Source organism: Aurantiacibacter sp. KMU-128 (assembly GCF_056933515.1).
Window position 1 is genome coordinate 1 of sequence record NZ_JBXORT010000001.1, and the last position, 52,481, is coordinate 52,481.

Consider the following 52,481-nt stretch of genomic DNA (forward strand, 5'->3'; position numbering starts at 1 on the left):
CCGAACCCGAACCCGAACCCGAACCCGAACCCGAACCCGAACCCGAACCCGAACCGGAGCCGGTCGCGCCGCCGCCGCAGGTGACGGTGCGGTTCGGGGAAAAGGCGGCGCCCGCATCCGCGCCTGCCGCGCCGGTCGCTCCCCCTCTACCGGCGGTTGACGCCGAGCGGCAGGAGGACCGATCTTACGCGCCGGGCGGGCGCTATGCCGATCCGACCGATTTTCTCGACACGATGCCGCCCGACGATCCGGAGGCGGTCCGCCCCGGCGATCCTTGGAGCGCGGAGCCGGTTTACGACAGGCAGTATTCGCCGATCGAGGACCGCGATCCGCCCCGCCCGCAGGACAGCGACTTCTTTGTCGACTTCCTGCGCCGCTATCCGCCGCAGCAATACGCGGTCTGGTGGCTTGGCGGGCTCTTCCTCCTGTTGGGCTTTTGTACCGGTACCTGACAATTGGGCGGAAGGTGCGGTGCTTTCCTACAGATCGCCGGTATGCGACAAGGCGTCATGCTTTCACGCCGCCACTTCCTCGAAACCAGCGGAATCGCGGGCGAAATGCGGGTCGCAGTTTTTGCCCCAGGACTGTGTAACAGGTGTAACAGGTTCGCCTTTGCGGAGGCCTCCTGATGAGCGGCGCGGGTGTCCCTCCGGAGATCGACGCGTGGTTCTCAGGCCGCGGCTGGCGGGTGCGGCGGCATCAGGCGGAGATGCTGGCAGCGGCGGATAGCGGCAAGCACGCCATGCTGGTGGCGGATACCGGCGCGGGCAAGACGCTGGCGGGCTTCCTGCCGACGCTCGCTGCCTTCACGCCCTCGCGGCTGAAAGGTGAGGCTCCGCCCGACGGCCTGCACACGCTGTATGTCTCGCCGCTGAAAGCGCTCGCCGCCGATGTGCAGCGCAATCTGCTCACCCCGATCGAGGACATGGGCCTGCCGATCAGCGTCGAGACGCGCAGCGGCGACACCTCCTCGGACAAGAAGAAGCGCCAGCGCAGCACGCCGCCCAACGTGCTGCTGACCACGCCCGAAAGCCTCTCGCTGCTGCTGAGCTACCCTGAGAGCTTCGATCTGTTCGCAGGGCTGAAACGCGTGGTGGTCGACGAAATCCACGCCTTCGCCACGCAGAAACGCGGCGATTTGCTCGCGCTCTCGCTCAGCCGCTTGCAGGCGATTGCGCCCGGTATGCAGCGTGCCGCGCTGTCCGCGACAGTTGCCGATCCGCAAGGGTTTGCCGCCTGGATAGCGCCGTGGGGCGACATGGATTCGGTCGAGTTGGTAGAGGGTGAGAAGGGGGCCGAGCCGCAGGTCGAGATCCTGCTGCCCGAGGAAGAGCGCGTCCCGTGGGGTGGGCACGCGGCGACATGGTCGATTGGCCAGCTCTATCAGCGGATCAAGGAGAACCGCACCACGCTCGTCTTCACCAATACCCGCTTTCTCGCCGAGTACATCTTCCAGAACCTGTGGGACGCGAATGACGACAATCTGCCCATCGGCATCCACCACGGCTCGCTCTCCAAAGAGGCACGGCGCAAGGTGGAAGCGGCGATGGCGGAGGGGAAGCTGCGTGCTTTGGTGTGCACCGCCAGCCTCGATCTGGGGATAGACTGGGGGGATATCGATCTGGTGGTGCAGATGGGCGCGCCCAAGGGATCTTCGCGCTTGTTGCAGCGGATTGGCCGTGCCAACCACCGGCTCGACTGCCCCAGCCGCGCACTGCTGGTGCCGGGCAACCGGTTCGAATTTCTGGAGGCGACCGCCGCCTTGGAAGCGGTCGAAGAAGGCCAACGCGACGGCGAGGATTTCCGCCCCGGCGGTCTGGACGTGCTCGCCCAGCACGTGATGGGCTGCGCCTGTGCTGCGCCGTTTGGCGAGGCGGAGCTGCTGCGCGAAGTGCGCTCCTGCTGGCCCTATGCGCAGGTGGACGAGGCGACGTGGAGCCGTGTGCTGGAGTTCGTCGCCACCGGCGGATATGCGCTCAAGGCCTATGACAAGTTCAAGCGGATTACCCGCGATGGCGAGGGCGTGTGGCGGCTCACCCATCCCGAAAAGGCGTATCAGCACCGCATGAATGCGGGGATCATCGTCGATTCCGAAATGCTCGAAGTGCGCTTCCGCAATGGCCGCTCGCTCGGCAAGGTGGAGGAACGTTTTGCCGCCTCACTGCGCCCCGGAGACACGTTCCAGTTCGCGGGCGTGAATGTCGAAGTCGAGCAATTGAAGGATATGGAGCTGATCGTCCGCGCTTCGGCCAAGTCGGCGATGATCCCCTCCTATGGCGGGCTGCGCCTGCCGCTCACCACGCATCTGGCGCAGCGGGTGCGCGGCCTGCTCACCGACCGTGCGGGCTGGGCGCGCTTTCCCGATGATGTGCGCGAATGGCTGGAAGTGCAGGACTGGCGGAGCAAGCTGCCGGGGCCGGACAATCTGCTGGTGGAGAGCTTCCCGCGTGCGCAAAAGCACTACACCGTGTTCTACACGTTCACCGGCTGGAACGCGAACCAGTCGCTGGGGATGCTGATTACCTCGCGCATGGAGGCGCTGGGGATGATGCCGGGCGGGTTTGTGGCGAATGACTACTCGCTCGCCGTGTGGAGCCTTAGGCCGGTCGACGATCCGCGCCCGCTGCTCTCGCCCGACATCTTGACCGAGGAGTTCATCGACTGGGTGCAGGACAGCCACTTGCTGCGCCGCGCCTTCCGCGAGGTGGCAGTGATCGGCGGGCTGGTGGAGCGGCAGCATCCGGGCAAGCGCAAGAGCGGGCGGCAGGTGACCTTCAGCACCGACCTCATCTACGATGTCCTGCGCAAATACGAGCCCGACCATGTGCTGATCGAGGCGGCGTGGCAGGATGCGCGCGCGCGGATGACCGATATCGGGCGGCTGGGCGATCTGCTCGATACCGCGGCGGAGCGGCTGGAACACGTGGTGCTGGACCGCGTGAGCCCGCTCGCCGTGCCGGTGATGACAATGATCGGACGCGAGGCGGTGCCGCAAGGCGGCGCGGATGACGAACTGCTACTGGAGGCGGAGACGCTGGCGGGCGAAGCGATGCGGGTGGACGGATTACCGGAGGGGCTGGGCGACTAGACCACGTGCACCCCGCTACTCGGCATCAAACTGGCGGTATTGCTCGTTGCCGTTGAAGCTGAAGCCTTTGACATTGGCCTCGCCCGCCAGATGGATCACCTGCACCGCGTCGTTATAGCTGGTATTGGCGTCGGGCTGGAAGCTGATCACCGGTTCCGCCGGATCGGCCGCCGCGTAGGCGAGGCGCGCTTCGAGTTCGGGGCGGTCCACCGCCTCGCCGTTCCACAGCACCGTGCCGGCGGGCGTCATGGTGAGCGCGATTTGCCGGTCAGGAGCAACGCCACCGTCGCTTGGGCTCGGCAAGTCGACTTCGACCTGATGCGTCGCAATCGGGATGGCGAGTATGAGCATCACCAGCAGCACCAGCAAGACATCGATCAGCGGGGTGATGTTGAGCTCGCGCATGGGTGCGGGCGTGGTGGAATAGCGCTGTTCCAGCAGGCGGGACTTGATAGCCATGATTGCATTCTCCCGATAATGTTATGACATAACATCATGCATCAGGGAGTTTGTCAAACGGCCTTTGCGCACCAGGCCAATCCACCCCACCGGTTCCAGCCACAAAAAAGGGCAGCCGAAGCTGCCCTTTCTCGTTTCGATAAGGTCAAGACCTATTCGCTGTCGGGAATGCCCGGGCAGCCGCCGCAGTCGAACTGGCGGTATTGCTCGTTGCCGACAAAGCCGAACTTCGTCGCGCCCGAATTCTTGATGACCGTCAGCACGCGGGCCGAGAGGTCATAGCTGGCATTGGCCATCGGTTCGAACTGCAATTCCGGTTCGACCGGCAGAGCGAGCGATTGCTGCAGATTGAACATCAGCCCTTCCTGGTCGAGCGGTTCGCCGTTCCACAGGATCAGATTGTCCTCGGTAATCACCACCTTGTTGGTGATGGGATCAACCTCGGGCTGGTTCGGGTTCGGGTTGGGGGCCGGCAGATCGATATTGATCGCGTGGGTCGCGACGGGGATCGTGATGATGAACATGATGAGGAGAACGAGCAGGACGTCGATCAACGGCGTCATGTTCATTTCCATCATCGGTGAGCCATCATCGCTGCCACCTGACATTGCCATGGGTGCGTACTCCTAAACTAAATGGTCGCCGGTCCGCGGCCTTACGGGCCGTTGGGATCCACCGGGTTCGAAATGAAGGCGATGGTCGGATAACCGGCGGCCTGCACGTTGAAGATCGTACCTGCCACACAGCGCCACGGGGCTTCCACGTCGGCGCGGATATGCACCTGCGGAATGGCGTCGGGATCGTTCACGATCGCCTCTGCACCGCCCGGATAGTTCTGCACGATATTGTCGAGCCGCTCGAACGCAGCATCATACAATTCGGCCGAATCGACCAGCGTGGTGTTGTTGAAGAACACCCGGCATTCGCCGCCACGGAAGGCACCCGAATAACCCGAACGGATCGTTCCCGGGGTACGGCCTTCGGCGTCGGTCGTGGTGACCGTGATAAGCAGGTTCTCGACCTTGTCGTCCGACTCGATCGTCTCGATGATCGGGATTTCCAGCTTTTCCACCGTCTGGATGGCGACCGGAACCGCGATCAGGAAGATGATGAGCAACACCAGCATGACGTCCACGAGTGGCGTCGTGTTGATGTCGGACATCGGCGTCTCTTCGCCGCCCAAACTGATTGCCATTGTCTCGTCCTATCTCACGTAATCAGGGAAGCGGCGGGCGCCAGCATGAGAAGCGCCCGCCCTTTCATGTGTGGACCGATCAGGCCTTCTTGGCCGGAGCGGCGGCAGCCGGAGCAGCCTTGGCCGGAGCAGCGGCAGGAGCCTGCACAGCGGGCTTGACCTGACCGTTAGAGGTGATGTTCGCCTGCAGATCGGTCGAGAAGCCCGAGAGCATCGCCGCGATGCGACGGTTGCGCGACTGCAGGTAGTTGTAAGCGAACACGGCAGGCACGGCGACCAGCAGACCGATAGCGGTCATGATCAGTGCTTCACCCACGGGGCCGGCAACCTGGTCGATCGAGGCCGAACCGGTGGCACCGATCTTGATGAGCGCGCGGTAGATCCCGATCACGGTGCCGAGCAGGCCGACGAAGGGAGCGGTCGCACCCACGGTGGCGAGGAAGGGCAGGCCACCGGCGAGCGATGCGTTGATCGAGGCTTCCGAACGGGCCAGCGTGCCGTGCAGCCAATCGTGCGATTCGAGGCTGTCATGCATCTTGGCCGATTCGTCGCCGGCACGGATGCCGTCATCGACCAGCTGGCGCCACGCCGAGTTCTTGTCGAACTTCGTAGCGCCTTCCTTCAGCGAGCCAGCGCGCCAGAAAGCGGCACGGTTGGTGCGATATTCCTTCATCACCTTGTTCTGTTCGAAATACTTGGTGATGAGAATGTAGAACGAGCCGACCGACATAATGATCATGACGGCAAGGATGCTCCAAGCGACGGGGCCGCCTTCTTCCATGGCTTCCCAGAAGCCGAAGTTTTGGGTCGGCGCTTCGGTGGCCGCACTGGTGAGAAGTTCGATAAGCATGCTGTGTGTGTCCTCTTCCTAGAGAAATGCGGTAATTAGTTGATCTGGTAAACGATGGTCGTCGACCACGTCGCGGTTGTCGGGTTGCCATCGCGATCCAGCGCCGGGGTAAAGCGGGCAAACCGGGTCAGGTCGTTACACGCCGCCTCATCCAGAATCGGATCAGCCGGACGGGTGACGCGGCAGCTCGCGACGCGGCCATTGGTGCCCACGGTCACCGTGACGCCCACGTTGCCCTGGATCTCGCGCCGGAGGGCACGCGACGGATAGTTCTCGATGATCCGGCGGGTCCAGCTCTGCTGCCCGTCGGGCGCCAGCGCACGCGAACGGTCAACCGTTGGCGGCGGCGGCGGCGGGGGCGGCGGAGGTGGCGGCGGCGGGCCGGGCGGCGGACCAGGAGGCGGCACACGCGTCGGCGGCGGACCCGGAGGCGGCGGCGTATCAGACGTCGGCGTATCCGGCGGGCGCTGGTTAAGGTCGATCGGCACCGGCGGCACATATTGCGGCGGCGGCACGGTCTCGGGCATTTCTTCCGGTGGCGGCGGTTCTTCCTCCGGCTCCGGCGGTTCTGGTTCGTCAATATCCACCGTCGTCACCCGCTCCATCACCTTTTCGACCGCCGAATAGGCCAGGCCGGTGATCAGCATATAGCCGATGCCGATGTGGATAAGGGCAACGATGATAATCGCGATCATGCGACTACCGCTCATCTCTTGGTCAGCGTAAGCCATCCAGTCCCTTCACTCCGTTTTCAACGCCGGTAAACCGGCTTTCGCAACTCGCAAGGTTACTTCCCTGCCAGCCGCAGCGAATTGTTGTCCAGCGATATTTCTGCCGGATGCTCAACGGGCCGCGACACTTTTTGTGCCCGTTTGGCCACAGGCTTGTTATTTTATGATTGTCTGGACCTGCAACACGAGGCCTTAACGATTGCGAAGGATATGGGCAAACCCTTTATCGGTTCATTTGCGATTCACGTGCAATTCCCATCGCTTGTAGGGTGCAGCTGTGCCATGGCGGCACGAGGTTTTTACAGGCAGAGGTTCCGGCATGATCGATCCGCGCGCATTTTTCCCGCCTACGGTACTACTCCGTGGCATCGCTACGGGAATGGCCGGATTGCTGCTGGCCAGCTGCGCGACCGCGCTGCCGGGGCAGACGCGCGGCGAATCGGCACCCGTTTCGTACGAACTGCGGCCGGGCGAGGACCCGACCTATGCCGATCTGGTGACTTTCGCTCTCGGGGCCGATCTGGTGGCGATCGTCACCATCGAAGACCAGCGCACCTTCCCGCCGGAGCGGGCGATGGATGTGCCGGTTTCGCGCGCCCGACTGTATATCGAATCCGCCACCCGCAACCTGCTCGCCGCCAATGGCGGGATCGGCGGAGCGCTTGTTTTTGTTACCGATATCGATCGCGAGCCGGACGGCGATGTGCCCGATATCGAGGGGCGCGATTACGTCATTTTCGCCGACCAGGTGCCCGGCCGCCCGGGCGAGGTTCAGCTGGTCTCCACCCGCGCCTTCTTCCCCTCTGGGCCTATCATCGAAGCGCGGGTGCGCCGTGTCTTGCGCCAGCTCGCCGCCGCCGATGCGCCGCCGGCGATTACCGGTGTGCGCGACGTGATTTCGGTGGAGGGCAATCTGGCAGGCGAATCGGAGACGCAAATGTTTGTCGAAACCGCGACCCGCGCGCCGATCTCGCTGTCGGTGATTCGCCGCCCCGGCATGGCTCCGCAGTGGGGCGTATCGCTGGGCGAAATCGTCGATAGCGCCGCGCGCCCGCCCGAAGCCGAATCGATTGCCTGGTTTCGCCTCGCCTGTTCGCTGCCGCGCAGCCTGCCAGAAAACGCTTTCCTACAGAGCGATCGCGAATCCAGAGCCCGCGCACAGGCCGACTACGCGTATGTATTAGATCAACTTGGCCCCTGCACCCGCCGTTTCACCTGAAACTTTAATAGAACTGGCCAAGCCCGCGTCCGCTGACTAACGCGCCCGCTCGTTGAGCAATGGAGACGGGACATGGCAGAGCCTTTGCGAATCGCTTTGGCGGGACTTGGCACGGTGGGTGCGGGCGTGATTCGCCTGCTCGCCGCGAATGGCGGCGTGATCGCTGCGCGCGCCGGTCGCGAAATCTCCATTACCGCCGTTTCCGCACGTGATCGCGGCAAGAACCGTGGGGTCGATCTGTCGGGCTTTGCATGGGAAGACGATATGACCGCGCTCGCCGCGCGCGATGATGTCGATGTGGTGGTGGAACTGGTCGGCGGTTCTGACGGCCCCGCGCTGACGCTGGCGCGCAAGACGCTGGCGCAGGGCAAGGCCTTCGTCACCGCCAACAAGGCGATGGTAGCGCATCACGGGCTGGAACTGGCCGCGCTGTCCGAACAGCATGGCGCGCCGATCCGCTACGAAGCGGCGGTCGCGGGGGGCATTCCGGCGATCAAGGGCATCGGCGAGGGAGCGGCGGCCAACCGCATCGAGCGGATTTACGGCATCCTCAACGGCACCTGCAATTACATCCTCTCCGAAATGGAAAGCACCGGCCGCGACTTTGGCGAGGTGCTGGGTGAGGCGCAGGCGCTGGGCTATGCCGAGGCGGATCCGACCTTTGACATCGAAGGCGTCGATGCGGCGCACAAGCTCGCGATCCTCGCGGCGCTGGCGTTCGGCACGAAGCTCGATTTCGCCGCAGTCGATACGTTGGGGATCAGCCGGATCCGCGCCGCCGACATCGCCCAGGCACGCGCGCTGGGCTATGTGATTCGTCTGATCGGGCTCGCCGATTGCACTGATGGCGCTCCGCCGCAGCTTTTCCAGCGCGTCGCCCCCTGCCTTGTCCCGATGGCGCATCCGCTCGCCGGAGTCCGCGGGCCGACCAATGCGGTGGTGGCCGAAGGCAATTTCGCCGGTCGGCTATTGTTCGAAGGCGCGGGCGCGGGCGATGGCCCGACAGCGAGCGCGGTCGTGGCCGATCTGATCGATATCGCGCGCGGCAACACGCCGCCGGCTTTCTCGCTGCCGGTGGGACAGCTGGCCGATTCGGTGCGCGCAGACCCCGCCGGTCGCCGCAATCGCGCCTATTTGCGCTTGATGGTGGCCGACCGGCCCGGCGTGCTGGCCGAAATCACCGCAGCCTTGCGCGATGCCGGCGTGTCCATCGAAAGCCTGATCCAGCAGGGGCGGCAGAATGAAAGCGACGAACCAGTGCTCGTCGCCATGGTGACGCATGAAGGCCCCGAAGGCAGCGTCGCCAAGGCGCTCGACCTGCTCGACGGCTCCCCGAGCCTTAGCGAGCCGCCGCTGGTGATGTGGTTGCTGGGCTGACCTCGGGCTCCGGTTCAGGCTCCGGCGCGGCGGTGACGCGCTCGGCCACCTCGTCAGGAAGAGCGTCGGGAATCCGCGAGAAGTCGACCATTTCCGCCGGGCGCGAATTTCCGCCACCAAATCGTCCGCAAAAAGACAGCAGGTGGTTTTCGCAAGGCGGCGGTTCGAAACCGGGCAGGATACGGATCTGCGGATCGACGGGGCGCGGAATTGGGGAGCGATATTCCTCGGTCTGATTGCGCCGCCCGCAAACGGTGATAACGTTCGGGTCGGTCGTATCCGGGGTGCAAGCTTCATCTTCCGCCGCCGTGATTCTCGGCAAACTGCGCGGAACCTGCGCATCCGTTTCCTGTGCCGCTCCGGCCATCGGCCACACCGCCGCCAGCGTACCCGCTACAATGACACTGCCAGACCTCATTGATCATCCGTCAGATCGATGGGAACCCGCTCGCCCGTTTGCGGGCTTGGTTCTGCAGGCTCCTCTTCGACCGCCGAGACCGCAGCCGCATCTGCCGGATCGAGCGGTTCGGGGAACTGCGTCAGATCGACGATGATCGCGGGCGGAGGGACATAGCCGAAGCGCATACAGCCGGGCGTCCCCAAAGCCGAGGGATTGGTTACCCAGCACGGTGGATCGGTGAGGCCGGGAATGATCGTGCGGTCCGATGCGGTGGGCGCGGGCAGGGGCGAGCGGTAGGCCTCGTCATCCTCCAGCTCGCGGCACACCAGAATGACATTATCTCCGCTCGGCGCGGTATCGCATTGCCTTGTGCGCGGTGTTGTCTCGGTGAGCGGAGGCGCATCTTCCGGCTCCGCCTCCTCCAGCACAGGTCCGTAGGTTTGCTGCGCCATCGCGGCAGAGGAACAGGCCAACCCGACTGCCAATCCTGACGGAATCAACAAAAGCCGGAGCGCTGTTCTCGACATTGACACACCTCCGGCCTAAGCGGGCCGCAAATCGGGCAGAGAGGCTGAATTACCCATGAACTCGACAGGCCAAGACAAGAGCGTGATCGACCGTGTGCTGGTGCTGGAAATGGTGCGTGTGACCGAAAAGGCGGCCATCGCGGCGTCCGACCTGATCGGGCGTGGTGATGAAAAGGCCGCCGATGCCGCCGCCGTCGAAGCGATGCGCCGCGCTTTTGACGAGCTGTATATCGACGGTACCGTGGTGATCGGCGAAGGCGAACGTGACGAAGCGCCCATGCTCTATATCGGCGAAAAGGTTGGCGGCGCGCCGGGCAAGGGGCCGAAGATCGACATCGCGCTCGATCCGCTTGAAGGCACGACCATCACCGCCAAAGCCGGGCCGAACGCGCTCGCCGTGCTGGCAGCAGCGGAAGAGGGCAATCTGCTTAACGCGCCCGATGTGTATATGGACAAGATCGCGGTTGGCCCCGGTTATCCCGAAGACGTGATCAGTCTCGACAAGACGCCGACCGAAAATGTGCAGGCAGTGGCCGCCGCCAAGGGGGTGGAGCCCAAGGACATCATCGTCTGCGTGCTCGACCGGCCGCGCCACGCCGATCTGATCGCCGAATTGCGCGGGCTGGGCTGCGGCGTGGTGCTGATCGGCGATGGCGACGTGGCAGGCGTCATCGCCACCACCGATCAGGATACGACGATCGATATGTATATGGGCCAAGGCGGCGCGCCCGAGGGCGTGCTGGCAGCAGCGGCTTTGCGCTGCGTCGGCGGGCAGTTCAACGGCCGCCTCGTCTTCCGCAATGCCGATGAACGCGCGCGCGCGGCACGATGGGGGATCGAAGATCTCGACCGCATCTACAAGCTCCACGACCTTGCCAAGGGCGACTGCATTTTCGCAGCCACCGGGGTGACCGATGGCTCGCTCTTAAAGGGCGTCAAGCGCAAGAAGCGCGCCAATGGCGAACGCATCCTCACCACCGAAACCGTGGTGATGCGCTCCAGCAGCGGCACCGTGCGCTGGGTGCGCGGCGAGCACCGGATCTAGCTGGCGATCAAGATTACCGCTTCGGCGGGCACCCAGCCCGACAAGCACGGCCCGCGATAGGGCTGGCGCGGATCGACCAGATCGGCAGCTCCGCATTGCGGATCGCCGGTCTGGTCGCCGATCAACGGATTGTGTTCGACGATAATGCCGATCCACGCGCCGTCATCGGTGCCGTCGCACAGCCAGAAGCCTTCGCCCGGGGGCAGGCGATAGACGATCCGCGCCGAGCTGGCGGGTGCTATGCGCACTGGAATAGCCGCGCCCCGCGCCTCGCCCCACGCACCGCACGCATCGAGCGCGTCGCTATTGCCGTAATGTACCGGGACGGGGCCGCTTGCTGTGGCACAGCCGGACAATAGCCAAGCGGTGGCTGCGATAGCGAACACACTGCCACGCCAGTGCAAGCGGCGCGTCATCGCTCAGCCATGGACGAGCATCGCGGTGAAGCCGCCGACCAGCGCGCCAGCGAGATAGGTGGTCACCTTCGCAGAACGGCTCTGCCCGCGCAGGATCAGCACATGGGCAATCGCCGCAGCGATCAGACCATAAACCATTCCGGTACCGAACAATTTGCCCGAATATGCCGCCGCTTCCTCCATGAAACCACGTTCCGGCCCGGGCACCATCAAGGCTGCAAGCGCGCCCCAGACGGCGGCAAACACCGCGCCGCCCCAGCTGCGCCAGCCTGATGAATCCGTGGCAAGTTTGGGTGAGTCATTCATCGCATTTGCTCCTTTCGTGTATCAGAATCCGGTCGAGAAGGTCAGCATTCCGGCGTGGGCGTCCGCGCCAGCGGCAAAGCTGCCGCGATAGGCGAGCGACAGCATGCCCAACCCGCCGATCCGCCAATGTGCGCCCGCATCCAGTTCCACCGCGCTGCCGGGCAGATCGCCCGCCGCCCAGTCAAAGCCGGTGCCGCCGCCCACGAACTGCGCACGCAGCGGGGCTTCGGTATCATTGAGCTCGCCTGCATAGCGCAGCGCCGCGTCGATGCGCCAACCGGGGCGCTCCGCATCCGTATCGGCCCAGCGCAGGCCGAGGCCGATATCGGCGCGGGTCGAATTGAGGCTCTGTTCGGCGAAAGAAATCGCCCCGTCCGTCCCGGTCTCGGCAAACGCACCGACATCGATAGAGGCGAACTGGATACCCGCCAGCGGGGTCAGCACAAATGCGCCGCTGCCCAGATCATAGCCCAGCTCCAGCCGCCCGAAGCTGCTATCGAGACTGGTCGTGCCGGTCGCGGTATCGCCCAGCACGGGGATCGCGCGCGCCGTTTCCGCCTCGCCCCAGCCGAGGCCGAGCGTCGCGTTGAGACGCAGCGGGCCGGTGGGCAGGAAGGCGTAGGCGAAGACGCGGTCGGACGAGAGACTGGCGGTGGAACGCGCGCCGTCATTGGTGAAATCACCGCTCGCATGGTCGTAACCCAGCCCCAAAGCCAGCGCCCCGCTTCCGCCGAGCCGCACTTCGCCGCCAAGCGCAAAACTTGTGCCGTCGCCGTCAAACCCCAGCGCCATGCCTTCTGCATCGTTGGAGCGCGAGAACAGCCCGCCTGTCAGCCACAATTGTACGCGGCCTTCGTCCATGGCATGGCTGGCCGCACGGCTGCGCACATTGGCGAGCAGCGGGTCGACCATGGCGAGGCCGCCCAGCGCGAGCATATTGCTGCTGTCGGGCGCGAAATCGGCAACCGCTGCGGCCAGCGTTTCGACGGTGCTGAACCCGCCGAGCACGGTGGAAACCGCGTTGCCACCGGGCGATCCGCTATCGATCAGGCCCTGCAATGCGCCCGCAAGCGCGGCGGAATTGGGGTCGGCCGGATTGATCGTATCACTGATCGAAAGCAACTGCTCCATGGTGATGCGCAGCGTGTTCCCGCCGATGATCTGCTTCGAGAAATCGAACAGGACGCTGTTGTCGGTAATCGCACCCGAGGCATCGGTGAGGCTGTTGGTAGCGACCGCAACATCGAATGTCCGCCCGTTTACCAACAGATCAAGATCGCGCACGTCGAGGTCGATCACGCTGCCGCTGGCGAAGGTGATGTTGGTCGCGCGGATCTGGCCGTTAAAGGCGGTATTGCCGCTCACCGTGTCGAGCACGAAGCGGGTGGTCGAACCGCTGGTGGCAAGAAAATCATGCGAGACGCCCGTCCCCGCGCCCAGAAACAGGCGGGCGAGCGGATCAAGCACGAGCGTTCCATCAATCGTGGTGGTGCCGCCATCGGCGAAAAACACGCTGTTTTGCGCGCCCGCCACCGCCAGCGTCGCTCCGGCCTGCGTGGTGAAAGCGCCTGCGCCTTCGCCGCCGAAGGTTTCGAAAGAGGCTCCGTTGAAGCGGAGCGTTCCCGATTCGAGAACGATATTCTCGAACCGGAACGTCTGCTGGTTCTGGGTGAAGAGCAAGCCGTCTACGCCGATGAAACGCAGCGTGTCAGCATCAAGCCCGCCGTCGAGCCGGCCATTCATCACCACATTGGCGCCGCGCAGGATTACGGTATCATCGCCGGTGCCGGTCTGGACATCACCATTGATTGTTCCGGCGTTGTCAATCAGCGCCGTCAGGCCGCCGAACTGGATGATATCGCCATTGACTGTGCCGGTGTTGTTTACCTCGAGCACGCCATTGGCGTTTTGCGCGGCATAGATTGCATAGGATCCGAAGGGCCCGGCATTGCCGATGGTGCCGCTGTTATTGATGATGACCTGCGTGCCGGTGGCCGCCGGGTCCTGGTCGAAGATTGCGAGGGCGGCGGGCAGGAAGCCGCCGGTTCCGGTGCTGGTGCGCAGGATTTGCCCGGCATTGTCGACCTGTACCGGCCCGCGTGCATTGCGGAAATAGATGCCGGTGGCAGTGCCGGACACCACTCCTCCGCTGGCGTTGGAGACATAGGTCTCGCCCGTGCCCGAATGGTCAATCGCCACCCCGACCGCGGTGCTCATGATCGATCCGCTATTGATGATGCGCGCATCCGAGGTGCTGGCAAACAGCGCGACCCCGCGCGGGCCGAAGCTGCCGCTGCTGCTTGTCCCGCTGGCCGAAATCGTCCCGGCATTGACCAGTTCCGCCAGTCCGTTCTGCGCGATAAAGCGCGCGCCCATCACATTGGTTCCGGTTGCCGAAATTACGCCGCCTGCGTTGTTGACGATCCGCGCGGTGCCGGTGTTGGACGTCGCCAGCGCGGCCGCATAATCGCTCGATCCGGCGCTGCTGTCGGTGGCAATGGTGCCGTTATTTGTAATCGTCGAGGGGGTGCCCTGCGCGATCACTGTCGTCTGGCCGGAGGAGACGCTCGCCCCTTGCGCCACGGTTACGGTGCGCGCGCCCGCGCCGCTATTGTTGACGGTGGTGTTGGGATTGGGGCCGGTGCATTCCACATCGGTGGCGGTGACAAAGGGGCAATTGGCAAGCGCGGGCGTCGACAGCGCGACACCCATGGCAAGCGCCGAAGCGGTCACGACAAAGCGGAGGGGGCGGCGATGGCCATTGATCGGAAAAAGCACAGGCACGGTCCTTATGGTATGCGTCAGATTGCCCCGTTGTGTGCCCGATCGCGGGGTTTCGAAATTCCCCAATCCATGGGAATAAGCTGCGGCTTTGCGGGCAGTTAGAAAGCGCGGCATGGATCGAAGCAGCGCGCTGCGCGCCCGGTATGACAGCATGATCGCAGAGATGGGCCTCGCGCCTGCGGACTATCCGCTGCACTTTGCCGCACGGCACGATGGTGGAGCGCATATCGAACCGCTTGCGCCGGACGGCTGGCGGCTGAGCGTCACCGAGCGCGGGCAAGTGCTGGCCGAAACCCGCTTTGCCGATGACGAGGGACTGCTTTACCGGCTGGCGTGTGATGTAGCCGCGGCAGAGGGCGGTAAGCTCCACTCCGGGCCAAGCGCCATGGGAAAAGACCCGCGCCGCGCCGATTTTGCGCGGCGGATGGAACTGGTGGGCAAAGCGTCGCCCGCCTGGCGGATCAGGCTGGCGGAGGAACTGGCGCAGTGGCTGGTTCGCCATCCGTATAATGACCGGTCTCCCGGCCCCGCAGCATCCGGCCAGCCGTCGGCAAAGACGCCCAAGGGCTGGATCGGCCTCGCCATTGTCGCCCTGCTGGTGCTCGGCTGGGCAGCGGCGCATTATCCGCTCTGGTCGGTCTGGCAGACGCAGCAGCGGCTCCACACCGAAGGCTTTGCAGTGCGCGCCGAGGTGATCGAGCGGCACCGCACCGACGGGCGCTTTGCCGACGAATATCTGCTTACCTACCGCTATCAGGGCGCAACGCGCACTCTGGAAGGCCGCGACAGCGTGGACTGGGTGACCTTTTCCAGCGTGGACTACGACGGCGCGTCTATCGATGTGGTCTATGATCCCGCCGATCAGGAAACCAGCATGGTCGCAGGCAATGACCGGGCCGGGCGGCTCGCGTGGATCTATGCCGCGATCGACGCGCTGCTTGCGCTCATTATTGTGTGGGAGTGGAAGAAATCCCGGCGGGAGGGAGCAGCAGGCTGATCTTCAGCCCCGGCGCGTTCACGGCAAAGGCGATCTGCCCGCCAAGCCGCGCCGCGCGGCTGCGCATATTGGCAAGGCCTTTGCCACCGCTTTGGACAGCATCGCCCTCCAGCCCTTTGCCATTGTCGGCCATTTCCAGCACCACTGCCCCATCCTCGCGCGTGCACAGTACGACTTCGAAGTGGTCCGCGCCCGAATAGCGCAACATATTGGCGCAGGCTTCCTGCATGATGCGGTAAATATCGAGGATGGCAGTCGCCGATAGCGCGGTTTCGGCGGCCTGTTCGTCGATTGTCCATTCGCTTTCGATCCCGGCGGCGGCGAGCTTGCTTTCCATCCGCGCGCGGAACGCGCCCAGCGCCATGCCCAGATCATCGCCTGCGGTATCGAGCGAATCGACGATCAGGCGGAGTTCGTCGAGCGCCTCCATAAGTTCATCGGCGAGCGCTCCGGGCGGCGGCGCGGCGCTGCCTTGCGCCTTGAGCTGCGCGGCAATGCTCATCAGCCGTCCGCCCATGCCGTCATGCATATCGCGCATGATCCGCTTGCGCTCGGTCAGCAGCGCCTGCTGGCGGGCAACTTCCTGCCTTTCTTCATAGGCGTCGGCGATTTCCTTCTCGCGCGCGGCGAGCTCGGTTGCGAGCCGGTCGTTATACTCCTCCATCGACCGAAACAGGCGGATATTGCGTGAGAGGAAAGACGCGGCGAGCGCGACGAAAATGAGCGGCGCGGTCCATTCCAACCCGCCGACATGGCTGACCAGTTGCAAGCTCTGCAGCGCCTCTATCCCGACCAGCATCGCGAGCAGCAGGAACAGCGCGGTTTCCAGCGTATGGCGCAGACCGAACAGGAAAGCGTGTCGCAGCAAGAGCAGCACGGCGATGCCAGCCAACAGCACGCCGCCCCACAGATCGATCAGGCTGCTGGTGTCATATCCCTCTGGTGAAGGATAAGTGTAGAGCGCCACAGCGTTGAGCCCGAGCTTGGCAACCGTGAGCGCAGGCAAAGCATAGCGCAGCCAGCGTATTGGTCTGCCGCCCCATTCATTGGCAAAGCTGGCCCAGCCGAGCGCAACCAGCGTAATCGTCACGCTCCACACCAGCACGCGGCCATTGCCGCCAAGGGGAAATTCGGCCCAGAACGCCAGATAGAGCCTCAGGCCCCATGCGCTCGTCAGCACGGCCAGCCAGAACCACGCCGGATTGCGTCCGCCGCGCAGGAATAGCACCAATGCCGCGAGCGCCAGCACCAGACAGGTTGAAATGCCGATCCAGCTCAGCTCGCCAAACTGGAACTCGCGCCAGCCGAAGGCGCGCTTCATATCGGGCCAAGGGCCAATGCGCGGTTCGGTGACATCGGTGTAGGGCATGGTGGCCCGCACGGTGACAATTTCGACTGTGTTGGTTCCTGGACGGAGCAGGTCGGGCGAGAAGAACCAGATATTGCGCAACCGCTCGATCGTCGGCTGCGGCAGCGCCATCGCGCCGTCGTTCACGATCAGATGGCCGTTGAGATAGACCCGCGCATTGTCCGCCTGGATGCTCGGCGTCATGCCCACGCCGTCGGGCATGGGCTGATCGAGATCGAAGGTCAGCCGCACGGCATAATAGGCGGGGTCGCAGCATCCGGTGAACATGAATTCCGCCGGTTCGAATTGCGCTGCATTGATCCCGGCGCGGTTGGGCGTTGCAATCTGGGCTGCCTCTACGGAGCTGACTTCGAACAGCGTATCGGGCAGATCGGGTGCCCCCAAAAGCGGTCGCACGGCCAGCCAGTACACCGCTTGTACCGCAAGAATCGCCAGAAGGAGCCGCGCCAACCCCCGGCGCATTTCGGTGTCACTACGCAGTCTCTCAAAGGCCCCTGCAATCACAGCTCGATCATCCCTGCCTTCAGCGCCTTGTTCACCGCCGCGCCGCGCGAATTGACCTGCAGCTTGCGATACAGCGTCTTCACATAATCGCCCACCGTGTGCAGCGAGATATCAAACTTGCGCGCCACTTCCTTGTAGCTGGCCCCGCGGGCGAATTCGGTCAGCACTTGCCGCTCGCGGCGGGACAGCGCGACGCTCTCGGCATCGCTGCCGGCCATCACCGAGGGCTGGAACCGGCGCAGCAAGTGCCGCGCGACGCCGGGGCTGATCGGCGCTTCGCCGGCCAGCACCTGCGCAATCGGCTGGCCGAGATCGGCGAAGGCGCCATCTTTCAGGATATAGCCGTCGGCCCCCGCCTCAATCGCGCTGATCACGCTATCCTCGTCCCCCAGCACGCTGATGACCATGATCCGCGCATCGTGATTGGCGCGCGACAGTTCGATCAGGTCGAAGCTCTTGCGGGTGCCCAGATTGATATCGACCAGCAGCACATCATATTCGCCCGCCACGATCAGCGGCAGCGCCTCGTCATGGTCGCCCGCCGTGCCCGCCAGCGCCAGCAACGGATCGCGTGTGATCGCGGCACAGAAAGCGGCGCGCGTCGGCGCGTCATCCTCGATCACCACAATCCGGGCGGCGCTGGTGGTATCCCCCTCCATATCCCGCGTCATGCCACGCAAGCAGGAGACAATCACCCCCCAAACATTGGGGGATCGTGACGGCGCGGTGAGGCCGGGCCTGAGGACAATGCGGGCGCAGCGCGTTGCATTTCCGTGACACTCGGCTAGGCGGTGGCCACGACCAGCTAACGGGGATTCGCGTTCCATGAAGATCATGTCCGGCAATTCGAACCTGCCGCTCGCCCGGGCGATTGCCGCCTATCTCGAAGTGCCGCTCACCGATGCCAGCGTGCGTCGCTTTGCCGACGAAGAGATTTTCATCGAGATCCACGAGAATGTGCGCGGCGAGGACGTGTTTATCGTCCAATCGACGAGCTTCCCGGCGAATGACAATCTGATGGAATTGCTGATCGGCATCGATGCGCTGCGGCGCGCTTCCGCGGCCCGCATCACCGCAGTGGTGCCCTATTTTGGCTATGCCCGGCAGGATCGCAAACCCGGCCCGCGCACGCCGATTTCGGCCAAGCTGGTGGCCAATCTGATTACCGAGGCCGGGGCCGACCGCGTGCTGGCCGTTGATCTCCATGCCGGACAGATCCAGGGCTTTTTCGATATCCCCACCGACAATCTCTACGCCGCGCCGACAATGGCGGCGGATATCCAGGCGCGGTATGGCGACGATGATCTGATGGTTGTTTCTCCCGATGTCGGCGGCGTGGTGCGCGCCCGCTCGCTCGCCAAACGGCTGGACAACGCCCCGCTGGCGATTGTCGACAAGCGCCGCGACCGCCCCGGCGAAAGCGAAGTGATGAACATTATCGGCGATGTGAAGGGCCGCAAATGCATCCTGATCGACGATATCGTCGATTCGGGGGGCACGCTCTGCAACGCCGCGCAGGCGCTGCTCGATGAAGGCGCCAAAAGTGTTGCCGCCTATATCACCCACGGCGTGCTGTCGGGCAGCGCGGTGGCGCGGGTGGATACCTCCGCGCTGACCGAGCTGGTGATCACTGACACCATCAATGCGAGCGAGGATGCCAAGCAATCAAGCCGCATCCGCGTGCTGACGATTGCGCCGCTGCTCGGCGAAGCGATCCGCCGCATCGCCGACGAAAGCAGTGTGTCGAGCCTGTTTGACTAGCCTTGCTTAATCATCCGGCTGGCCCGAACGCGGTTCCGCGTTCGGATCGCGCCATGGGCCGATCTCGTCGGGCTTCAGACGGTTGAGCGCGTCGAGCCGTCGCCGCTGGCGCACTTCCAGCGCCAGTCGCAGGAACGGGTGCAGCCCTTTCTGCAGATCGCTCGGCACCATGTTGAAGAAGCTCTTCACTTCCTTCACGCGGTGCGACTGGTCGAAATATCTGAGCTCGATCTCGGGCCGGTCTTCGGGCCGCGCCACATCGAGCAGCGCTGCGCCCATATCGAGTACGCGTGCGCGGCGCAGCGCCTGCTTGGGGGTGAGGCCAAAAGTCTGCTTGATCAGTCGTTCGATCGTCCGTTTCGACACGTCGCGCCCTTCGGCAAAATCCTCGACACTGATCTCGGGATTGGCGAGGCATTGCCGCTCGAATTCCAGCGAAGTGGCATCGGGCTCCTTGCGGCCAGCCGCTTCAACGAGCGGGCGGAGGAAACCGTCTTCCAGCGCGGAAAGCCATTGCTCGTGATTGGCCGAAAGGTCGACCAGCGATCCCAAAGGCACATCGCGCGCGAAATATTCGTCCAGATCGACAATCCGATTCAGCATTTCGGCATTGCTGGGGAAGCCGAGCAGTGGCCCGGCACCCGGGTTGAAGTGGACGGTAATGGCGACATACTTGCCCGAGATGCTCAGCGGCATCATCTTCGACTGCGGGCCGAAATAGAGCGCGCGGCCATGCGGGCCGGGTTCCCACACCTGCTCGCCGTCGGTAGTCCCCGCGGTCCAAGCATCGTGATAAATGATCGTAATACAGGGATGGTCGACCACGCGGCCGCAGTCTATGCGCATTCCCGGCGGCAATTGCCCCTCGGCAATGCTCCACCAGTAACACCAGGGAAGTAAGTCACTCGCAGGCGCGCGGGACAAGGCAAGCGGAGAACCGCTTTTGGTTGCGCCCGTCTGCGATGTTATTTGCGGCCCCACATTCATTTATGCGATGAATGTGTAAAATTGCGACAGATTGCAACGTAATTAAGTATAATCGGGTAAGAACCATGCCTTCAGCAGCCGATATTGCGCTTATTTCCCGCCTCGCCGATCTGGCTCGGGCGGAAATTGTTCCGCTGTTCCGCACGGCGGTGGACAGCGAGGCAAAAGGCGATGCTTCCCCGGTAACCGCTGCCGACCGCAATGCGGAGGCGGCCATGCGCCGACTGATCGAGGCCGAGGCCAGCGCCGATGGTATCCATGGCGAGGAATATGGCGTGAAAGACGGCGTGTCGGGTCGCCAATGGGTACTCGACCCGATCGATGGCACCACCGCCTTTCTGGCCGGACGGCCTATTTTCGGCACGCTCATCGCGCTGTTGGAGGATGGCTTTCCCGTGCTCGGCCTGATTGACCAGCCGATCACGGGCGAACGCTGGCTGGGGATCACGGGCAAGGGCACTACGTTCAACGGCCAACCGGTGAAGGCGCGGCTGTGCCCCGAACTCGGCAATGCGACCATCGCCACCACCGGCCCGCATTATTTCAGCGTGGAGCAAGGCGACCGCTTTATGGCGCTGGCGGGCCAGACCGATCACAAACGCATGGTAATGGGTGGCGATTGCTACAATTACGGCTGCCTTGCCTCCGGCCAAATCGATATCGTTGCCGAGGCGGGGCTGAAGCTGCACGATTATGCCGCGCTTGTCCCCGTGGTCGAAGGCGCGGGCGGGGTGATGAGCGACTGGCGCGGGGAGCCGCTGCACGCCGGAAGCGATGGCACCGTGCTCGCGCTGGGCGATCCGGCGCGACTGGAAGATGTGCTGGAAATCTTGGCCTGAGGACAAGTCACTTGTGATTGAAATGCAACACCTTTCGAAAAGCAGGTTTCGGTTGCAACTTGTAAGGTGCGGTAAATTTTCGCCGTTCTAAACGCTTGCCTGCGCGGACGAGAGCCGCGTTCATTCCAAGGGAAGCACAATGAAAATTTTCACCGTTGCGGCTGTTCTGGCTGCTGTTGTTTCGACCCCGGCTCTGGCGCAGGAAAGCCCTGTTGAGGGCAAGGATGGCATCCGCATCGAAGGTCAGGTCGCGTGGGAGCGGCTGAACGATCCCGAGCTCGATCAGGGCATCAATTACGAACTGGGAAGCGGCATTTCCTATGGCGGCGAAATCGGCTTCGATTTCCCCGTGAGCAACCGCGTCGTGGTTGGCCCCTATGTCAACTACTCGGCCTCCACGGTTGAAGAATGCGATGGCCAGCTGTGCGTTTCGTCGGGTGGCTACTGGGCAGCGGGTCTGCACGCCGGTCTGCTCGTCGGCACCAACGGCATGGTTTATGCCAAGGCCGGTTATGGTCAGCAGACCATCGATCTGGTCGGCCCGTTCAACGATAATGGCACGATCATCAATTTCGACGAAAGCGAAACCGGCGGCGGCTACAATTTCGGTCTCGGCTACGATCACAGCTTCGGCGAGAACTTCTATGGCCGGATCGAGACCTCGATCAGCGAAAGCTACGACATCTACGGCTTCGATTTCCAGCGCTCGACCATCGGCGTGAGCCTGGGCGCGCGCTTCTAAGCCAAGCATAAGCGCATCATCGCGGAAGGGGCGGCGAACCATTGGTTTGCCGCCCCTTTTTCTTAGTCGGCATCAGAAAGACGCTGCATTGGCGTTCCGCAATAGGGTATAGCTTGCGGTATCGAGTCGCTGGGGGGTGACATATGCCTGCAAGTGTTTTGCCGGACGAAGCGCAAACCCAGACCGCACATTTGCAAGGTTTGACCGCCGGAATGGCGAGCGGCGCGGACAGGCTGGGTGCGCTTTCAGGGGTGCTGCGAACGGTCATTGTCGGACAGCAAGAACAGGTTGCGGTCGCCCGCTTGCGTTACCGTGCCTATTTGGCCGCAGGCGCGGTGGCGGAAGACCACGCCGGCGCGATCTGGGAAGCGGGCGATAGCGATGCCAATGCGCGAACCTTCGCGGTGTTGCTGGAGGGGGAGCCCATCGCCTCAATCCGCGTCCATGTTGCGCGGGGAATGCAAACCAGTTCGCCAGCCTGTACGGTGTTTCCCGAGGTGACATCCCCGTGGCTCGCACGCGGATACGCCATCGTGGATTCGAGCTGTTTCTGCGTGGAGCCGCAACTCGCGAGAGACTTTCCGCAGCTTGCCCTGCTGGCCGTGCGTGTTCCGGTGGTGCTGGCGCAGGCTTTCGTCCCGTCATGGCTGATCGCCACACCCCGCCGTGGCCACGAGGGGTTCTACCTGCGCAATTTTGGCGGGCGTCGGCTGGCAGAGCCGCGATCCTATCCCGGCCGGGAGCGGCCGCTCGCGCTGGTGGGCAACCAGATGGAACTGATCGCCGAGCGCATTTTTGGCCGCTACCCGACCTTCCGCGCCGATGCTGCCGAGCAAGCGGCGATGCGTGGCCATTACAGCGAGGCCCTGCAATGACCGGCGCACAGCCCGTCGCGCCGCCGCGCACGCTCGCCATTGCCGGCGGCTTGGTGCCGCGGATCGAGGCGCTGATCGGGCGCAATTCGCTCCATGGCGATCCGGCGCTCTACGATCCGGCTATTTTTGCGTGGACGCAAAAGCTCGAAGCCGCCTTTCCCGCCATCCGCGCCGAACTTGACGCGCTGCTGGGTTCCGGCGCGGCGATTCCCGGCTTCGAGGAAATCAGCCACGACCAGACCAAGCTGACCGACGACAAACGCTGGCAGACCTATTTCTTCCTCGGCTACGGCTTGCCGTTCGAAGAGAATATCGCTGCCTGCCCGCAAACCTGGGCGGCGCTGCAAAATGTGCCGGGGCTGGTCACCGCGTTCTTCTCCATTCTGGCGCCGGGCAAGCAAATTCCGCTACATCGCGGGCCGTATAAGGGCGTACTGCGTTATCATCTGGGCGTGATCGTCCCGGAGGGCGAGGCAATCGACATCACAGTCGATGGCGAAACGCGCATCTGGGCGGAAGGCAAAAGCCTGATTTTCGACGACACCTATTACCATTCGGCGCGCAACCTTTCGGACAGGCCACGCGTGGTGCTGTTCGTCGATTTCGAACGCCCGCTCAAACGCCCGCTTAGCTGGTTGAACAAGGGTGTGCTCAAAATCATCGCCCGCTCCGGCTTTGTGCAGGAGGCTAAGGTGAATTACGACAATTGGCGGCGCAGCAATGCTGGCTGACATGCTTGCATTCGCCGACCGATCCGCTATGTGCGCCCCCTTCACTGACACGTGATTCTTCTTCCGGTCTGGCTCACAAGGGCTGCCAGGGCTGGTTGGACGTGTTCTCGAACTAGGAGACGAAAATGCCCAAGCTGAAGACCAAGAGCGGCGTCAAAAAGCGCTTCAAGCTCACTGCCACCGGCAAGGTCAAGCATGGTGTCGCCGGAAAGCGCCACCGCCTGATCAGCCATAATGCCAAGTATATCCGCCAGCAGCGCGGCACCAAGGTTCTGGCCAAGGCCGACTTTGCAGCCGTCAAAAAGTGGGCACCCTACGGCCTTAGCTGAGCCGGGGATAAGGAGATAAGATATGCCTCGCATTAAACGTGGTGTGACCACCCGCGCTAAGCACAAGCGCATTCTCGAACAGGCCAAGGGTTACCGCGGCCGTCGCAAAAATACGATCCGCGTCGCCCGTCAGGCCGTCGAAAAGGCCGGCCAGTACGCTTATCGCGACCGCAAGGTGAACAAGCGCAATTTCCGCGCCCTGTGGATCCAGCGCATCAACGCTGCGGTGCGCGCCGAAGGCCTCACCTATTCGCAGTTCATGCACGGCGTGAAGTTGGCCGGGATCGAGCTGGACCGCAAGGTCATGGCCGATCTGGCGATGAACGAAGGCGCAGCCTTTAGCGGCATCATCAAGCAGGCCAAGGAAGCGCTTCCGGCCTGATTGCTGATTGCCATGAATTTCAGGAAGCGCCATCCGAAAGGGTGGCGCTTTTTGTTTATGCCCACTAAGCGAGCGACCCCATGAGCACCGAACAAGAGAAGCAAGTTTCCGATACGCTGGCGCGCCTCGATGCTGCGGCCAGTGCGGGCGATGTCGAAGCGATCCGGGTGGAGGCGCTGGGCAAGGCGGGCTGGATCAGCGCGCTGATGAAAACGCTGGGCAAAATGACGCCCGAGGAGCGGCAGAGCGAGGGCCCCCGCATCCAGGGCATCCGCGCCCGCGTGGCCGATGCGATCGAGGCGAAGAAGACGGCGCTCGAAGCCGCCGAACTCGAAGCAAGGCTCGCCACCGAAACGCTTGACCTCACCCTACCCGCTCCTGCCGCGCCCAAGGGCAGCGTGCATCCGGTGAGCCAGGTGATGGACGAGCTTTCGGAAATCTTCGCCGATCTGGGCTTCTCGGTCGCCACCGGGCCGGAGATCGAGGACGACTGGTACAATTTCACCGCGCTCAATATGCCCGAAAGCCATCCGGCGCGGGCCATGCACGATACGTTCTATTTCGGCGATAACCACCGGGCACCCAATGGCGGAAAAATGCTGCTTCGGACGCATACCTCGCCTGTGCAAATCCGCACCATGATGGCCGAGGGTGCACCGCTGCGCATTATCGCGCCGGGCCGCGTGTACCGTTCGGACAGCGACGCGACGCATACGCCGATGTTCCATCAGGTCGAAGGGCTGGTGATCGACCGCGATATCCATCTCGGCCATCTCAAATGGACGCTGGAGACTTTCCTCAGGGCCTTCTTCGAAACCGATGACATCGTGCTGCGGCTGCGTCCGTCCTATTTCCCTTTCACCGAGCCTTCGGTGGAAGTCGATGTCGGCTTCGCGCTGGTTGATGGCAAACGCGTGCTGGGCGGCAGCGGCGATGCCCCGGGCCATGGCTGGATGGAGCTGCTCGGCAGCGGCATGGTGAACAGGCGGGTGATCGAATATGCCGGTTTAGACCCCGACGAATGGCAAGGCTTTGCCTTTGGCGTCGGTGTGGATCGGCTCGCCATGCTCAAATACGGGATGGACGATCTGCGCGCCTTCTTCGATGGCGATGCGCGCTGGCTGGCGCATTACGGGTTCAGCGGGTTTGACCAGCCGACCCTTTCCGGCGGTGTGGGAGCAAAGGCATGAAGTTCTCGCTCGAATGGCTGAAGTATTTCCTCGAGACCGAAGCTTCGGTTGAGGAAGTTGCCGCCAAATTGAATGCCATCGGCATTGAAGTCGAAGAGATCGACGATCCGGCGGAAAAGCTGGCGGGTTTCCGCGTGGCCGAAGTGCTCACCGCGAAGCCGCATCCCGATGCGGACAAGCTGCAGGTGCTCACCGTCAACAGCGGTGAAGGCGAGCCTTTGCAGGTCGTCTGCGGCGCGCCGAACGCGCGTGCGGGGATGAAGGGCGTGCTCGGCCTGCCTGGTGCAGAGGTTCCGGCCAACGGCATGGTTCTGCGCAAGAGCGCGATCCGCGGGGTCGAAAGCAATGGCATGATGTGCTCGGTTCGCGAACTGGAGCTGGGCGACGAGCATGACGGGATTATCGAGCTTCCCGATGATGCGCCGGTCGGCACCAGCTTTGCCGAATACCACAATGCTTCGCCCATTTTCGATGTGGCGATCACGCCCAACCGGCCCGATTGCATGGGCGTTTATGGCATAGCCCGCGATCTGGCAGCGGCGGGTCTTGGCACGCTCAAGCCGATCACGGCGCCTGTGATAGAAGCGAAGGGCGCGTGCCCGGTCGAAATCCGCACCGATGATCCCGAAGGTTGTCCAGCCTTCTATGGCCGCGTGATCAATGGCGTGCAGAACGACCCCTCGCCCGACTGGATGCAGCGGCGGCTGATCGCGGCAGGCCAGCGGCCCAAGAGCGCCTTGGTGGACATCACCAATTACCTGATGCTCGCCTTCGGTCGCCCCGCGCACGTTTACGACCTTGCCAAGCTGACCGGCCCCGTTGTCGCGCGCCGCGCCAAGGATGGCGAGACGGTGAAGGCGCTCAACGAAAAGAGCTACACGCTCGATTCCAGCATGACGGTGATCGCCGATGATGCAGGTGTGCACGATATTGCCGGGATCATGGGCGGGGAGCATTCGGCGGTGCAGGACAGCACGACCGATGTGCTGCTCGAAATCGCCTATTTCGATCCCGAGCAGATCGGTGTGACGGGCCGCAAGCTGGGCCTTGCTACCGATGCCCGCACCCGGTTCGAGCGCGGCGTCGATCCGGCATTCCTTGATGATGGCCTCGCCATTCTGACCGACCTTGTGCTGCGCCTTTGTGGCGGGATGCCGAGCGAAGTGGTGCGCGCAGGCTCGCCGCCAAACGCGCCCAAGGTGGTGGCGTTCGATCCGGCAATGACCGCAAAGCTGGGTGGGGTCGATGTGCCTGCGGACGAGCAAAAGCGCATCCTCGAAGCGCTCGATTTCGACGTCGATGCGGACTGGAACGTCACGTGCCCGCTGCGCCGCCACGACATCGAAGGCCCGGCCGATCTGGTCGAGGAAGTGGTGCGGATTTACGGCATCGACAATGTCGCCAGCGTTGCGCTCCCCCGCGCAGAAGGTGTCGCCAAGTCCACCGCCACGCCGCAGCAGCAGCTCGAGCGCCGCGTGCGCCGTGCAGCGGCTTCGCGCGGGCTCAACGAGGCGGTAACGTGGAGCTTCCTGCCGGTACCCGATGCCGAGCATTTCTCGGATAGCGCGCCGCTTTGGGTGCTCGACAATCCGATCAGCGAGGACATGAAGGCCATGCGCCCCTCGCTCCTCCCCGGCTTGCTCGCCGCTGCCAAGCGCAATGCCGATCGCGGCGCGGATAGCCTGCGCCTGTTCGAAATCGGCCGCCGTTACTTGCGCAGCGCTGATGGTTCGTCTGCGGAACATCCCACGCTCGCCGTGCTGCTGGCAGGCGAGAAGACTCCGCGCGGCTGGGCCACGGGCAAGGCCACGCGGTTCGACGCCTACGACGCCAAGGCCGAAGCCGAAGCATTGCTGGCCGAGGCCGGCGCTCCGGTGGCTAATTTGCAAGTGATGGGAGAGGCTGGGCCGCAATTCCATCCCGGCCAGTCGGGCACGCTGCGGCTCGGCCCCAAAAACATCCTCGCCCGCTTTGGCGCGCTGCATCCGGCAACCCTTGCGGCGTTTGATGTCGATGGCCCGGTGATGGCGGTGGAGATTTATCTCGACGCTATTCCTGCCCAAAAAGCATCAAGGCAGGGCAAGCAGGGCTTCGCCAAGCCGCATTATGCGCCGCCCGCCTTGCAAGCGGTAACCCGCGATTTCGCCTTCCTCGTCCCCGCCGCTTGTCCGGCGGGCGACCTGCTGCGCGCGGTCAAAGGCGCGGACAAGGTGAACATCGTCGATGCGCGCGTGTTCGATGTGTTCGCAGGCCAGGGCGTGCCCGAAGGCAAGAAGTCGGTCGCGGTGGAAGTCACACTCCAGCCGGGCGAGAAATCGTTCAAGGATGACGAGCTGAAGGCGATTTCGGATGCGGTTGTTGCGTCGGCTGGCAAGCTGGGGGCTGAATTGAGAGGCTGAGCCCTCGCCGTCATGCTGAACTTGTTTCAGCATCCATCCCGCCAACCGAACGGACAGCGAAGGTGGAGAAATGGACCCTGAAACAAGTTCAGGGTGACGATTTGGATGAATACTATGTCAAACCGCCGCACCTTCGCCATCATCTCGCACCCTGACGCGGGGAAGACCACGCTAACGGAAAAGCTCCTGCTGCAAGGCGGGGCGATTCATGCGGCGGGGGCGGTGAAGGCGCGCGGGGAAGCGCGGCGGGCGCGATCGGACTGGATGAAGATCGAGCAGCAGCGCGGCATTTCTGTCACGTCCAGCGTGATGACCTTCGAGAAGGAGTTCAACGGAGAGACAATCACCTTCAACTTGCTCGATACGCCGGGCCACGAGGATTTCTCTGAAGACACCTACCGCACCCTGACCGCGGTTGACAGCGCGATCATGGTGATCGACGCGGCCAAGGGGATCGAGCCGCAGACGCTCAAGCTGTTCGAAGTCTGCCGCCTGCGTTCGGTGCCGATCATTACCTTCGTCAACAAGGTGGACCGCGAAGGCCGCGACGCGTTCGAGACTTTGGACGAAGTGGCGGACAAGCTGGCGCTCGATGTCAGTCCGCAGATGTGGCCCATCGGCATGGGCGGTCTGTTCGAAGGCCTGCTGGACTTCCGCACCGGCGAGGTCGCGCGGCCCGAAGGTGGCTCGAAGGAATATCTGGGCAAGCGCGATGCCGACGCCGCAATCCCGGAAAACTATGCCGAGGAAATCGAACTGGCGCGCGCGGGCTATCCCGAGCTTGATCTGGAAGCCTATCGCAATGGCGATCTGACGCCCGTCTATTTCGGCTCTGCGCTGAAGAATTTCGGGGTGGAGGAGCTCATCGACGCGATTGCCCGTTACGCTCCGCCGCCGCGTCCGCAACCGGCGGGTGAGGAGACAATCGGGCCTGAGCGCGACGAGGTCACCGGCTTCATCTTCAAGGTGCAGGCGAATATGGACCCCAACCACCGCGACCGCATTGCCTTTATGCGGCAAGTGTCGGGCACTTTTAAACGCGGCATGAAACTGACGCCGAGCGGTTTGGGCAAGCCGATTGCGGTGCATTCGCCCATCCTGTTTTTCGCGCAGGATCGCGAGATTGCCGATACTGCCAGCCCCGGTGACATTATCGGCATTCCCAACCACGGCACTTTGCGCGTGGGCGACACGCTTTCTGAAAAGAACACTATCCGCTTTACCGGCCTGCCCAATTTCGCGCCGGAAATCCTGCGCCGGGTGCAGCTTAGAGACCCGACCAAAACCAAGCAGTTGCGCAAGGCGCTGGACGATTTGTCCGAAGAGGGCGTGATCCAGGTGTTTTACCCGATCATCGGCGGATCGAGCATTGTCGGCGTGGTCGGGCAGTTGCAGTTGGAAGTGCTGATCTCGCGGCTGGAGGCGGAATACAAGGTGGAGGCCGCGCTCGAACCCTCGCCTTTCGCGACCGCGCGCTGGCTCAAAGGGCCGCAAGCCAAGATCGACGAGTTCGAACGCTTCAACCAGGGCAATCTCGGCAAAGACCGCGACGGCGATCTGGTGTTCATGGCCAAGAGCCCGTGGGATGTCGGTTACCAGCAGGAAAAGAACCCTGAGATCGTGTTCTCGGCCACGAAGGAGCGGTGACAAGCGTGGCGCACGGGCCTAGGCTCGCCGCTATGGCCGACTTTTCCGACACGCTCACCGACAAACACATCGCCATGATCGAACGCCAGCCTGTGTTCTTTGTTGCCACGGCGGCGGCGGATGCGCGGATCAATCTCTCGCCCAAGGGCTATGATGCTTTCCGCGTGCTTTCGCCTGCCCGCGTCGCGTGGCTCGACCTCGCGGGTTCGGGGAACGAGACCAATGCGCATCTGCTGGCAGATGGCCGCATCACGATCATGTTCTGCAATTTTGAGCAGCCTGCGCTGATCCTGCGCATTTACGGGCGCGGCACGCCGGTGCTGCCGGCGGATGATGGCTGGGAGGAACTGACGCGGCACTTCACGCTGCTCCCCGGCACGCGGCAGATATTCGATATCGCGGTCGAAAGCGTGCAGACGAGCTGCGGCTGGGGCGTGCCATTTATGGAGCTGAAGTCCGAGCGCAACACGCTGGTGAAGGCGCATAGCGGCGTTGATGAAGAGAAGTGGCTGGCCAAGCGGCAGGCGCATCCGGGCAGCATAGACGGCCTGCCCACCAGCAAGACCGACCGCTATATCAGCGGCGAGTGACGGGCGCCGCGCGGTGCAGCTGACTTTCGCCAGCTACAACATTCACAAGGGCGTGGGGCTCGATGGCCGCCGCGATCCGGTGCGCATTCTTGACGTGGTGGACGAGCTCGCCGCCGATATCGTCGCTTTGCAGGAAGTCGATATCCGCTTTGGCAACCGGCAGAGCGTGCTCGATCTGCGCGACATTGAAGAACGTGGCTGGCAGGTGGCCGCCGTTCCGACCAAACCTGCCAGCATGGGCTGGCACGGCAATGCGCTGTTGGTTCGCGTGGGCATAGGCATCGCCGATATAGCGGCCGAGCGGCTGCCGCGGCTCGAACCGCGCGGCGCTGTGCGGGCGCGGCTGGTGGCGCAGGGGCGGGAGATTTGCGTGACCGCGATGCACCTCGACCTAAGCGGACTAGCGCGCAAGCGGCAATTCGCGCATCTGTGCAATGCCAGCCGCGCGCCCGGCCTGCCTGCGGTGATGCTGGGCGATTGCAATGAGTGGCTGCGCCCCATCGGCGGCGATCGCGGACTGGCCGCACATTGGCAGATGGTGGAGCCGGGCAAGAGCTTTCCCGCGCGCCGTCCGCTGCTGGCGCTCGACCGCGTGATGCACACACCGCATTGGCGGCTGGTGTCTTCTCTTGTGCATTCGAGCACGCTGGCGCGGCAAGCGTCCGATCATCTGCCGATCATCGCGCGGTTGGTGCTGGAGCGGGCCGATCTGCCCGAAAAATAGGCGCACCTGCCTGATTCTTGTGCGATGCAGCATCGGCAATTCTCGGCAAATGCGCGACTCTCCTTGAGAAACAAGTGCAAAGAGTAACTGGCACGGAGTTTGCTGATTGATCCTCCAGCCGGGAATTCCTCCGGCATAAAACAGGGGTCAGGCATGAAATTTGTCATCGCCATTATCAAGCCGTTCAAGCTGGACGAGGTGCGCGAAGCGCTTGCCGGGATCGGCGTTGCCGGAATGACCGTCTCGGAAGTCAAAGGCTTCGGTCGGCAGAAGGGCCAGACGGAAATCTATCGCGGCGCCGAATATTCGGTGAATATGCTGCCGAAGGTGAAGCTGGAAATCGCGACGAGTGATGAGCTGGCACCCAAGGTGGTGGAAACCATCCAGCAAACCGCCACCACGCAAAGCATCGGCGACGGGAAGATCTTCGTGCTCGATCTGGCATCGACCACGCGCATCCGCACCGGCGAAACCGACGAAACCGCGCTGTAAAACAGGGGTCAGCTTCAATGAAAACATCTCTCTTCAAGCTTGGCGCTGCTGCAACGGCCGCGCTGCTCGTTGCGGGGCCCGCCATGGCGGCGGCTCCTGCGCCGGTTCCCAATCCTGGCAACAACGCCTGGATGATGACCTCGACGATCCTCGTCCTGCTGATGATCCTGCCGGGTCTGGCGCTATTCTATGGTGGCCTCACCCGCTCGAAAAATATGCTGTCCACCATGACGCAGATCGGTGCCACAGCGGCGCTTGCGATGCTGATCTGGGTGATGTGGGGCTATTCGCTGGCTTTCGGCGACACGTCCTATGAAGGCACGCTGGGCCTGTTCATCAGCGGCGGCAGCTACTTCCTTTCCGGCACCGATGCCAGCAGTACGGCGGCTACCTTTACCGATGAAGTCATCAGCAAATACGTCTTCATCAGCTTCCAGATGACCTTCGCCGCGATCACCGCTGCGCTAATCCTTGGCGCGACGGCGGAGCGGATGAAGTTCGCCGCGACGATGCTGTTCGTGCCGCTGTGGCTGACCATCGTCTATTTCCCGATCGCCCACATGGTGTGGGCAGGAAACGGGCTCCTCTTTGTCGATGGCGCGCTCGATTTCGCTGGCGGCACCGTGGTGCATATCAATGCCGGTGTCTCGGGCCTGGTGCTTGCTTACCTCCTCGGCAAGCGTCGCGGCTATCCGGCAGAGCCGATGCCGCCGCACTCGATGACGCTGACCATGGTTGGCACGGGTCTGCTGTGGGTGGGCTGGTTCGGCTTCAACGCCGGTTCGGCGCTCGAAGCTGACGGCTCTGCTGGTCTTGCCATGATCAACACCTTCGTTGCCACGGCAGCGGGCGGCCTTGCGTGGATGGTGATCGAGAAACTGGCGGGCCACAAGGGCTCTGCACTCGGCTTCTGCTCGGGCGTGATTTCCGGTCTTGTCGCGGTGACGCCTGCTGCGGGCAATAGCGGCCCGTTCGGCGCTATCCTGCTCGGCATTATCTCCTCGCTCGTCTGCTACATCGCTGTGGCCAAGGTGAAGGGCAAGTTCGGCTATGACGACTCGCTCGATGCTTTCGGCATCCACGGCGTGGGCGGCATCGTCGGCGCGATCGGCACGGCGGTGGTCTATCAGGCGTTCCTTGGCGGGCCCGCTGGCGACACCGCGAACCCGCTCGGCGTGCAGCTCTGGATCCAGATCAAGGGCGTTCTGATCACGATCGTCTGGGCCGGTGTCGGTACACTGATCGCCGGTCTCGTGACCAAGGCGCTGGTTGGCCTGCGGGTTGACGAGGAAGCCGAAGTCAACGGCCTCGACATCTCCGAACATGGAGAGCGCGCTTACAACTAACCCAAGTTTGGCAGGGCCGGGACCTCTCCTCTCTCTCCCCGGCCCTGCCTCACCTCGTTCCTCCTGCGAACGTTGAAACTGCCAAGGGCCGGAGCCACCCGCTCCGGCCCCTTTTTTGTGCCCGCTTGGTGAGAGGACCCTTGCCAGCCGCGCGTCTGCGCCGCACAAGCTGGTCGAAATTTTCTGGAAACAGGGGGCTGCGTCATGAAACTCGTCATTGCCGTTATCAAGCCGCACCGGCTGGAAGATGTGCGCGAAGCGCTTGCGGGAATTGGCGTTGCCGGCATGACCGTGTGCGAGGCAAAGGGGTTCGGGCGCCAGAAAGGCCAGACCGAAATCTATCGCGGCGCCGAATATGCGGTGAATATGCTGCCAAAGGTGCGGCTGGAAATCGCCTGCGATGATGCGCTTGCCCCGCAGATTGTCGAAACCATCCGCAATGCGGCGAACAACGGCCAGATCGGCGACGGAAAAATCTTCGTTCTCGAACTGGCTGGCGTGACCCGCATTCGCACCGGCGAAAGCGGCGAGCTCGCGCTGTAGGGAGCCGTTCAACCGCGATTGCGCGCGGCGCGTGACACGCGTAGAATTGTCCAAAGGCATGGGCGGGGGGGTGCGATGCGGGTGATTGCGGAACGTTTAGCGGGAATGGCACTGATCGCGCTGGCGGTCCCGGCTGCGGCTCAGGACAGCGGCCCCTACCTGGCAGCAGATGCCGGCGCGGTGCTGCCGGTGGAGTTCAGCAGCGATATTGCCGGCGTCCGCGAAGATGCCACGACCAGTGGGACTACCGGCTGGGGTGCTTCCGTTCGTGCGGGCTACCGCTGGGACTGGCTGCGCACCGAGATTGAAGGCTCGTACCAGAGCTTCGGCGCAGAAGAGATCAGCGTGGCAACTCAGGGTCTGCCTGAAGGTGGTGAGGCACTTTTCAACGGTCGCGTGGCCTATGACGGGGATTTTTCGCTCGCATCGCTGATGGCCAACACGCTGGCAGAATTTGGCGAGGAGGATGGCCTGCGCTTCGCCCTAGGCGGCGGCGTCGGCCGGAGCTGGATGCAGGCAGATACGGCGCTGGCAGGAAGCACCATCGCGCATCTGGATGCGAGCGACAGCGAATGGGCTTGGCAGGCGCTTGCCGAAGCGCGTCTGCCCATAAGTGACCGCGCCGATCTTGGTCTGCGCTACCGCTATTTCAGCACGCTGGAATTTGAAGTCGATGACAGTCTGGGGCGCGATACGCAATTCGAACTGGCGACGCACAGCCTTTCGTTGGGGCTGATGGTGCGGTTTGGCGGCGGCCGCGAAGTTCCGGTGATCCAGCCGAGCGCGCCACCGGTTGCGACCGTGGAGCGACCTCAGCCAGTCCGCAATCCTTTGCCGAACCCGGTGGTTCCACCTCCGCCCCCATGCGAGCGCGGCCCGTACATTGTCTATTTCGACTGGGATCAGGCCGCGATTACAGCCGATGCCGCACAGGTGCTCGATTCGGTTGCCCGCGCCTATGGCGACTGCGACAATGTATCAGTGATGCTCGCTGGCCATGCCGACCGTTCCGGGCCGCAGGGCTACAATGTCACCCTATCGCAGCGCCGGAATGCTGCGGTACGGGCCTATCTGGCGGATCGTGGAGTGCCCGGGAATATGCTGACCGCCGAAGCCTTTGGCGAAACCCGTTCGCGGGTGCCGACCGCCGACGGGGTGCGCGAAGCGCAGAACCGCCGGGTCGAGATCATGTTCGGCCCCGGCTCGGGCAGCTAGCCTTTGCTTCGCTCGCGTTCCCAGCGGGCGCGGATCATGTCGGAGGTTTCGCGGCTGCCATCATGCGTCCAGCCGGGCTCGCGGATCAGATAGCCTAGCTTGTGCCGCCAAGGCGCGCGCCACAGGTCTTTGATTAGCGCCGCCCATTCGTGGAACACCGCCTTCAGCGGATTGAACGTGCCGAGCTGGCTGACAATCCCGTAGCGGATCGGGTCTGCATCATCCTCGCCCACGAACGTGCCAAACATCTTGTCCCAGATGATGAAAGTGCCCGCATAATTCCTGTCGAGATAGCGCGGGTTCACGGCGTGATGCACACGGTGGTGGCTCGGCGTATTCATCACCGCTTCGAACCAGCGCGGCATCCGCTTGATGCGCTCGGTGTGGATCCAGAACTGGTAAATGAGGTTGAAACCGCCGCAGACGAGGATCATTCCCGGCTCGAAACCGGCAAATGCCAAGGGCAGGCGGAAGACGAAGGTGATCGCGAAGAAGCCCGTCCAGCTTTGCCGGAGTGCTGTCGAGAGATTGTAGTGCTGGCTCGAATGGTGGTTCACATGGCTAGCCCAGAACCAGCGGACGCGATGGGCGCTGCGGTGGAAGGCGTAATAGGCGAGATCGTCGAGCACGAAGCAGAGCGGCCACGCCCACCAAACCCAGCCGATGCTGAGCGGACTCACCGAATGCGCCCAGACCAGCATGGCGACAACTGCGCCGCCCGTCAGCGCTCCAGCAACCGTGCTTCCCAATCCGATGGCGAGCGAGGTCGCGGTGTCGCGCGATTCGTAAGCTGCCGGATTGCGCCGCCGCGCCCACAGCATCTCCGCGATGACGAGCACTATGAAAACGGGAATCGCAAAGGCAACGGGATCGAACGGCATGGGCGCTATCTATCAGCAGATGCGGCGCGCGCCCATTGCTGAGCGAGAGCGCCCATCGGCAAGGTGAGCGGCGGGCTGGTGTGCACGCTCAGCGTCTCGCCTTGCGCCTCGATCAAAATGTCAGGGGGAAGGTGTTGCGCGACAAAGCGGCCGCCATGCGGCTTCAAAACGGCGAGCCGGCCAGCACCGTCCTGCGCAATTGCGCCTGCTCCGTCAGCAGCGAGCGCGATTTCGGTCGCCGCAAATCCGCCGGGGGCCAGCGCCAGGAGCTCGCGTGCTTCGTCCTCGCTATTGAGCTGTGCGCCGCGCGAAAAGCCGAGCCAATGCGCCAGCAGCACCAAAAGCGTGATCGCCAGCAGGCTGCCGCCAAATTGCAAAAGCTCTGCATTCATGCGCGGCGTTACCTAACCGCGCGCCTTTTCCGCCAGCATCTGCATGGCGGTCCGCATACTCGCCGTATTGTATCCCGCGCCCGCCGCTGCCTCGATCAGCGCATCGGGATCGGCACCCGTTGAAGCCTGCGCCAAAGACCAGAGGAAGGTTGAGCGTGTGCCCGACCGGCAATAGGCGAGCGCCCTATCGCCCGCTTCGAGGCCAGCCAGCGCATCCGCCATCGCCGCGATCTTTTCGTCCGAAATGCCTGTATGATCGATAGGGATTGTGACGTAACTCATACCGGCATCGCGCGCAGCCTCTTCGATGCAGGCACCATCGGGCTGGTTGGCTTCTTCGTCGTCGGGCCGGTTATTGATGACCAGCGTGAATCCTTGCGCCGCCGCCTCGGCGATATCGCTGGTGCTGATCTGCGGGCTTGCCCACACCGTATCCGAAAGCCTGCGAAAATCGCTCACCTCATTGCTCCCCGCCTGTTCAAGAATTGCCCGTTGCGACGTGGCGGTTCGACCGGCCCGATGCAAGGGCGTTGCTGAATCACAACTGTCATTTTGCTGCAATCTTAAATTGTTCGCGTCGCGACCAATTTACAGCTATAGACCAGCGACGGAGATGCGGGAATTGTCTTGTATCCCCGGCCGGTGATGAGTTCGTCCGCAGCTCCGGCCAAGATATTGCAGGGCGCGAAGACAAGGTTTCTGGTTTACATGGGTTACGACAAAGGACGTCGCGGCAGGGGTCGAGACAAGCGGGATGGTTTCGGCGAAGACAACTTCGATCCGTTCATGGACGGCGGACCGCCGCCGATGGAACGCGGCGGCTGGCGCGACGGTGGGAATGACCGCTTCGGAGGCGGCGGTGGCGGCTTCGGTGGCGGCGGTGACCGCTTCAATGACGATCGCGGCGGCGGCGGCTTCCGCGGCGGTGGCGGTGGCGGTGGCGGCCCGCGCGGCGGCGGTGGTTTCCGTGGCGGCGGCAGCGGTGGCCCGCGCGGCGGCGCTGGTGGTGGCGGTGGCGGCATGCCCGCCCAAGTTGTCGGCACCGGGTCGGGCAAGGTCAAATTCTTCAACGCCCAGAAAGGCTTCGGCTTCATCCAGCTCGACGAGGGCGGTGATGATGTGTTCGTGCACATCAGCCAAGTGGAACGCGCCGGGCTCGATGGCCTTGCTGAAGGGCAAGAGCTGCAGTTCAATCTGGTGGATCGTGGCGGCAAAGTGTCGGCTGCTGATCTGCAGGTTGTCGGCGATGTTATCGCCGCTCCCGCAAAGGCCGCACCGCAGCGTGAATTGACCGGCGAGAAGGCTGTTGGCACGGTCAAGTTCTTCAATGCGATGAAGGGCTTCGGCTTCATCACCCGCGATGATGGCAAGGAAGATGCCTTCGTGCATATCAGCGCGGTGGAGCGTTCGGGCATCCAAGGCATTGAGGAGGGCGACCGTTTCGAGTTCGATCTCGAAGTCGATCGACGCGGCAAATATTCTGCCGTCAATCTGGTGCCGGTTCAGGGCTGAACCCGCAGCAAAATTCAGGCGGTGAGGTTTGACCGGCTGCCTGCCTCGTCCTAAAGACGCAAAGAACAGGCGGTCGGACCAGCAAGGCCCGGCCGCCGTTCTCTTTTTCGCGTTTTGAAGGACGTTTTCCCGATGACGATTACTCCGCTAATGCCCGTCTACCCCCGTTGCGGCGTGCGCCCGGTGCGCGGTGAGCATTGCCACCTGATCGACGAGGACGGCACCCGCTATCTCGACTTTGCCAGCGGGATCGCGGTGAACCTGCTCGGCCACAGCCACAAGGGGCTGATCGGGGCGATCCAACGGCAGGCGGAAACGCTTATGCACGTCTCCAACCTTTATGGCAGTCCGCAGGGCGAAGAACTGGCGCAGAAGCTGGTCGACACGACTTTCGCCGACACGGTGTTCTTCACCAATTCGGGCGCAGAAGCGGTGGAATGCGCGATCAAGGCCGCGCGCGCCTATCACCAGCATGAGGGCAATGAAGAGCGGTACGAGCTCATCACCTTCAAGAACGCCTTCCATGGTCGCACCATGGCGACGATCAGCGCGTCAAATCAGGAAAAGATGCACAAGGGCTTCAGCCCCTTGCTGCCCGGCTTCCGCTATGTAGATTTCGACGATCTGGAAGGCGCGAAGGCAGCGATCGGGCCGCACACCGCAGGCTTTCTGGTCGAGCCGGTGCAGGGCGAAGGCGGTATCCGTCCGGCCAGCCAAGAATTCATGACCGGCCTGCGGCAGCTGGCGGACGAACATGATCTGATGCTGGTGCTCGATGAAGTGCAATGCGGCGTCGCGCGCACCGGCACGCTATACGCTTACGAGCAGTATGGCATCACCCCCGATATCGTTGCCAGCGCCAAGGGGCTGGGCGGCGGCTTCCCGATGGGTGCCTGCCTTGCCACCGAAAAGGCAGCACGCGGGATGGTGTTCGGGACGCACGGCTCCACCTATGGCGGCAACCCGCTCGCTATGGCCGCGAGCATGGCGGTGATGGATGCGGTCGCCAATGAGGAATTCCTCGGCGAAGTGCGAGCCAAGGGCGAACGCCTGCGGGCGCGGTTGGAACAGTTTATCGGTAATTACCCCGACCTGTTCGAAAGCGTGCGCGGCATGGGATTGATGCTCGGCCTCAAGATGAAGATCGAACCGCGGCCCTTCATGGTGCATCTGCGCGATCATCACCAGCTGCTGACGGTGGCGGCAGGTGATTCGACCCTGCGCATTTTGCCGCCGCTGGTGATCGGCGATGCAGAGATGGACGAGTTTCTGGAGAAGCTTTCTGCCGGTGCCGCCTCGTTCGAGCCTGCCGAGGCCGCATAATGGCGCTGCGCCACTTCCTCGACCTGTCCGATGCGGGCGGAAATGCCATTGCTGCGATGATCGACGATGCGATCACGCGCAAGGCTTCGCGCGCCAGCTGGCCCAAGGGCAAGCCGGATGCGGACAAACCGCTCGACGGGCGCGTGTTGGCGATGGTGTTCGAGAAAAGCTCGACCCGCACGCGGGTGAGTTTCGATATCGCAATGCGGCAATTGGGGGGAAGTGCGATTGTCCTCGACGCGGGGACGACGCAATTGGGGCGCGGGGAAAGCGTCGCCGATACCGCGCGCGTGCTCAGCCGGATGGCCGATGCCATCATGGTGCGCACCGACGATCATGCGAAGATCGAGGAAATGGCGCGCTACGCCAGCGTGCCTGTCATCAACGGGCTGACCGACCGGTCGCATCCCTGCCAGATCGTTGCTGACCTGCTCACCATGATCGAGCACAGGAAACCGCTACCGGGACTCGAAGTTGCGTGGTTCGGTGATGGCAACAATGTGCTGCATTCGATCCTCGAGGCCGCCGCGTTGATGAAATTCAACGTGCGCGTGGCAACCCCCACAGGGTATGAGCCGGAAGCGGAATTTGTGGAGCTGGCGCGTGCCGCCGGTTCCACGGTCACGCTGACGCAGGATGCGCGCGCTGCCGCAGCAGGCGCCGATGTGCTTGTCACCGATACCTGGGTCAGCATGGGGCAGGCGGACAGCGCCGAAAAGCTCGCCGCGATGCAGCCCTACCGCGTCGATGCGGCGCTGATGGCGCAGGCGAAGCCCGATGCGATTTTCCTCCATTGCCTGCCTGCCCATGTCGGTGACGAGGTGAGCGAGGAGGTGTTCGAAGGGCCGCAATCGGTCGTGTTCGACGAGGCAGAGAACCGCATCCATGCGCAGAAGTCGGTGCTGCTGTGGTGCTTTGGCCTGATCGGCTAAAGCGGCTTACAATAGCTTCCTCGCCCCCCATATTGCCCGCATGAGCACGATCCAGACCCAGACTTTCTCCGACAAATTGCTCGGTTTCACCCTGCCCGAGCGTGACTGCCGCGGGCGCGTGGTGCGGCTGGGGCCGGTGTTGGAGGAAATCCTTGGCGCGCATGACTACCCGCCCGCGCTGACCCATTGTCTGGCCGAGGCGCTGGTGCTGACCGCGCTGATGGGGGGGCTGCTGAAGGATCACGGTGACCAGCTGACGCTGCAGGCACAGAGCAAGGGCGGCGTGGCCAATCTGCTCGTCTGCGATTATCGCGCCGGGCAGCTGCGCGGCTATATCCAGCACGATCCGCAGATGACCGCCGATGTCGGCACCAGCGCCTCGCTGCAAACGCTGTTTGGCGAAGGACATCTTGCGATCACTTTCGAAATCGCGCGCAATGGCAAGCGGTACCAGGGGATCGTGCCGCTCGAAGGGGACTCGCTGGCGGGCGCGGTGGAGAATTATTTCGCCAAGAGCGAGCAGGTGCCCACCCGGATCCGCACCGCAATCAGCTCCGGTCCTGACGGCTGTTTGGCGGCAGGCCTGCTGGTGCAACATTTGCCCGATGGCGAGGAAGGGCGCGAGCGGCTCCATGTCCGGCACGACCTGCCCGAATGGGAACACGTATCTCTCATGGCCGAGAGCCTCCGCCATGAGGAATTGGCGGATACGCTGCTGTCGTTGGAAGAACTCGTCTGGCGACTGTACCATGAAGAGCGCGAAGTGCGCATCCTTCCGGGCGAAAATCTGACCAAGGGCTGCCGCTGCACGGCCGCCTATTACGAGTCCGTGCTGTCGCGTTTCCCCAAGGAGGAACGGCGCGACATGGCTAATGAAGACGGTCTCATTCTGGTTGATTGCGCGTTCTGCTCGAAGCAGTTTGCCATTCAGGATTGACGAGCTCCAACGGCTGGCCGCTCAAAAAGTGCAACTCGTCGTTCATCTTGTGCGTTTTATAGGGTGAGCATGAATATTGGAAACATGACAATGCGTGGAACGGGCATGATCAAGCTGGGCATGGCGGCGATCGCAGCGGCCTATGCCGTCGCGCCCGCCGCTGCGCAGGCTCCCGAGCTGGAGATGCTCGACAATCTCGATCGGGGCAGCTGGACGCTGACTTTCCGCTCGGGTGAGCCGGGCCAGCGGATTTGTCTGCGAACCGGCCGTGAGCTGATCCAGATCCGTCACCGCCAGCCAGACTGCGAGCAATTCATCGTGCGCGACGGGGCGGATGAAGTGACCGTGCAGTATACTTGCCGCGGCAATGGCTATGGCCGCACGACCATTCGCCGCGAAGGCAACAGCCTGGTGCAAATAGATTCGCAGGGCATTGTCGGCGGCAGGCCCTTCTCGACGGTGGGCGAGGCGCGGCGCACTTCCGCTACGTGCTAAGCAGCGCCGGTTTGAACCTTGTCGCCAGCGCCCAAGCGTCCTAGCGCGCGGTGCATGACCGATTCGCACAAAATTGCCGTCATCCTGCTGTCAGGCGGGCTCGATTCCATGGTGAGCGCGGCCATTGCCCGCGAGCAAGGGTTTGCCCTGCACGCGATCACCATCGATTACGGCCAGCGCCATGTGCGTGAATTGCAATCGGCGAAAGTGATTGCCGAGAAACTGGGGGTGGAGCGGCACGTCACCATGCCGCTCGATTTGCGGCAGTTTGGCGGCTCGGCGCTGACCGATGATATTGCCGTGCCCAAAACGGGTGTCGGTGAGGATATTCCGGTCACCTATGTCCCAGCACGCAACCTGCTGTTTTTGGCGCTCACCACGGCGTTTGCCGAAAGTTCGGGGGCGAGCGACCTGTTCATCGGCGTCAACGCGCTCGATTATTCGGGCTATCCCGATTGCCGTCCCGAATTCATCGCCAGCTTCGCCGAGACCGCGCGGCTCGGCACCAAGCAAGGGGTGGAGGGTCGGCCCTTCACGATCCACGCCCCGCTCCAGCATATGACCAAGGCGGATATTGCGCGCGAATGCCACCGGCTGGGGCTCGATCCGGCGTGGAGCTGGTCATGCTACGATCCGACGCCTGCGGGCATTGCCTGCGGCGAATGCGACAGCTGCCGCTTGCGGCGCAAGGGTTTTGCCGAAGCAGGGCTGGTCGATACGACGCCCTACGCTGCGGAACCCGCCTAGCTGGCGGTCACAACACCGCAGGCGATGCGGCTGCCCGCAGCACCGGCGGGATCGCTGCGATAATCGTCCGGCCCTTCATGCACCACAATCGCGGTGCCATCGGCGTCAAAAATGTCGTCGGAAATGCCCTCCAGCGTGCCGCGTAGCACCGTGCTCATCGTGCCCGAGCCATCGGCGGCGATGGTGACATTGGGCAAATCGCCCAGATGCGCGCCGCGTGGGTTGGCCGTGCCGTGTTCGTGCCCGCCGGGGTTCAGATGCCCGCCAGCCGAGGTAAAATCTGCCGCGCTGCAATCGCCTGCGGTGTGCAGATGCACCGCCTTCGTCCCTGCGGGCAGGCCGGAGAAGCTGACGCCGACAGTTACTTCGCCGCCCAAGGAATAGAGCCGCGCGGTGCCGACATTCGCGCCGCTCCGGTCACGGATTTGCGCCGTGGCGATCTCGCTTGCGGCTTCCTCATACACCGTCTGGCAGCCTGCCAGCGCGACAAGGGCAATCGGGGAAGCGAGCAGGACGGAATGACGAAGCATGAGGGTTTCCTTTGGCGTGGTGGTTTGCTGGTATAACCCCTCTATGCCGCGCCCGGTTCCCTATGTCGCGGAGAGAATGCGCGCTTCCACAAGCGCGGCGATCAGGCCAGTGATGGCAGCGCGCGCTTCGCTGTCCTCTACCGCGCCGCCCGTGGGTGCGGTGATGCTATCGGGCAGTGACCAACCCGCTGCGAAGCAGCGGAAAGCCGAAAGCGAGGCGTCGAACACGCGCATTCCGTCTTGCGGAGAGACAAACAGCCAATTGCCCGCCTGGCGACAGGCAAGCGCGCCCGCTTTGCCCAACCAGTCGCCAGTCGGAGTCGTGCCGACGATCCAGCACTCGCCGTCGGCGGGCGAAGCGGGGGGCGTATCGGCCTCGCCCAGAACAGCCGGATGGAGCAGCCCGTCAAGCCGCGCGAGCGCTTCGTTGACGGTGAATTCTTTCTGCGCCTGCCCGACTGTCGGGACGGTGCTGCCAATAGAGCGGGAGCGGTGCTTTGCGCTCGGCCAGTGTGCGGCTGAAGGCACCGGGCAAAATCGTGTCGCGCGCGCCATCGGGAATGGCAAACAGCGCGGCGTATCCGGCAATCCTTAAACTCCCCTCCCTTGAGGGAGGGGCTGGGGGTGGCTGTACGGCGGCAGTAACCGGCGCCGAGCCCCCACCCCTAACCCCTCCCCTCGGGGAGGGGGATTGGCGGAGGGTGGGTTGGTAAAGCGCCGTCACCGCACAATCTCCGGCACGCCCAGCCGCACCGCAATGCCGATCAGCAACAGCGCGCCGACGATTTTCACGCACCAGTCGATCACCGCTTTCCACGCGGAGGATTTGGCGGTCCGCCACGCGCCCAAGAGATCGCGCAACTCGTCGAGATCCTGCTGCGCGCTGTCATCACCCAGCCCCAGCTTCTCGACCGCGCGGCGCGCGCCGACTTCGCTCGCTTCCTCGACAATCGCGCGCAGGGTGACGAGGTCGGCGCCATTGCCCTGCGCCTGCGCGATCAGGGCGGCGAGCATATCTTCGCGGATCATTGGCTGTCTCCCGTTTGGGCGCGGGCTGGGGCTTTGCGTTCGGGCAGGCCCAGCAATGCGCGTTTTTCATCGTCATCGAGGAAGTCCGCCGCGCTCACCTGGCTCCAGAGCCGTTCGCGGTCTTCGGACAGCGCGGTCACGCGGTCGAGATCGACCGCCAGCGCAAGGCCGGGGAACCACGGCGCAAGCCCTTGCGAGAGCGCGCCCAGCAGATTCTCCGCCATCGGCAGCAGGGTGAGCCGCCACAGCGCGCGGTTCGCCTCGCGGTAATTGGCGTAGGTGTTGTCGCCCGGCAGGCCGAGCAACATCGGCGGCACCCCGAAAGCGAGCGCAATGTCGCGCGCGGCGGCGGCTTTCAGCTCGGCAAAGTCCATATCGGCGGGCGACAAGGCAAGGCTCTGCCATTTCAGCCCGCCTTCAAGCAGCATCGGCCGCCCGGCATTGCCGCCGCCCTGATAGGCCTGCGCCAGCTCCGCCTTCAGCCGCTCATATTGCTCGGTGGTAAGCCCGCCCGTCTCGCCGCTGTCATAGGTCAGCGCGCCCGAAGGCCGGGCGGCGTTTTCGAGCAGCGCGCGGTTCCAGTCTGCCGCCGCATTGTGGATCGCCACCGCCTGCGCCGCCGCCGATAGGCACCCCGCGCCGTAATGGTCGTCTGTCGGGTGAAAGCCCTTCAAGTGGATGATGGTGGGCCAGCCATCGGCGTCTTCCACCGGCAGTTCGAGCGTGCGCTCGCCAAGACGATAGCGATAGGCGGCAGGCCAGCCGTCCTCACCCTGGATGATCGACACCCGCTCGGGCCGCAGCGCGTAGAGCTCGACCGGCTGGCCCGCGCCATCGCGGGCGATCTGCACGAAAGCATTGCCATGCAGCAGCAGATGCGCGGCGAGCGTTTCGAGCAGCGACTGCCCACCGCTGCTGGCGCGGATGAGCGCGGTGGCGGCAGGATCGGCCTCGGTGAGCGGCGCGCTGCCCACCCCCTCGGCCACAATCCGCACACTGCGCTGCGCCACCGGATTGTCGAGGTAAGCGCGCTGCACGGCATCCCGATACGAAAACGGCGGCCTGACGCCGCCGCTCTCATACGCGATCCCCCAAGGGGCGGAAAATGTGCGTGCAAGCGGCACGCGCGAAGGCGCCCCGCCCTTGATGGCGGAGCGTAACGATGTGAGGAATGACATGGGGGTTCCTTTGTTTCTGGACTTTCACCTCGTCATTCCCGCGCAGGCGGGGAGTCGCAGACGTGCAAAGCACAATCCAGCTGGACCCCCGCCTGCGCGGGGGTGACAATACTTCTTTAGAGGTTAGGGTGTTGCCATTGGCGATCCATGGGAAGAGAGTGACGGTGCGTGAGATTGCTTTGGTTGCCGCTGCAAGCCTGATCGCTGGATGCAGCAGCGACCAGCCGCCAACATCGTGCCCACAACCCGACGATCCTGAATTCGTAGAGTGTTTCGACGTGAGTTCGGATCGCGACATAGTTGCGCATTCGGAGCGATGCCTCCCACCAGTCGAGCAGACTCGTTTTGAAGGGACTTGGGCGAACGATTTCGAGTTCGACCACTTCACTGCCGGACGTGTATTGACTCCTGAAGAAGCATGGCGATTTCCTGATCGTCAGGTCTCGCTCATTGTGAGAGGCACCCCGCTTGAGCCCTATACCTTGGACGAGAGGGCCACGGTTCTCCGTGTCTCGTTTGCGGGGCGACAAATCCCCTGTGGCATTTTCGGTGAGTATTATGATGCGATCATCGTTGATGAAGTGATTTACACGCAAGTGGTCGAAGACCGTCAATCGGAATGGCATTCAGAGCAGGCTATAGCCCCCGAACCCTAGGCACCGCCCTCGGCTTCTCGAGCATCAGCTCGGTCAGCGCCCATACCAGTGCGTCGGCGCGGTCGGGCGAGCGGCCGGGGCCTTCGTAGCCGCCGCCGGTCAGCATTCCGCACATCTGGTCTTCCAACTCAGGCAGCATTCCGACATGGGCGACGCGGCCGGCTTCGTAGAGTGCGGCGACCGGTTCGGCGCGGGCGACCTTGCCGCGGCTTGCGTGCACCAGTTTCACCGGCATCACGCAGTCCGCCGCGCGTAGCACGGAGGCGACCATATCGCCGCCCTGATTGGCTTCGGCGACCACCCGGTCGGCCTTCCATTCGCGCGCCGTCACCGCCACCGCGCGCGCCCATTGTTCGGGCGAGGGCGAGGTGACCGAGGCATCGTGCAGCACGCGGCCCTCGCCATCCGCTGTCAGCGCGCAAACGATAATCCCGCAGGCATCGCCCTTGGCGCTTGCAGGCGGATCGACGCCGATGACGGTGCGCGCCGTGTCCTCCAGACAGGCAGGCACACGGCACGCCTCCAGCAGGCTGCGCGTCCACAAAGCGCCTTCCACATCGGTGAGCAGCTCGCCTCGCAGCTCCTGCCGCCCGAGCGCGCTATCGCCATATTGCCGCTTCATCGCGCCGAGGAACTCGGCGGGAAGATGCGCCGCGTTGTCATAAGTGGTGCCGCGTGTCACGACGAGATCGGGGTCGCTGCCGTCGCCGACCAGCCGCCGCATCAGCGGCACCGCACGCGGCGTGGTGGTGGCGACCACTTGCGGATGGTCGCCCAGTCGCAAGCCCATTTGCAGATTGTCCCATGCGGCTTCGGCACGTCCTGCGGCATTGTCCCATTTCGCAATCTCGTCGCACCAGGCATGGCTGTGCTGCGGTCCGCGTAGACTTTCGGGCTCGCCAGCCGAATACAGCGTTGCCTGCGCGCCATTGGGCCAGGTCAGGCGCCGGAGCGAAGGCTCGAAGAGCGGCGCATCGTCGGCGTCACAGCAGGCAAGAATGCCGCTTTCGCCTTCGATCATCACCGCGCGCGCTTCGCCCAGCGAGCGGGCAACCAGAGCGAAACGGGCGTTTTCGTCCTCCTCGACAATCTGCCGCACCCACTCGGCGCCCGCGCGGGTTTTGCCAAAGCCGCGTCCGGCGCAGATCAGCCATAGCCGCCAGCCCCCTTGCGGCGGCATCTGTTCGGCCCGCGCCCAGAACGGCCAATAGCTTGCATAGCGTTCGCATTCCTCCTCGTTCAGCCTCTTGAACAGCGATTGCCGGTCTCCCGGTTCGAGTTCGGCGAGAAATTCGCCGCGTTCATCGGCGGCCATCTCAGGCATCTTCTCCCAGCAGCTTCGCCGCCGCAGCCTTGCGTTCACGCATCTTGTCGATCTTGGCATTCAGGCTAGCGAGGATGGCTGCCTTGTCGCGTTTGGTGCGCCGCACGCGCTCTTTCGCGACCGTCTCCTTATGCGCCGCCAACAGCCGCAGTGCGTTGGCGACGTCCATTTTGTGATCCGGTGCAGTAGCGCGCAGATAGCCGAGCAATTCCATTTCGAGATTCTCGTAGCCTTCGAGCAATGCGGAATCCCAGCGAGCGGCGAATGCGCGGCTTTTGCGCCGTTCGGCATAGACGGTGGTCAGCGGAACATTGGCTGCCTTCGCCGCTGCGGAGACGTTCGATCGTTCGGCAAGCGCATGGAAGAAGGGATTTTGCCATCCGCCCTTGGTGGAATGGAGGCCGCTTTGCGCGGTCATGTCCTCGGGTTCGCGATCTTCGAGCGCGGCACTCCATGCTTCGGCAAACTGCCTGTTGCGCTTGCGCTGGGTATAGGGGGTCGTATCGTGCACCCCTGCGGCCTTGCAGGCTTTCGCCACGACCTTTGTTTCGCGCAATGCGGTGAGAAATGCCGGCATCCATTGCGGGCCGTGTTCGAAAATATTGGTCATAGAGCCTCCTGCCGGTCGTCGCTCGCGGCAGGCAGGCACGAAAAAGGCGGCCCTCCGGTGAAGGAGGCCGCCTTTTGTGGTGCCGTGCTGCCGACTCGCTTTATCGCGATGTTCGACTTATGTGCCAGAACAGCGTCACAATGTCAATCCAAAAGTGCCAATATGGTTATTTTGTTGGAGAGTGACGTGCCTCCGTGACAGTGCGATCAGCTTTCCGCCCCGGCGAAGAGCGCCGCGAGGCGGGCCTCTTCCTCCTGAAGTGCCTCGTAGTGATTGTTGAAGTCGAGGAAAAGACGATCCATCGCCTCATCGATCGCAGCCATTTGCATTAGCGGCAGGGCCTCTTCCAGCGGCATATCCCGGATCAGCATGCGCGTGTTCGTTGCCACGACGGTAGACGCGATTTCCGAATCGATCCGAAGAAGCCGGACTGTCGCCCAAGCAACAACACGGTCATCAAGACTGTGCGATTCACCATCAAACCTCAGTGCCAGGCCCTCTTCCTCCAAGCGCAGGCACAGCGCATCATAGTTTTCCGGCGAGAAGCCGATTTCTTCGATGACAGCCGTGACGCTTTCATAGCTTGAGTACATGATGAAGCATTGCGGTTCCGCCTCGGCAGCTTCCTGGGCGCTCGCGGCACCGGGCACGGCTGCCATCAGGGCGGCGATGCCGAAATTGCCCAAAAGCACGTTTCGAAGCGATGATGTGCTAGCGAAAATCATAGTCTACCCCCTCTTGAACACACATGATGTGCCCCAGAGCCGCGCGCTTGTCCAATGACACTTGCTGTTAGGCGCGCGCATTCGCCTTGCGCGTCATGGGCCGCTTCCCTAGAGGCGCAGCCAGCGCCCACCTGCCTGAAAGCTCCCCCGCCATGATGAAACTGCTGCGCGGTCTGTATGACTGGACGATGGACAAGGCCTCGCATCCCAAGGCGGAATGGTGGCTGGCCTTCTTCGCCTTCATCGAATCGAGCTTTTTCCCGGTGCCGCCGCATCCTTTGCTCGGCCTGATGTGCCTGGCGGAGCCGAAAAAGGCGATCCGCTTTGCGCTGGTTTGCACCATCGCAAGCGTGCTCGGCGGGTTGTTCGGCTACGCCATCGGCGCGCTGGCTTATGAGGCGATCGGCGAATGGATGCTTGGTGTGCTCGGCCTTACCGAGAGCTTCCCCGTCGCCGCGTGCTATATCCGCGAGCAGGGCGCGATTGCGGTCTTCCTTGCCGCCGGAACGCCGATCCCGTTCAAGCTGATGACGATTACGGCAGGCTTTATCGGGATGAACCTGGTCACCTTTGCGCTCGCCGCGATTGCGGGCCGCGCGCTCATTTTCATGGTCGTGGGCATCCTGTTCCAGGTCTTCGGCGCGCCCATCAAAGCCTTTATCGAGAAATATCTCGGCTGGATGACGACCCTGTTCGTGGTGCTGGTGGTGGGCGGATTCCTCGCGATCACGCAGCTGGGTGGCGGCGAGGATGACGGCACGGCGCACCCCTGTGACAGCGTGACCTCGATCGAAGACCTTTAATTTCGAGCTTTCTCGAAATTTAGCTTGCAATCGGGAAAGACATTTCGATAATAGTCGAAATGAACTCCGATTCTGCCATCCTCGCTCTCGGCGCGCTCGCGCATGATCACCGCCTCGCCGTGTTCCGCCTGCTGGTGCAGCAGGGGCCCGAAGGGCTGGCGGCGGGAGAGATCGCGCGGACACTGGGCTTGCCCAATTCCTCGCTGTCCTTCCATCTCGCGCAATTGCAGCAGGCGGGCATTGTCGCGCAGCGGCGCGAGGGGCGCAGCCTTATCTATTCCGCCGATTACGCCGCGATGGATGCGCTGATGGGCTTTCTCACCGAAAATTGCTGCCAGGGCGCGGGGTGCGCTCCATCGGCCGCACAAAAGAAGGAGCAATGCTGATGAAACGGATGCACGTTCACGTCGGGGTGCGCGATCTCGACGCCTCGATAGCTTTTTACAACGCGCTCTTCGCTGCCGAACCGACGGTGCGAAAAGAGGATTACGCGAAGTGGATGCTAGACGATCCGCGCCTCAATTTCGCGATCTCCCACGAACACGCCGCTTTGGGGATCGAGCATCTCGGGATCGAAGCGGAAAGCGCGGAGGAATTGCGTGAGGTCTATGCGCGGATGGAGGCGGCCAAGGCCCCGGTGCTGGAAGAAGGCTGCACCACCTGCTGCTACGCCAAAAGCGAAAAGAGCTGGATCGCGGACCCTGACGGGGTGAACTGGGAAGCCTTCTTCACGAGCGGGGAGGCGACCGTTTACGGCAATGCCGCGGACATCGCCCCACCCGTGCCATCGGCGCAGTGCTGCGGCTGATCTATGCGCAACATCCTGTTCCTCTGCACAGCCAATTCTGCGCGCTCGATTTTGGCCGAAGCGATCCTGCGCGATGCCGCACCGGGGCGCTTCGCCGCCTTCTCCGCCGGGAGCACGCCGAGGGGGGTGCCCAATCCGCTGGCGCTCGAACTGCTGGCGGCGAAGGGCCACGCGGTAGGCGATCTGCGCTCGAAAAGCTGGTACGAATTTGCTGGCGAAGGTGCGCCGCCAATCCACGCTGTCATCACCGTCTGCGACAACGCAGCGGGGGAGACGTGTCCGGTCTTTCCTGGCCATCCGGTGCAAGCGCATTGGGGCATTCCCGATCCGGCAGGCTACGCAGCGGACGGCTCCCATATCGACGGCGATCTGTCGGGCTTTGAAACCGCTTACACGCGGCTGACGAAGAGGGTGCAGGCGATGCTGGCGCTGGACGAGGATGTGCTCGATCCGGCGGACTGGCGCAGGGCGCTGACCGCCATCGGGCGGGATGGGGAAGGGGCAACGAATGGCTGACACATATCTGGCCAAACGGCTGACGGCAGAGGCGCTGGGCAGCTTCTTCCTCTTTGCAGGCGTGCTCGGTTCTGGCGTGATGGCGGAGAATCTCGCGGGCGGCAACGTCGCACTGGCGCTGCTCGCCAACACGATTGCGACGGGCGCGATCCTCTTCGTGCTGATCGCGACGCTCGGCCCAGTGTCGGGCGCGCATTTCAATCCGGCGGTGACACTCGCCTTTGCGTTGCGGCGCGAAATGGGCTGGAGCGAGGGCGCGGCCTATGTGCTGGTGCAGATTGCGGCGGGTGCGCTGGGCGCATTCGCTGTGCATCTGATGTTCGATCTGGAGATTTTGCAGTTCTCGACAAAAGCCCGCGCCGGGATTGGACAGTGGAGCGGGGAGGGCATCGCCACCTTCGGACTGGTGCTGAGCATTTTCGGCATGATCCGCCACAAGCCGGAGGCGATTCCGGCGGGCGTGGCGCTCTATATCGTGGCGGCCTATTGGTTCACGAGCTCGACGAGCTTCGCCAATCCCGCAATCACCATTGTGCGCAGCCTGTCGGACACGTTCGCGGGGATTGCACCTGGCGATGTGCCTGCCTTTATCGCAGCACAGATCGGCGGGGCGATATCGGCAACAGTGTTGGGCGGCTGGCTGTTCGCGTCGCCTTCCGAAGCCACCGGTTAGACGCGCCGCTTAGTCAGTCGCGCGCAATCGTCGCCAGCGCATCCGGCCTCACGCAAGTCAGACCGCCATAACGGCGCGTGACGAGCCCCGCCTCCTCAAACGAGCGCAGCGCGGTGTTGACCGTGGCCCGCGTCAGGCCGAGCAGGTCGGCAATTTCCTGCTGGGTGATATCAAGCGCGACCGGCTCGCCGCGATGGCCCGCCATATTGGCGAGCAGCATGGCCAGCCGCGCCGTGCCACTGCCTTGCCGGATGCCCGCCAGCAGCGAAAGCGCTTCCTGCAATTGCAAGGAAAGTGCGCTGAGCAGGCGGGTGCTTGAAACCGGATACTCGCGGAGCAGCCGCTCAAACATCCCGGCCTCGACGTATCGGAGCCGCGCCTCGCCGCGTGCCACGACATCGACGACGCGCGGCGTCTGCCCAAATACGGCGAGTTCGCCAAAAGAATCGCCCGATTCCAGCACAACCACCGCGCGAAACACGCCTTCGCTGGTGAACTGTCCGGCGATGGCTGCGCCTTCCTCGATCACCCAGAATCCGTCGGGCGCGGTGCCGCGCTGCTGGATAATCGCGCCATCGGCGAAGCGGCGCACCGGGCTTTTGTCGCGGAGCAGGCGCTGCAATTCTTCCTCGAGCTGCGCAAACAGCATGGGGGCGGCAAAGGACCGGCCTGCGGGCGCGACAGAATGTATGATATTAGACATTCTCCAACGCAGCTAGCCGCTATTGCGGGCCCAAGCAATTGGCGAGCAAGTTGGAGAGAGGCCCATGTCCGGTTCGACCATCGCGATTGTCTGCATTTTCGCGGGCTTTGCCGTGCTGGAACTCTGGCGCAGCAATCTGTTCGCCAAGCCCGAACAGACGCGCGACGACGCAATTGTCGAAAGCGTCAGCATGATCGTCCTGCTCGCGCTCACACAGCCTGCGGTGCTGTTCGCCGCTGCTGCCCTTTCGGGCGTGGTCGCACCGCAATATGCAGGCGCGCTGGGCGAGTTGCATTGGCTTCCTGCGCTGGGACTGTTCCTCGTGCTCGACGATATGATGCAATATTGGTGGCACCGCGCGAGCCACACCTTTCCGTGGCTCTACAATCTGCACCGCGCGCATCACAATGCCCGCTATATGAGCGTGCGGCTCGTCTACCGGAACAACCTGTTTTACTACGCGATGATGCCGGGCATCTGGCTGTCGGGCGTGCTGATCTATCTGGGGCTCGGCTGGGTCTATGCTGCCTATATCGTCGTCAAGCTGACGGTGATTACCGGCGCGCATTCGGATGTGGCTTGGGACAGGCCGCTCTACCGGATCGGCTGGCTATCTCCGGTGATGTGGGTGGTCGAGCGGGTGATCTCGACGCCCGCGACCCACCATGCACATCACGGCCGCCATGCCGATGACCCGGCGACGCATTACAAGGGCAATTACGGCAATTTGCTATTTGTGTGGGATGTGCTGTTCGGCACCGCGCGGATCACGCGCAGCTACCCCGCCAGCTATGGCGTCGAGAATCTCGCCCCCGCCTCGCTCGGGCAGCAATTGCTCTGGCCGGTTTTTCCCGAGCGGCGCGAAGACCGTGACTAGCCCTCGAACGCGGTTTCGAGCGTGATCTCGGTGTCGAGCAGCTTCGAAATCGGGCATCCCGCTTTCGCCTCGGCGGCGAGGTTTTCAAAGCTTGCCTGATCCATTCCGGGCACCTTTGCCTTCGTCGAAAGCGCCGATTTGGTGACCGTCCAGCCGCCATCGCCCTTTTCCAGCGTGACCTCGCACGAGGTGACAAGATCACCATCGCTATGCCCGGCCTCGGCCAGCTTGAAGCTCAGCGCCATGGTGAAGCAAGCGGCGTGGGCCGCCGCGATCAGCTCTTCGGGATTGGTGCCCGCTTCATCCTCGAAGCGGGTGGTGAAGCCATAGGGCTGCGCCGCGAGCGCGCCCGATCCGGTCGAAACATGGCCTTTGCCGCTTTTGCCAAAACCCTCATATGTCGCGCTTCCAGTATTGGTAGTTTTCATGGGAAATCTCCTTTCCCGCTCAAACGCGCCGCCCGGCAAAGGCGTTCCTAGATAATCCCGACAGCCTTGCCCGCACGCTCGAACATGCCGAGGATCGTTTCGACCTGCTCGCTCGAATGCTCCGCGCAGAGCGAACAGCGCAGCAGTGTCATCCCCGCAGGCGTTGCCGGGGGGCGGGCGAGGTTGACGTAAAGGCCTTCGGTCAGCAGCGCGTTCCACATTGCGGCGCCGCTTTCCAGATCGGGCATGACGACCGCGATGATCGCGCTTTGCGGTTCATCGGTGCCGAGCTTGAAGCCGCGTTCGATCAGTCCGGCATGCAGCCGCCGCGAGTTCTCCCACA

61 protein-coding genes and 1 pseudogene (1 of these 62 running past the window's edge) are annotated in these 52,481 nt (G+C 63.4%); 35 read left to right on the forward strand and 27 right to left on the reverse strand.

Annotated features, from left to right (window positions below; genetic code table 11):
• Both ACS0VV_RS00005 and ACS0VV_RS00010 read left to right on the forward strand, forming a co-directional pair.
• Positions 1–452: pseudogene (locus ACS0VV_RS00005) on the forward strand (hypothetical protein); the annotation flags it as partial.
• Positions 453–628: 176 nt separating this feature from the next.
• On the forward strand, positions 629–3,088 hold the full coding sequence (locus ACS0VV_RS00010) for a ligase-associated DNA damage response DEXH box helicase (protein WP_483530703.1): 2,460 nt from the start codon (positions 629–631) through the stop codon (positions 3,086–3,088).
• Positions 3,089–3,103: 15 nt separating this feature from the next.
• Here ACS0VV_RS00010 and ACS0VV_RS00015 read toward each other — a convergent pair whose 3' ends face one another.
• The 5 genes from ACS0VV_RS00015 to ACS0VV_RS00035 form a co-directional block, all read right to left on the reverse strand.
• Entirely contained in the window at positions 3,104–3,547 is a 444-nt protein-coding gene (locus ACS0VV_RS00015; protein ID WP_483530704.1) for an ExbD/TolR family protein, read from the reverse strand.
• Positions 3,548–3,699: 152 nt separating this feature from the next.
• Positions 3,700–4,161, reverse strand: coding sequence for an ExbD/TolR family protein (locus ACS0VV_RS00020; protein WP_483530705.1), 462 nt, complete (start codon positions 4,159–4,161; stop codon positions 3,700–3,702).
• Between the two features lie 41 nt (positions 4,162–4,202).
• A complete protein-coding gene (locus ACS0VV_RS00025) occupies positions 4,203–4,742 on the reverse strand; it encodes an ExbD/TolR family protein (protein ID WP_483530706.1) in 540 nt (179 codons plus the stop codon).
• Between the two features lie 79 nt (positions 4,743–4,821).
• A complete protein-coding gene (locus ACS0VV_RS00030; protein WP_483530707.1) occupies positions 4,822–5,592 on the reverse strand; it encodes a MotA/TolQ/ExbB proton channel family protein in 771 nt (256 codons plus the stop codon).
• A 35-nt stretch (positions 5,593–5,627) separates the two neighbouring features.
• Positions 5,628–6,302, reverse strand: a complete 675-nt coding sequence (locus tag ACS0VV_RS00035) for an energy transducer TonB (protein WP_483530708.1) — start codon at positions 6,300–6,302, stop codon at positions 5,628–5,630.
• A 340-nt stretch (positions 6,303–6,642) separates the two neighbouring features.
• Here ACS0VV_RS00035 and ACS0VV_RS00040 point away from each other — a divergent pair, with 340 nt between their 5' ends.
• Both ACS0VV_RS00040 and ACS0VV_RS00045 read left to right on the forward strand, forming a co-directional pair.
• The gene (locus ACS0VV_RS00040; protein WP_483530709.1) at positions 6,643–7,542 is read left to right on the forward strand and encodes a hypothetical protein; all 900 of its coding nucleotides are present in this window, start codon (positions 6,643–6,645) and stop codon (positions 7,540–7,542) included.
• A gap of 72 nt (positions 7,543–7,614) precedes the next feature.
• On the forward strand, positions 7,615–8,919 hold the full coding sequence (locus ACS0VV_RS00045) for a homoserine dehydrogenase (protein WP_483530710.1): 1,305 nt from the start codon (positions 7,615–7,617) through the stop codon (positions 8,917–8,919).
• Here the strand turns inward: ACS0VV_RS00045 and ACS0VV_RS00050 are convergent.
• On the reverse strand, positions 8,882–9,286 hold the full coding sequence (locus ACS0VV_RS00050) for a hypothetical protein (protein WP_483530711.1): 405 nt from the start codon (positions 9,284–9,286) through the stop codon (positions 8,882–8,884). The two genes, ACS0VV_RS00045 and ACS0VV_RS00050, sit on opposite strands and share 38 nt — an antisense overlap.
• 47 nt (positions 9,287–9,333) lie before the next feature.
• A complete protein-coding gene (locus ACS0VV_RS00055) occupies positions 9,334–9,771 on the reverse strand; it encodes a hypothetical protein (protein ID WP_483530712.1) in 438 nt (145 codons plus the stop codon).
• Positions 9,772–9,901: 130 nt separating this feature from the next.
• Here ACS0VV_RS00055 and glpX point away from each other — a divergent pair, with 130 nt between their 5' ends.
• Positions 9,902–10,891 (forward strand): class II fructose-bisphosphatase, encoded by a 990-nt coding sequence (gene glpX, locus ACS0VV_RS00060; RefSeq protein ID WP_483530713.1) that lies wholly within the window; start codon positions 9,902–9,904, stop codon positions 10,889–10,891.
• Here glpX and ACS0VV_RS00065 read toward each other — a convergent pair.
• The 3 genes from ACS0VV_RS00065 to ACS0VV_RS00075 are packed head-to-tail and all read right to left on the reverse strand — an operon-like array spanning position 10,888 to position 14,391.
• A complete protein-coding gene (locus ACS0VV_RS00065) occupies positions 10,888–11,307 on the reverse strand; it encodes a hypothetical protein (RefSeq protein ID WP_483530714.1) in 420 nt (139 codons plus the stop codon). The genes glpX and ACS0VV_RS00065 overlap by 4 nt on opposite strands.
• A 3-nt stretch (positions 11,308–11,310) precedes the next feature.
• Entirely contained in the window at positions 11,311–11,613 is a 303-nt protein-coding gene (locus ACS0VV_RS00070; protein WP_483530715.1) for a hypothetical protein, read from the reverse strand.
• Positions 11,614–11,634: 21 nt separating this feature from the next.
• Positions 11,635–14,391, reverse strand: a complete 2,757-nt coding sequence (locus ACS0VV_RS00075; protein ID WP_483530716.1) for an autotransporter outer membrane beta-barrel domain-containing protein — start codon at positions 14,389–14,391, stop codon at positions 11,635–11,637.
• Positions 14,392–14,509: 118 nt separating this feature from the next.
• On the opposite strand from ACS0VV_RS00075, the gene ACS0VV_RS00080 reads away from it, so the two are divergent.
• The gene (locus tag ACS0VV_RS00080) at positions 14,510–15,394 is read left to right on the forward strand and encodes a hypothetical protein (protein ID WP_483530717.1); all 885 of its coding nucleotides are present in this window, start codon (positions 14,510–14,512) and stop codon (positions 15,392–15,394) included.
• On the opposite strand, the gene ACS0VV_RS00085 is transcribed toward ACS0VV_RS00080, so the two are convergent.
• Together ACS0VV_RS00085 and ACS0VV_RS00090 are read right to left on the reverse strand one after the other, a co-directional pair.
• Complete coding sequence (locus ACS0VV_RS00085; protein ID WP_483530718.1) at positions 15,345–17,213, reverse strand: sensor histidine kinase; 1,869 nt, start codon at positions 17,211–17,213, stop codon at positions 15,345–15,347. The genes ACS0VV_RS00080 and ACS0VV_RS00085 overlap by 50 nt on opposite strands.
• 50 nt (positions 17,214–17,263) lie before the next feature.
• Positions 17,264–17,938, reverse strand: a complete 675-nt coding sequence (locus ACS0VV_RS00090) for a LuxR C-terminal-related transcriptional regulator (RefSeq protein ID WP_483530719.1) — start codon at positions 17,936–17,938, stop codon at positions 17,264–17,266.
• A gap of 154 nt (positions 17,939–18,092) precedes the next feature.
• Between ACS0VV_RS00090 and ACS0VV_RS00095 the strand changes: the two genes are divergently transcribed.
• On the forward strand, positions 18,093–19,028 hold the full coding sequence (locus tag ACS0VV_RS00095) for a ribose-phosphate pyrophosphokinase (protein WP_483530720.1): 936 nt from the start codon (positions 18,093–18,095) through the stop codon (positions 19,026–19,028).
• A gap of 6 nt (positions 19,029–19,034) precedes the next feature.
• Here the strand turns inward: ACS0VV_RS00095 and ACS0VV_RS00100 are convergent, their stop codons facing one another.
• Entirely contained in the window at positions 19,035–19,874 is an 840-nt protein-coding gene (locus tag ACS0VV_RS00100; RefSeq protein ID WP_483530721.1) for a helix-turn-helix transcriptional regulator, read from the reverse strand.
• Positions 19,875–20,080: 206 nt separating this feature from the next.
• On the opposite strand from ACS0VV_RS00100, the gene ACS0VV_RS00105 reads away from it, so the two are divergent.
• The 15 genes from ACS0VV_RS00105 (at position 20,081) to ACS0VV_RS00175 (ending at position 34,059) form a co-directional block, all read left to right on the forward strand.
• Positions 20,081–20,854, forward strand: coding sequence for an inositol monophosphatase family protein (locus ACS0VV_RS00105; RefSeq protein ID WP_483530722.1), 774 nt, complete (start codon positions 20,081–20,083; stop codon positions 20,852–20,854).
• Positions 20,855–20,993: 139 nt separating this feature from the next.
• The gene (locus ACS0VV_RS00110; protein ID WP_483530723.1) at positions 20,994–21,596 is read left to right on the forward strand and encodes an outer membrane protein; all 603 of its coding nucleotides are present in this window, start codon (positions 20,994–20,996) and stop codon (positions 21,594–21,596) included.
• Positions 21,597–21,739: 143 nt separating this feature from the next.
• A complete protein-coding gene (locus ACS0VV_RS00115) occupies positions 21,740–22,471 on the forward strand; it encodes an N-acyl amino acid synthase FeeM domain-containing protein (RefSeq protein ID WP_483530724.1) in 732 nt (243 codons plus the stop codon).
• The gene (locus tag ACS0VV_RS00120; protein WP_483530725.1) at positions 22,468–23,202 is read left to right on the forward strand and encodes an aspartyl/asparaginyl beta-hydroxylase domain-containing protein; all 735 of its coding nucleotides are present in this window, start codon (positions 22,468–22,470) and stop codon (positions 23,200–23,202) included. Before ACS0VV_RS00115 ends, ACS0VV_RS00120 begins: the two co-directional genes overlap by 4 nt.
• Positions 23,203–23,327: 125 nt before the next feature.
• The gene (rpmI, locus tag ACS0VV_RS00125) at positions 23,328–23,531 is read left to right on the forward strand and encodes a 50S ribosomal protein L35 (protein WP_151973174.1); all 204 of its coding nucleotides are present in this window, start codon (positions 23,328–23,330) and stop codon (positions 23,529–23,531) included.
• Positions 23,532–23,553: 22 nt separating this feature from the next.
• A complete protein-coding gene (rplT, locus tag ACS0VV_RS00130; protein WP_483530726.1) occupies positions 23,554–23,913 on the forward strand; it encodes a 50S ribosomal protein L20 in 360 nt (119 codons plus the stop codon).
• Positions 23,914–23,993: 80 nt separating this feature from the next.
• On the forward strand, positions 23,994–25,103 hold the full coding sequence (gene pheS, locus ACS0VV_RS00135) for a phenylalanine--tRNA ligase subunit alpha (RefSeq protein ID WP_483530727.1): 1,110 nt from the start codon (positions 23,994–23,996) through the stop codon (positions 25,101–25,103).
• The gene (gene pheT, locus ACS0VV_RS00140; protein WP_483530728.1) at positions 25,100–27,502 is read left to right on the forward strand and encodes a phenylalanine--tRNA ligase subunit beta; all 2,403 of its coding nucleotides are present in this window, start codon (positions 25,100–25,102) and stop codon (positions 27,500–27,502) included. The genes pheS and pheT overlap by 4 nt, the downstream gene beginning before the upstream one ends.
• Positions 27,503–27,616: 114 nt before the next feature.
• Positions 27,617–29,149 carry a peptide chain release factor 3 gene (locus ACS0VV_RS00145; protein ID WP_483533463.1) on the forward strand — a complete coding sequence of 511 codons (1,533 nt, stop codon included), beginning with the start codon at positions 27,617–27,619 and terminating at the stop codon, positions 29,147–29,149.
• A 32-nt stretch (positions 29,150–29,181) separates the two neighbouring features.
• On the forward strand, positions 29,182–29,739 hold the full coding sequence (locus tag ACS0VV_RS00150; RefSeq protein WP_483533464.1) for a pyridoxamine 5'-phosphate oxidase family protein: 558 nt from the start codon (positions 29,182–29,184) through the stop codon (positions 29,737–29,739).
• Positions 29,740–29,752: 13 nt separating this feature from the next.
• Positions 29,753–30,463, forward strand: a complete 711-nt coding sequence (locus tag ACS0VV_RS00155) for an endonuclease/exonuclease/phosphatase family protein (RefSeq protein ID WP_483530729.1) — start codon at positions 29,753–29,755, stop codon at positions 30,461–30,463.
• A 153-nt stretch (positions 30,464–30,616) separates the two neighbouring features.
• Positions 30,617–30,955: a P-II family nitrogen regulator gene (locus ACS0VV_RS00160; RefSeq protein WP_151973182.1), complete on the forward strand. Its 339-nt coding sequence runs from the start codon at positions 30,617–30,619 to the stop codon at positions 30,953–30,955.
• Positions 30,956–30,972: 17 nt separating this feature from the next.
• The gene (locus ACS0VV_RS00165) at positions 30,973–32,301 is read left to right on the forward strand and encodes an ammonium transporter (RefSeq protein ID WP_483530730.1); all 1,329 of its coding nucleotides are present in this window, start codon (positions 30,973–30,975) and stop codon (positions 32,299–32,301) included.
• 204 nt (positions 32,302–32,505) lie between these two features.
• The gene (locus ACS0VV_RS00170) at positions 32,506–32,844 is read left to right on the forward strand and encodes a P-II family nitrogen regulator (RefSeq protein ID WP_483530731.1); all 339 of its coding nucleotides are present in this window, start codon (positions 32,506–32,508) and stop codon (positions 32,842–32,844) included.
• A gap of 105 nt (positions 32,845–32,949) precedes the next feature.
• Positions 32,950–34,059, forward strand: a complete 1,110-nt coding sequence (locus ACS0VV_RS00175) for an OmpA family protein (RefSeq protein WP_483530732.1) — start codon at positions 32,950–32,952, stop codon at positions 34,057–34,059.
• Here the strand turns inward: ACS0VV_RS00175 and ACS0VV_RS00180 are convergent.
• Genes ACS0VV_RS00180 through ACS0VV_RS00190 form a run of 3 tightly spaced genes read right to left on the reverse strand, consistent with a single transcriptional unit; the run spans position 34,056 to position 35,791 of the window.
• Positions 34,056–34,940: a sterol desaturase family protein gene (locus ACS0VV_RS00180; protein WP_483530733.1), complete on the reverse strand. Its 885-nt coding sequence runs from the start codon at positions 34,938–34,940 to the stop codon at positions 34,056–34,058. The genes ACS0VV_RS00175 and ACS0VV_RS00180 overlap by 4 nt on opposite strands.
• Positions 34,941–34,945: 5 nt before the next feature.
• Positions 34,946–35,332, reverse strand: a complete 387-nt coding sequence (locus tag ACS0VV_RS00185) for a hypothetical protein (RefSeq protein ID WP_483530734.1) — start codon at positions 35,330–35,332, stop codon at positions 34,946–34,948.
• 12 nt (positions 35,333–35,344) lie between these two features.
• Positions 35,345–35,791: a protein tyrosine phosphatase family protein gene (locus tag ACS0VV_RS00190; RefSeq protein ID WP_483530735.1), complete on the reverse strand. Its 447-nt coding sequence runs from the start codon at positions 35,789–35,791 to the stop codon at positions 35,345–35,347.
• Positions 35,792–36,040: 249 nt separating this feature from the next.
• On the opposite strand from ACS0VV_RS00190, the gene ACS0VV_RS00195 reads away from it, so the two are divergent.
• The 6 genes from ACS0VV_RS00195 to queC all read left to right on the forward strand — a co-directional run bounded on the left by ACS0VV_RS00195 (position 36,041) and on the right by queC (position 41,278).
• Positions 36,041–36,844: a cold-shock protein gene (locus tag ACS0VV_RS00195; RefSeq protein ID WP_483530736.1), complete on the forward strand. Its 804-nt coding sequence runs from the start codon at positions 36,041–36,043 to the stop codon at positions 36,842–36,844.
• 132 nt (positions 36,845–36,976) lie between these two features.
• Positions 36,977–38,167: an acetylornithine transaminase gene (locus tag ACS0VV_RS00200; protein ID WP_483530737.1), complete on the forward strand. Its 1,191-nt coding sequence runs from the start codon at positions 36,977–36,979 to the stop codon at positions 38,165–38,167.
• A complete protein-coding gene (gene argF / locus ACS0VV_RS00205; RefSeq protein WP_483530738.1) occupies positions 38,167–39,099 on the forward strand; it encodes an ornithine carbamoyltransferase in 933 nt (310 codons plus the stop codon). The genes ACS0VV_RS00200 and argF overlap by 1 nt, the downstream gene beginning before the upstream one ends.
• Positions 39,100–39,139: 40 nt before the next feature.
• Positions 39,140–40,036, forward strand: a complete 897-nt coding sequence (gene hslO / locus ACS0VV_RS00210) for an Hsp33 family molecular chaperone HslO (RefSeq protein WP_483530739.1) — start codon at positions 39,140–39,142, stop codon at positions 40,034–40,036.
• Positions 40,037–40,120: 84 nt separating this feature from the next.
• Positions 40,121–40,531 (forward strand): hypothetical protein, encoded by a 411-nt coding sequence (locus ACS0VV_RS00215; RefSeq protein ID WP_483530740.1) that lies wholly within the window; start codon positions 40,121–40,123, stop codon positions 40,529–40,531.
• A gap of 54 nt (positions 40,532–40,585) precedes the next feature.
• On the forward strand, positions 40,586–41,278 hold the full coding sequence (queC, locus tag ACS0VV_RS00220) for a 7-cyano-7-deazaguanine synthase QueC (RefSeq protein ID WP_483530741.1): 693 nt from the start codon (positions 40,586–40,588) through the stop codon (positions 41,276–41,278).
• On the opposite strand, the gene ACS0VV_RS00225 is transcribed toward queC, so the two are convergent.
• From ACS0VV_RS00225 to ACS0VV_RS00245, 5 genes are read right to left on the reverse strand one after another with little or no spacing between them, the layout of a single operon-like run.
• Complete coding sequence (locus ACS0VV_RS00225) at positions 41,275–41,808, reverse strand: superoxide dismutase family protein (protein ID WP_483530742.1); 534 nt, start codon at positions 41,806–41,808, stop codon at positions 41,275–41,277. The genes queC and ACS0VV_RS00225 overlap by 4 nt on opposite strands.
• 60 nt (positions 41,809–41,868) lie before the next feature.
• The gene (locus tag ACS0VV_RS00230; protein WP_483533465.1) at positions 41,869–42,288 is read right to left on the reverse strand and encodes a DUF2793 domain-containing protein; all 420 of its coding nucleotides are present in this window, start codon (positions 42,286–42,288) and stop codon (positions 41,869–41,871) included.
• Complete coding sequence (locus tag ACS0VV_RS00235) at positions 42,215–42,625, reverse strand: HK97 family phage prohead protease (protein WP_483530743.1); 411 nt, start codon at positions 42,623–42,625, stop codon at positions 42,215–42,217. Before ACS0VV_RS00235 ends, ACS0VV_RS00230 begins: the two co-directional genes overlap by 74 nt.
• Complete coding sequence (locus ACS0VV_RS00240; RefSeq protein WP_483530744.1) at positions 42,529–42,837, reverse strand: DUF6127 family protein; 309 nt, start codon at positions 42,835–42,837, stop codon at positions 42,529–42,531. The genes ACS0VV_RS00235 and ACS0VV_RS00240 overlap by 97 nt, the downstream gene beginning before the upstream one ends.
• A complete protein-coding gene (locus ACS0VV_RS00245; protein ID WP_483530745.1) occupies positions 42,834–44,015 on the reverse strand; it encodes a phage portal protein in 1,182 nt (393 codons plus the stop codon). Before ACS0VV_RS00245 ends, ACS0VV_RS00240 begins: the two co-directional genes overlap by 4 nt.
• A 62-nt stretch (positions 44,016–44,077) precedes the next feature.
• Between ACS0VV_RS00245 and ACS0VV_RS00250 the strand changes: the two genes are divergently transcribed.
• Positions 44,078–44,671 (forward strand): hypothetical protein, encoded by a 594-nt coding sequence (locus ACS0VV_RS00250; RefSeq protein WP_483530746.1) that lies wholly within the window; start codon positions 44,078–44,080, stop codon positions 44,669–44,671.
• On the opposite strand, the gene ACS0VV_RS00255 is transcribed toward ACS0VV_RS00250, so the two are convergent.
• The 3 genes from ACS0VV_RS00255 to ACS0VV_RS00265 all read right to left on the reverse strand — a co-directional run bounded on the left by ACS0VV_RS00255 (position 44,652) and on the right by ACS0VV_RS00265 (position 47,330).
• A complete protein-coding gene (locus tag ACS0VV_RS00255; RefSeq protein ID WP_483533466.1) occupies positions 44,652–45,986 on the reverse strand; it encodes a DNA-packaging protein in 1,335 nt (444 codons plus the stop codon). The genes ACS0VV_RS00250 and ACS0VV_RS00255 overlap by 20 nt on opposite strands.
• 1 nt (position 45,987) lies before the next feature.
• A complete protein-coding gene (locus ACS0VV_RS00260) occupies positions 45,988–46,605 on the reverse strand; it encodes a hypothetical protein (RefSeq protein WP_483530747.1) in 618 nt (205 codons plus the stop codon).
• A 206-nt stretch (positions 46,606–46,811) separates the two neighbouring features.
• On the reverse strand, positions 46,812–47,330 hold the full coding sequence (locus ACS0VV_RS00265; RefSeq protein ID WP_483530748.1) for a hypothetical protein: 519 nt from the start codon (positions 47,328–47,330) through the stop codon (positions 46,812–46,814).
• A gap of 155 nt (positions 47,331–47,485) precedes the next feature.
• Between ACS0VV_RS00265 and ACS0VV_RS00270 the strand changes: the two genes are divergently transcribed.
• From ACS0VV_RS00270 to ACS0VV_RS00290, 5 genes are read left to right on the forward strand one after another with little or no spacing between them, the layout of a single operon-like run.
• Entirely contained in the window at positions 47,486–48,133 is a 648-nt protein-coding gene (locus ACS0VV_RS00270) for a YqaA family protein (RefSeq protein WP_483533467.1), read from the forward strand.
• Between the two features lie 59 nt (positions 48,134–48,192).
• Complete coding sequence (locus ACS0VV_RS00275) at positions 48,193–48,519, forward strand: ArsR/SmtB family transcription factor (RefSeq protein ID WP_483530749.1); 327 nt, start codon at positions 48,193–48,195, stop codon at positions 48,517–48,519.
• Positions 48,519–48,941 (forward strand): ArsI/CadI family heavy metal resistance metalloenzyme, encoded by a 423-nt coding sequence (locus ACS0VV_RS00280; protein WP_483530750.1) that lies wholly within the window; start codon positions 48,519–48,521, stop codon positions 48,939–48,941. The genes ACS0VV_RS00275 and ACS0VV_RS00280 overlap by 1 nt, the downstream gene beginning before the upstream one ends.
• A gap of 3 nt (positions 48,942–48,944) precedes the next feature.
• Positions 48,945–49,457, forward strand: coding sequence for an arsenate reductase ArsC (locus ACS0VV_RS00285; protein WP_483530751.1), 513 nt, complete (start codon positions 48,945–48,947; stop codon positions 49,455–49,457).
• Positions 49,450–50,130, forward strand: coding sequence for an aquaporin (locus tag ACS0VV_RS00290; protein WP_483530752.1), 681 nt, complete (start codon positions 49,450–49,452; stop codon positions 50,128–50,130). Before ACS0VV_RS00285 ends, ACS0VV_RS00290 begins: the two co-directional genes overlap by 8 nt.
• Positions 50,131–50,143: 13 nt before the next feature.
• Here ACS0VV_RS00290 and ACS0VV_RS00295 read toward each other — a convergent pair whose 3' ends face one another.
• Complete coding sequence (locus tag ACS0VV_RS00295) at positions 50,144–50,779, reverse strand: Crp/Fnr family transcriptional regulator (RefSeq protein WP_483530753.1); 636 nt, start codon at positions 50,777–50,779, stop codon at positions 50,144–50,146.
• 118 nt (positions 50,780–50,897) lie between these two features.
• On the opposite strand from ACS0VV_RS00295, the gene ACS0VV_RS00300 reads away from it, so the two are divergent.
• Positions 50,898–51,710 carry a sterol desaturase family protein gene (locus ACS0VV_RS00300; RefSeq protein ID WP_483530754.1) on the forward strand — a complete coding sequence of 271 codons (813 nt, stop codon included), beginning with the start codon at positions 50,898–50,900 and terminating at the stop codon, positions 51,708–51,710.
• On the opposite strand, the gene ACS0VV_RS00305 is transcribed toward ACS0VV_RS00300, so the two are convergent.
• On the reverse strand, positions 51,707–52,138 hold the full coding sequence (locus ACS0VV_RS00305) for an OsmC family protein (protein ID WP_483530755.1): 432 nt from the start codon (positions 52,136–52,138) through the stop codon (positions 51,707–51,709). The two genes, ACS0VV_RS00300 and ACS0VV_RS00305, sit on opposite strands and share 4 nt — an antisense overlap.
• A 47-nt stretch (positions 52,139–52,185) precedes the next feature.
• Positions 52,186–52,481 carry the final stretch of a serine palmitoyltransferase gene (gene spt / locus ACS0VV_RS00310; RefSeq protein ID WP_483530756.1) on the reverse strand. It continues 955 nt past the right edge of the window, so only the last 296 of its 1,251 coding nucleotides appear in the window; its start codon lies off the right edge, out of view; its stop codon occupies positions 52,186–52,188.

Bases quoted from the DNA above. Each gene is read 5' to 3' on its own strand.
- ACS0VV_RS00080 (WP_483530717.1), top strand. From the start codon at position 14,510: ATGGATCGAAGCAGCGCGCTGCGCGCCCGGTATGACAGCATGATCGCA.
- ACS0VV_RS00040 (WP_483530709.1), top strand. From the start codon at position 6,643: ATGATCGATCCGCGCGCATTTTTCCCGCCTACGGTACTACTCCGTGGC.
- queC (WP_483530741.1), top strand. From the start codon at position 40,586: ATGACCGATTCGCACAAAATTGCCGTCATCCTGCTGTCAGGCGGGCTC.
- ACS0VV_RS00120 (WP_483530725.1), top strand. From the start codon at position 22,468: ATGACCGGCGCACAGCCCGTCGCGCCGCCGCGCACGCTCGCCATTGCC.
- ACS0VV_RS00175 (WP_483530732.1), top strand. From the start codon at position 32,950: ATGGCACTGATCGCGCTGGCGGTCCCGGCTGCGGCTCAGGACAGCGGC.
- ACS0VV_RS00050 (WP_483530711.1), bottom strand. From the start codon at position 9,286: ATGGCCGGAGCGGCACAGGAAACGGATGCGCAGGTTCCGCGCAGTTTG.
- ACS0VV_RS00030 (WP_483530707.1), bottom strand. From the start codon at position 5,592: ATGCTTATCGAACTTCTCACCAGTGCGGCCACCGAAGCGCCGACCCAA.
- ACS0VV_RS00105 (WP_483530722.1), top strand. From the start codon at position 20,081: ATGCCTTCAGCAGCCGATATTGCGCTTATTTCCCGCCTCGCCGATCTG.
- ACS0VV_RS00180 (WP_483530733.1), bottom strand. From the start codon at position 34,940: ATGCCGTTCGATCCCGTTGCCTTTGCGATTCCCGTTTTCATAGTGCTC.
- ACS0VV_RS00035 (WP_483530708.1), bottom strand. From the start codon at position 6,302: ATGAGCGGTAGTCGCATGATCGCGATTATCATCGTTGCCCTTATCCAC.
- ACS0VV_RS00295 (WP_483530753.1), bottom strand. From the start codon at position 50,779: ATGCTGTTTGCGCAGCTCGAGGAAGAATTGCAGCGCCTGCTCCGCGAC.
- ACS0VV_RS00280 (WP_483530750.1), top strand. From the start codon at position 48,519: ATGAAACGGATGCACGTTCACGTCGGGGTGCGCGATCTCGACGCCTCG.
- ACS0VV_RS00195 (WP_483530736.1), top strand. From the start codon at position 36,041: ATGGGTTACGACAAAGGACGTCGCGGCAGGGGTCGAGACAAGCGGGAT.
- ACS0VV_RS00100 (WP_483530721.1), bottom strand. From the start codon at position 19,874: ATGCGCATAGACTGCGGCCGCGTGGTCGACCATCCCTGTATTACGATC.
- ACS0VV_RS00115 (WP_483530724.1), top strand. From the start codon at position 21,740: ATGCCTGCAAGTGTTTTGCCGGACGAAGCGCAAACCCAGACCGCACAT.
- ACS0VV_RS00010 (WP_483530703.1), top strand. From the start codon at position 629: ATGAGCGGCGCGGGTGTCCCTCCGGAGATCGACGCGTGGTTCTCAGGC.
- glpX (WP_483530713.1), top strand. From the start codon at position 9,902: ATGAACTCGACAGGCCAAGACAAGAGCGTGATCGACCGTGTGCTGGTG.
- ACS0VV_RS00260 (WP_483530747.1), bottom strand. From the start codon at position 46,605: ATGACCAATATTTTCGAACACGGCCCGCAATGGATGCCGGCATTTCTC.
- ACS0VV_RS00065 (WP_483530714.1), bottom strand. From the start codon at position 11,307: ATGACGCGCCGCTTGCACTGGCGTGGCAGTGTGTTCGCTATCGCAGCC.
- ACS0VV_RS00300 (WP_483530754.1), top strand. From the start codon at position 50,898: ATGTCCGGTTCGACCATCGCGATTGTCTGCATTTTCGCGGGCTTTGCC.
- ACS0VV_RS00110 (WP_483530723.1), top strand. From the start codon at position 20,994: ATGAAAATTTTCACCGTTGCGGCTGTTCTGGCTGCTGTTGTTTCGACC.
- ACS0VV_RS00150 (WP_483533464.1), top strand. From the start codon at position 29,182: ATGGCCGACTTTTCCGACACGCTCACCGACAAACACATCGCCATGATC.
- pheS (WP_483530727.1), top strand. From the start codon at position 23,994: ATGAGCACCGAACAAGAGAAGCAAGTTTCCGATACGCTGGCGCGCCTC.
- ACS0VV_RS00025 (WP_483530706.1), bottom strand. From the start codon at position 4,742: ATGGCAATCAGTTTGGGCGGCGAAGAGACGCCGATGTCCGACATCAAC.
- argF (WP_483530738.1), top strand. From the start codon at position 38,167: ATGGCGCTGCGCCACTTCCTCGACCTGTCCGATGCGGGCGGAAATGCC.
- ACS0VV_RS00185 (WP_483530734.1), bottom strand. From the start codon at position 35,332: ATGAATGCAGAGCTTTTGCAATTTGGCGGCAGCCTGCTGGCGATCACG.
- ACS0VV_RS00305 (WP_483530755.1), bottom strand. From the start codon at position 52,138: ATGAAAACTACCAATACTGGAAGCGCGACATATGAGGGTTTTGGCAAA.
- ACS0VV_RS00245 (WP_483530745.1), bottom strand. From the start codon at position 44,015: ATGTCATTCCTCACATCGTTACGCTCCGCCATCAAGGGCGGGGCGCCT.
- ACS0VV_RS00090 (WP_483530719.1), bottom strand. From the start codon at position 17,938: ATGACGCGGGATATGGAGGGGGATACCACCAGCGCCGCCCGGATTGTG.
- ACS0VV_RS00275 (WP_483530749.1), top strand. From the start codon at position 48,193: ATGAACTCCGATTCTGCCATCCTCGCTCTCGGCGCGCTCGCGCATGAT.
- ACS0VV_RS00045 (WP_483530710.1), top strand. From the start codon at position 7,615: ATGGCAGAGCCTTTGCGAATCGCTTTGGCGGGACTTGGCACGGTGGGT.
- ACS0VV_RS00160 (WP_151973182.1), top strand. From the start codon at position 30,617: ATGAAATTTGTCATCGCCATTATCAAGCCGTTCAAGCTGGACGAGGTG.
- rplT (WP_483530726.1), top strand. From the start codon at position 23,554: ATGCCTCGCATTAAACGTGGTGTGACCACCCGCGCTAAGCACAAGCGC.
- ACS0VV_RS00240 (WP_483530744.1), bottom strand. From the start codon at position 42,837: ATGATCCGCGAAGATATGCTCGCCGCCCTGATCGCGCAGGCGCAGGGC.
- ACS0VV_RS00020 (WP_483530705.1), bottom strand. From the start codon at position 4,161: ATGGCAATGTCAGGTGGCAGCGATGATGGCTCACCGATGATGGAAATG.
- rpmI (WP_151973174.1), top strand. From the start codon at position 23,328: ATGCCCAAGCTGAAGACCAAGAGCGGCGTCAAAAAGCGCTTCAAGCTC.
- ACS0VV_RS00215 (WP_483530740.1), top strand. From the start codon at position 40,121: ATGACAATGCGTGGAACGGGCATGATCAAGCTGGGCATGGCGGCGATC.
- ACS0VV_RS00145 (WP_483533463.1), top strand. From the start codon at position 27,617: ATGTCAAACCGCCGCACCTTCGCCATCATCTCGCACCCTGACGCGGGG.
- ACS0VV_RS00270 (WP_483533467.1), top strand. From the start codon at position 47,486: ATGAAACTGCTGCGCGGTCTGTATGACTGGACGATGGACAAGGCCTCG.
- ACS0VV_RS00015 (WP_483530704.1), bottom strand. From the start codon at position 3,547: ATGGCTATCAAGTCCCGCCTGCTGGAACAGCGCTATTCCACCACGCCC.
- pheT (WP_483530728.1), top strand. From the start codon at position 25,100: ATGAAGTTCTCGCTCGAATGGCTGAAGTATTTCCTCGAGACCGAAGCT.
- ACS0VV_RS00170 (WP_483530731.1), top strand. From the start codon at position 32,506: ATGAAACTCGTCATTGCCGTTATCAAGCCGCACCGGCTGGAAGATGTG.
- ACS0VV_RS00055 (WP_483530712.1), bottom strand. From the start codon at position 9,771: ATGGCGCAGCAAACCTACGGACCTGTGCTGGAGGAGGCGGAGCCGGAA.
- ACS0VV_RS00070 (WP_483530715.1), bottom strand. From the start codon at position 11,613: ATGAATGACTCACCCAAACTTGCCACGGATTCATCAGGCTGGCGCAGC.
- ACS0VV_RS00225 (WP_483530742.1), bottom strand. From the start codon at position 41,808: ATGCTTCGTCATTCCGTCCTGCTCGCTTCCCCGATTGCCCTTGTCGCG.
- ACS0VV_RS00290 (WP_483530752.1), top strand. From the start codon at position 49,450: ATGGCTGACACATATCTGGCCAAACGGCTGACGGCAGAGGCGCTGGGC.
- ACS0VV_RS00095 (WP_483530720.1), top strand. From the start codon at position 18,093: ATGAAGATCATGTCCGGCAATTCGAACCTGCCGCTCGCCCGGGCGATT.
- ACS0VV_RS00255 (WP_483533466.1), bottom strand. From the start codon at position 45,986: ATGGCCGCCGATGAACGCGGCGAATTTCTCGCCGAACTCGAACCGGGA.
- ACS0VV_RS00285 (WP_483530751.1), top strand. From the start codon at position 48,945: ATGCGCAACATCCTGTTCCTCTGCACAGCCAATTCTGCGCGCTCGATT.
- ACS0VV_RS00165 (WP_483530730.1), top strand. From the start codon at position 30,973: ATGAAAACATCTCTCTTCAAGCTTGGCGCTGCTGCAACGGCCGCGCTG.
- hslO (WP_483530739.1), top strand. From the start codon at position 39,140: ATGAGCACGATCCAGACCCAGACTTTCTCCGACAAATTGCTCGGTTTC.
- ACS0VV_RS00265 (WP_483530748.1), bottom strand. From the start codon at position 47,330: ATGATTTTCGCTAGCACATCATCGCTTCGAAACGTGCTTTTGGGCAAT.
- ACS0VV_RS00200 (WP_483530737.1), top strand. From the start codon at position 36,977: ATGACGATTACTCCGCTAATGCCCGTCTACCCCCGTTGCGGCGTGCGC.